Annotated in this window: 44 protein-coding genes (1 of these 44 only partly in view); 26 read left to right on the top strand and 18 right to left on the bottom strand. The window is 71.8% G+C overall.

Features of this window, described 5'->3' with window-relative positions:
• Positions 1 to 42 precede the first annotated feature (42 nt).
• Entirely contained in the window at positions 43 to 1,299 is a 1,257-nt protein-coding gene (locus ACWEQG_RS17860) for a serine/threonine-protein kinase (RefSeq protein ID WP_452285921.1), read from the top strand.
• A 65-nt stretch (positions 1,300 to 1,364) separates the two neighbouring features.
• The gene (locus ACWEQG_RS17865; RefSeq protein WP_452285923.1) at positions 1,365 to 2,312 is read left to right on the top strand and encodes a hypothetical protein; all 948 of its coding nucleotides are present in this window, start codon (positions 1,365 to 1,367) and stop codon (positions 2,310 to 2,312) included.
• Between the two features lie 63 nt (positions 2,313 to 2,375).
• Here the strand turns inward: ACWEQG_RS17865 and ACWEQG_RS17870 are convergent, their stop codons facing one another.
• From ACWEQG_RS17870 to ACWEQG_RS17880, 3 genes are all read right to left on the bottom strand, one after another.
• Positions 2,376 to 5,783 (bottom strand): ATP-binding protein, encoded by a 3,408-nt coding sequence (locus ACWEQG_RS17870; protein ID WP_452285925.1) that lies wholly within the window; start codon positions 5,781 to 5,783, stop codon positions 2,376 to 2,378.
• Positions 5,784 to 5,938: 155 nt separating this feature from the next.
• Complete coding sequence (locus ACWEQG_RS17875; RefSeq protein ID WP_452285927.1) at positions 5,939 to 6,133, bottom strand: hypothetical protein; 195 nt, start codon at positions 6,131 to 6,133, stop codon at positions 5,939 to 5,941.
• 32 nt (positions 6,134 to 6,165) lie between these two features.
• A complete protein-coding gene (locus ACWEQG_RS17880; protein WP_452285929.1) occupies positions 6,166 to 7,194 on the bottom strand; it encodes a saccharopine dehydrogenase family protein in 1,029 nt (342 codons plus the stop codon).
• 112 nt (positions 7,195 to 7,306) lie between these two features.
• Between ACWEQG_RS17880 and ACWEQG_RS17885 the strand changes: the two genes are divergently transcribed.
• The 3 genes from ACWEQG_RS17885 (at position 7,307) to ACWEQG_RS17895 (ending at position 10,302) form a co-directional block, all read left to right on the top strand.
• On the top strand, positions 7,307 to 8,251 hold the full coding sequence (locus tag ACWEQG_RS17885) for a helix-turn-helix domain-containing protein (RefSeq protein ID WP_452285931.1): 945 nt from the start codon (positions 7,307 to 7,309) through the stop codon (positions 8,249 to 8,251).
• Between the two features lie 306 nt (positions 8,252 to 8,557).
• Positions 8,558 to 9,337: an electron transfer flavoprotein subunit beta/FixA family protein gene (locus tag ACWEQG_RS17890; RefSeq protein ID WP_363463759.1), complete on the top strand. Its 780-nt coding sequence runs from the start codon at positions 8,558 to 8,560 to the stop codon at positions 9,335 to 9,337.
• Positions 9,338 to 9,348: 11 nt separating this feature from the next.
• Entirely contained in the window at positions 9,349 to 10,302 is a 954-nt protein-coding gene (locus ACWEQG_RS17895) for an electron transfer flavoprotein subunit alpha/FixB family protein (protein WP_452285933.1), read from the top strand.
• Between the two features lie 117 nt (positions 10,303 to 10,419).
• On the opposite strand, the gene ACWEQG_RS17900 is transcribed toward ACWEQG_RS17895, so the two are convergent.
• A complete protein-coding gene (locus ACWEQG_RS17900; RefSeq protein WP_452285935.1) occupies positions 10,420 to 11,631 on the bottom strand; it encodes an MFS transporter in 1,212 nt (403 codons plus the stop codon).
• A gap of 137 nt (positions 11,632 to 11,768) precedes the next feature.
• On the bottom strand, positions 11,769 to 12,260 hold the full coding sequence (locus ACWEQG_RS17905) for a TetR/AcrR family transcriptional regulator (protein WP_169984248.1): 492 nt from the start codon (positions 12,258 to 12,260) through the stop codon (positions 11,769 to 11,771).
• Between the two features lie 103 nt (positions 12,261 to 12,363).
• On the opposite strand from ACWEQG_RS17905, the gene ACWEQG_RS17910 reads away from it, so the two are divergent.
• On the top strand, positions 12,364 to 13,518 hold the full coding sequence (locus ACWEQG_RS17910) for a cysteine desulfurase family protein (protein WP_363463764.1): 1,155 nt from the start codon (positions 12,364 to 12,366) through the stop codon (positions 13,516 to 13,518).
• A 36-nt stretch (positions 13,519 to 13,554) separates the two neighbouring features.
• On the opposite strand, the gene ACWEQG_RS17915 is transcribed toward ACWEQG_RS17910, so the two are convergent.
• Together ACWEQG_RS17915 and ACWEQG_RS17920 are read right to left on the bottom strand one after the other, a co-directional pair.
• Positions 13,555 to 15,024, bottom strand: coding sequence for a hemerythrin domain-containing protein (locus ACWEQG_RS17915; RefSeq protein ID WP_452285937.1), 1,470 nt, complete (start codon positions 15,022 to 15,024; stop codon positions 13,555 to 13,557).
• Between the two features lie 118 nt (positions 15,025 to 15,142).
• A complete protein-coding gene (locus tag ACWEQG_RS17920) occupies positions 15,143 to 16,183 on the bottom strand; it encodes a DUF695 domain-containing protein (protein ID WP_452285939.1) in 1,041 nt (346 codons plus the stop codon).
• Between the two features lie 76 nt (positions 16,184 to 16,259).
• Between ACWEQG_RS17920 and mnmA the strand changes: the two genes are divergently transcribed.
• A complete protein-coding gene (gene mnmA / locus ACWEQG_RS17925) occupies positions 16,260 to 17,345 on the top strand; it encodes a tRNA 2-thiouridine(34) synthase MnmA (protein WP_363463771.1) in 1,086 nt (361 codons plus the stop codon).
• Position 17,346: 1 nt separating this feature from the next.
• On the opposite strand, the gene ACWEQG_RS17930 is transcribed toward mnmA, so the two are convergent.
• Positions 17,347 to 17,979: an MBL fold metallo-hydrolase gene (locus ACWEQG_RS17930; protein ID WP_452285941.1), complete on the bottom strand. Its 633-nt coding sequence runs from the start codon at positions 17,977 to 17,979 to the stop codon at positions 17,347 to 17,349.
• A 19-nt stretch (positions 17,980 to 17,998) separates the two neighbouring features.
• On the opposite strand from ACWEQG_RS17930, the gene ACWEQG_RS17935 reads away from it, so the two are divergent.
• The 3 genes from ACWEQG_RS17935 (at position 17,999) to ligA (ending at position 22,207) form a co-directional block, all read left to right on the top strand.
• Positions 17,999 to 19,003 carry a methionine synthase gene (locus tag ACWEQG_RS17935; RefSeq protein ID WP_452285943.1) on the top strand — a complete coding sequence of 335 codons (1,005 nt, stop codon included), beginning with the start codon at positions 17,999 to 18,001 and terminating at the stop codon, positions 19,001 to 19,003.
• A 208-nt stretch (positions 19,004 to 19,211) separates the two neighbouring features.
• Positions 19,212 to 19,643 carry a hypothetical protein gene (locus tag ACWEQG_RS17940; RefSeq protein WP_452285944.1) on the top strand — a complete coding sequence of 144 codons (432 nt, stop codon included), beginning with the start codon at positions 19,212 to 19,214 and terminating at the stop codon, positions 19,641 to 19,643.
• 362 nt (positions 19,644 to 20,005) lie between these two features.
• The gene (gene ligA / locus ACWEQG_RS17945) at positions 20,006 to 22,207 is read left to right on the top strand and encodes an NAD-dependent DNA ligase LigA (protein WP_452286318.1); all 2,202 of its coding nucleotides are present in this window, start codon (positions 20,006 to 20,008) and stop codon (positions 22,205 to 22,207) included.
• Positions 22,208 to 22,266: 59 nt separating this feature from the next.
• On the opposite strand, the gene ACWEQG_RS17950 is transcribed toward ligA, so the two are convergent.
• The 3 genes from ACWEQG_RS17950 to ACWEQG_RS17960 all read right to left on the bottom strand — a co-directional run bounded on the left by ACWEQG_RS17950 (position 22,267) and on the right by ACWEQG_RS17960 (position 26,138).
• On the bottom strand, positions 22,267 to 23,220 hold the full coding sequence (locus tag ACWEQG_RS17950; RefSeq protein WP_452285946.1) for an ATP-binding protein: 954 nt from the start codon (positions 23,218 to 23,220) through the stop codon (positions 22,267 to 22,269).
• A 229-nt stretch (positions 23,221 to 23,449) separates the two neighbouring features.
• The gene (locus ACWEQG_RS17955) at positions 23,450 to 24,559 is read right to left on the bottom strand and encodes a hypothetical protein (protein WP_452285948.1); all 1,110 of its coding nucleotides are present in this window, start codon (positions 24,557 to 24,559) and stop codon (positions 23,450 to 23,452) included.
• A gap of 187 nt (positions 24,560 to 24,746) precedes the next feature.
• Positions 24,747 to 26,138 carry a glycoside hydrolase family 6 protein gene (locus ACWEQG_RS17960; protein ID WP_452285950.1) on the bottom strand — a complete coding sequence of 464 codons (1,392 nt, stop codon included), beginning with the start codon at positions 26,136 to 26,138 and terminating at the stop codon, positions 24,747 to 24,749.
• 362 nt (positions 26,139 to 26,500) lie between these two features.
• Between ACWEQG_RS17960 and ACWEQG_RS17965 the strand changes: the two genes are divergently transcribed.
• The 7 genes from ACWEQG_RS17965 to ACWEQG_RS17995 all read left to right on the top strand — a co-directional run bounded on the left by ACWEQG_RS17965 (position 26,501) and on the right by ACWEQG_RS17995 (position 36,597).
• Complete coding sequence (locus ACWEQG_RS17965; protein ID WP_452286320.1) at positions 26,501 to 28,582, top strand: putative bifunctional diguanylate cyclase/phosphodiesterase; 2,082 nt, start codon at positions 26,501 to 26,503, stop codon at positions 28,580 to 28,582.
• A gap of 113 nt (positions 28,583 to 28,695) precedes the next feature.
• Complete coding sequence (gene gatC, locus ACWEQG_RS17970; RefSeq protein WP_030506108.1) at positions 28,696 to 28,995, top strand: Asp-tRNA(Asn)/Glu-tRNA(Gln) amidotransferase subunit GatC; 300 nt, start codon at positions 28,696 to 28,698, stop codon at positions 28,993 to 28,995.
• Positions 28,992 to 30,482 (top strand): Asp-tRNA(Asn)/Glu-tRNA(Gln) amidotransferase subunit GatA, encoded by a 1,491-nt coding sequence (gene gatA / locus ACWEQG_RS17975; RefSeq protein WP_452285952.1) that lies wholly within the window; start codon positions 28,992 to 28,994, stop codon positions 30,480 to 30,482. Before gatC ends, gatA begins: the two co-directional genes overlap by 4 nt.
• A 25-nt stretch (positions 30,483 to 30,507) precedes the next feature.
• A complete protein-coding gene (locus ACWEQG_RS17980; RefSeq protein WP_452285954.1) occupies positions 30,508 to 31,857 on the top strand; it encodes an AAA family ATPase in 1,350 nt (449 codons plus the stop codon).
• Positions 31,854 to 32,507 (top strand): DUF4276 family protein, encoded by a 654-nt coding sequence (locus ACWEQG_RS17985; protein ID WP_452285956.1) that lies wholly within the window; start codon positions 31,854 to 31,856, stop codon positions 32,505 to 32,507. The genes ACWEQG_RS17980 and ACWEQG_RS17985 overlap by 4 nt, the downstream gene beginning before the upstream one ends.
• Before the next feature lie 236 nt (positions 32,508 to 32,743).
• Positions 32,744 to 34,252 carry an Asp-tRNA(Asn)/Glu-tRNA(Gln) amidotransferase subunit GatB gene (gatB, locus tag ACWEQG_RS17990; protein ID WP_452285957.1) on the top strand — a complete coding sequence of 503 codons (1,509 nt, stop codon included), beginning with the start codon at positions 32,744 to 32,746 and terminating at the stop codon, positions 34,250 to 34,252.
• A 368-nt stretch (positions 34,253 to 34,620) separates the two neighbouring features.
• A complete protein-coding gene (locus tag ACWEQG_RS17995; RefSeq protein WP_452285959.1) occupies positions 34,621 to 36,597 on the top strand; it encodes a VanW family protein in 1,977 nt (658 codons plus the stop codon).
• Here ACWEQG_RS17995 and ACWEQG_RS18000 read toward each other — a convergent pair whose 3' ends face one another.
• Entirely contained in the window at positions 36,598 to 37,740 is a 1,143-nt protein-coding gene (locus tag ACWEQG_RS18000) for a PQQ-dependent sugar dehydrogenase (protein ID WP_452285961.1), read from the bottom strand.
• Positions 37,741 to 37,806: 66 nt separating this feature from the next.
• Here ACWEQG_RS18000 and ACWEQG_RS18005 point away from each other — a divergent pair, with 66 nt between their 5' ends.
• The 5 genes from ACWEQG_RS18005 to ilvC all read left to right on the top strand — a co-directional run bounded on the left by ACWEQG_RS18005 (position 37,807) and on the right by ilvC (position 45,439).
• On the top strand, positions 37,807 to 38,727 hold the full coding sequence (locus tag ACWEQG_RS18005) for a 2-hydroxyacid dehydrogenase (RefSeq protein WP_452285963.1): 921 nt from the start codon (positions 37,807 to 37,809) through the stop codon (positions 38,725 to 38,727).
• A 300-nt stretch (positions 38,728 to 39,027) separates the two neighbouring features.
• Positions 39,028 to 41,664 (top strand): putative bifunctional diguanylate cyclase/phosphodiesterase, encoded by a 2,637-nt coding sequence (locus ACWEQG_RS18010; RefSeq protein ID WP_452285965.1) that lies wholly within the window; start codon positions 39,028 to 39,030, stop codon positions 41,662 to 41,664.
• Between the two features lie 233 nt (positions 41,665 to 41,897).
• Entirely contained in the window at positions 41,898 to 43,703 is a 1,806-nt protein-coding gene (locus tag ACWEQG_RS18015) for an acetolactate synthase large subunit (RefSeq protein WP_452285967.1), read from the top strand.
• Between the two features lie 100 nt (positions 43,704 to 43,803).
• Positions 43,804 to 44,328 (top strand): acetolactate synthase small subunit, encoded by a 525-nt coding sequence (ilvN, locus tag ACWEQG_RS18020; RefSeq protein ID WP_030506098.1) that lies wholly within the window; start codon positions 43,804 to 43,806, stop codon positions 44,326 to 44,328.
• A 118-nt stretch (positions 44,329 to 44,446) separates the two neighbouring features.
• A complete protein-coding gene (gene ilvC / locus ACWEQG_RS18025; RefSeq protein WP_169984330.1) occupies positions 44,447 to 45,439 on the top strand; it encodes a ketol-acid reductoisomerase in 993 nt (330 codons plus the stop codon).
• A 98-nt stretch (positions 45,440 to 45,537) separates the two neighbouring features.
• Here ilvC and dacB read toward each other — a convergent pair whose 3' ends face one another.
• The 6 genes from dacB to ACWEQG_RS18055 all read right to left on the bottom strand — a co-directional run bounded on the left by dacB (position 45,538) and on the right by ACWEQG_RS18055 (position 51,815).
• On the bottom strand, positions 45,538 to 47,148 hold the full coding sequence (dacB, locus tag ACWEQG_RS18030) for a D-alanyl-D-alanine carboxypeptidase/D-alanyl-D-alanine endopeptidase (protein ID WP_452285969.1): 1,611 nt from the start codon (positions 47,146 to 47,148) through the stop codon (positions 45,538 to 45,540).
• A gap of 100 nt (positions 47,149 to 47,248) precedes the next feature.
• On the bottom strand, positions 47,249 to 47,785 hold the full coding sequence (locus ACWEQG_RS18035; protein WP_452285971.1) for an FHA domain-containing protein: 537 nt from the start codon (positions 47,783 to 47,785) through the stop codon (positions 47,249 to 47,251).
• Positions 47,786 to 47,913: 128 nt separating this feature from the next.
• Positions 47,914 to 48,822 carry a CAP domain-containing protein gene (locus ACWEQG_RS18040; RefSeq protein WP_452285973.1) on the bottom strand — a complete coding sequence of 303 codons (909 nt, stop codon included), beginning with the start codon at positions 48,820 to 48,822 and terminating at the stop codon, positions 47,914 to 47,916.
• Between the two features lie 171 nt (positions 48,823 to 48,993).
• The gene (locus ACWEQG_RS18045; RefSeq protein ID WP_452285975.1) at positions 48,994 to 49,293 is read right to left on the bottom strand and encodes a mycothiol transferase; all 300 of its coding nucleotides are present in this window, start codon (positions 49,291 to 49,293) and stop codon (positions 48,994 to 48,996) included.
• Between the two features lie 59 nt (positions 49,294 to 49,352).
• Positions 49,353 to 50,789: an MFS transporter gene (locus ACWEQG_RS18050; RefSeq protein ID WP_452285977.1), complete on the bottom strand. Its 1,437-nt coding sequence runs from the start codon at positions 50,787 to 50,789 to the stop codon at positions 49,353 to 49,355.
• 135 nt (positions 50,790 to 50,924) lie between these two features.
• Entirely contained in the window at positions 50,925 to 51,815 is an 891-nt protein-coding gene (locus ACWEQG_RS18055; protein ID WP_363462815.1) for a hypothetical protein, read from the bottom strand.
• 412 nt (positions 51,816 to 52,227) lie between these two features.
• Here ACWEQG_RS18055 and serA point away from each other — a divergent pair, with 412 nt between their 5' ends.
• From serA to ACWEQG_RS18075, 4 genes are all read left to right on the top strand, one after another.
• The gene (gene serA, locus ACWEQG_RS18060) at positions 52,228 to 53,817 is read left to right on the top strand and encodes a phosphoglycerate dehydrogenase (protein WP_363462814.1); all 1,590 of its coding nucleotides are present in this window, start codon (positions 52,228 to 52,230) and stop codon (positions 53,815 to 53,817) included.
• 489 nt (positions 53,818 to 54,306) lie between these two features.
• Positions 54,307 to 55,503, top strand: coding sequence for an ROK family protein (locus ACWEQG_RS18065; RefSeq protein ID WP_452285979.1), 1,197 nt, complete (start codon positions 54,307 to 54,309; stop codon positions 55,501 to 55,503).
• Positions 55,504 to 55,579: 76 nt separating this feature from the next.
• On the top strand, positions 55,580 to 56,626 hold the full coding sequence (locus tag ACWEQG_RS18070) for a 3-isopropylmalate dehydrogenase (protein ID WP_452285981.1): 1,047 nt from the start codon (positions 55,580 to 55,582) through the stop codon (positions 56,624 to 56,626).
• Between the two features lie 144 nt (positions 56,627 to 56,770).
• Positions 56,771 to 57,671: the 5' portion of a branched-chain amino acid aminotransferase gene (locus tag ACWEQG_RS18075; protein ID WP_452285983.1), read on the top strand. It continues 191 nt past the right edge of the window; only the first 901 of its 1,092 coding nucleotides appear in the window; it begins with the start codon at positions 56,771 to 56,773; its stop codon lies beyond the right edge, outside the window.

Consider the following 57,671-nt stretch of genomic DNA (forward strand, 5'->3'; position numbering starts at 1 on the left):
CCCGGATAAGAGCGTCCCGACGAGCGAAGCGGGAGACACAGCTTGGGCACGTCAGAACGGCTTGGTCCCTATCGTCTGGTCTCCGCGCTCGGCGCCGGGGGGTTCGGCGAGGTCCACCTCGCGCTCGACCCCGACGGGCGTACGGTCGCCGTGAAGGTCCTGCATCCCCACGTCGCCTCGGACGGTTTCGCGATCGCCCGTCTCGCCCGCGAGGTGGAGACGATGCGGCGGGTTCGCGGGGCGCACGTCGCCGAGGTGCTGGACGCCTCGCTGTCGGGGGAGCGGCCCTACATCGTCACGCGGTACGTGCAGGGCAGGCCGCTCAGCACGGTCGTGGCCAAGGACGGTCCCGTCGCCGGGGCCGGCCTGCTGCGGCTCGCCCTGGGGCTGGCGGAGGCGCTGGAGTCCATCCACGCGGCCGGCGTCGTCCACCGCGACCTCAAGCCGGCCAACGTGATCGTCTCCGAGGGCGAGCCGTACGTGATCGACTTCGGCATCGCCTGCGCGCTGGAGTCGGCCTCGGTCACCGCGTCGGGCGCGGTCGCCGGAACGCCCGGCTACCTGGCTCCGGAGGTGCTGGAGGGCCGGGACGCCGGGCCGGAGGCCGACGTGTTCGCCTGGGGGGCGACGCTGGCCTTCGCCGCGTCGGGGCGGCAGCCGTACGGGACGGGGCCGGCCGCGGCGATCGCCTACCGGGTCGTCCACCGCGAGCCCGACCTGTCGGGCGTGCCGTCCTGGCTCGTCCCGATCGTCGAGCGGTGCCTGAGCACCGGCCCGGCGGACCGGCCGGCGACGGAGGAGCTGACCGGGCTGCTCAAGGAGGCGGCGCCGGCGCTGGACGGGATAGAGCCGGCGCGGCCCGCGCTGTCCGAGGCGCCGACCCAGGAGTGGCGGCCCGGTGGCCGGCGCCCCAGTGGTGAGCGGCAGAGCGATCGCGGGCCCTCCCGGCGTCCCCGGCGAGGAGAGGTGGACGACACGCGTGCCGCGCGCCGGGAGAGGCTGCACCGCCGGTGGGTGATCGGCTCTTCGGTGGTCGTGGGCCTTTTCGCCGCCGCCGCGCGCGCCAACCTGCCCGAGGTGTCGCTTCTCCTGCTGGTGCTCTACGGGATCGGCCTGCTGGTGGACGCGGGATTCGGGCTGCTGGGGAAGTCCAGGCGGCGGCTCGTGGTGGACCTCGCGGGCGGCGCCGGGGCCGTAGCGGTGTGGGCGCTGCTCTCCACGTTGTTCAGCACGGCGACGCTCCTCATGGCCGTCGGGACCGTCCTGTTCCTGCTCGTCATGCTCGTGGTCGCGAGCTGAACCCCGCCTTTTCCGTCCCTGTCACGACCCGAGATTCTTCGTCCGCATCATGCGAAGATGACGGAATGCTGTCCCGAGTAGCGCTGGCCGCGGCGACGGCCGCCGCGGCGTTCATGACCATCCCCCAGGCCGAGGCCGCCGCGGCCAAGCCGGTGATCCGTTACGCGGGTCTCGGGTCCTGCCTTCAGACCGACGGCGGCCGGCAGCCGTGCGGCCCGTTGAAGCTCTGGCTGAGCGACGGCCGCGTCGTCGCGCTCCCCGGCGCACGCAGGACCGTGGCGCCCGGCGAGTACACCGTCGCCGCCGTCGTCGCGGTCTCCCAGGACGGCGCCCAGGCCGCGTACTTCGCGGGCAAGGACGGCGTGCTCACGATCTGGGAGGCGGCCACCGGCAGGGCTCATGAGATTCCCGCGGTGACGTGGCCGGACGACCTCCAGATGAACGCGCTGACCCTCGCCCCGGGCGGCCGGTTCGTCGGCATACGCGGCGTGAACGCCGCCGAGTGGGAGATCGAGCGGGTCGTCGACACGACCAGCGGAAAGGTCTTCACCCTGCCGAGGGGATACCAGTCCTGGGACTTCAGCCCGGACGGGAAGCGCATGATGGCCGGTGACAACCGGACGGCGGTGCTGTACGCGACCGGCACGTGGTCGGTGAAGTTGCGGCGGTCCGTCTACATGCGGGGCGACCTCGCCCCCGACGGCGTCACGGTGGCCTCGCCGAAGTGGACGAAGACCGGCGGCACCGTCAAGAATGTGATCCTCACCCGCAACCTGGCCACGGCGAAGAAGAGCAGCATCCCCATCCGGCTCCACGCGGGCGAGGAGGCCCTGAAGGCGCGCTGGGACAGGGCGGGCCACCTCGACGTCCTGACCCGGTCCGACCGTCACGTGCACGGCGACCTGCGCCGGACGCACACCTGGTATCGGGTGAACCGCGCCACGCACCAGTTGCGCCGGCTCGACTCCTTCGTCATCCCGTCCTCGGTGGGCGGCTACGTCCTGGCCGGCTGACGGCTCGGACTGGCCGCCGGCGGACGACGGGCCGACCTCGGCGCCCGGCGCGAGCCGCGGCCATCAGCGGGGCCGGGTGAGCGGCGTGGTGCCCAGGCGGGCGTGGATCCGGGCGGCCTCCTCGGTCTCGCCCAGGACTTCGAGTGACCTGGCCTCGTCGAAGGCGATGCCCAGACGGCGAGCGGCGGCCAGGGCATGTCCGGCGGCCCGCCGGGCCCTCGGCCGCCGACCGGCCGCCTCGTGCGTCAGCGCCGCGGCCCAGCCCATGCGGGCCGCCGCCGACGGGGTACGGCGAGCCAGCCGGGACATGTGGCGCAGCACTGTCCGGACGGCCGGGTCGTCCGCCTCCAGCGCCCAGAGCACCTCGGCCAGCCCCGCCCACGCCTCGAGGGTGCCCCGGAGCGGCATGTCCGGCCGGTCCGCCGTACGCAGTGCGTCGTCCAGGGCCGGGCGGGCGGCGGGCGCGTCGTCGCCGAGCAGGTGGAACCGGGCCTGTGCGACGCCGAGCCGCAGCCGCTGGATCGCCGGGATCTTGGCGCCGGCCCGGGCGAAGTGGTCCTCGCCGAGCGCGGGCAACGCCCGTGTCGCCTCCTCGGCGGCCTTGATGACCGTGCTCACGTCGGCCAGGTCATGATCGGCGAGCCGCAGCAGCGCCTCCGCCTGCCCGGTCAGGCCCCAGTAGCCGGACAGGGTCGCGCCCATGCGCGTGACCGACGTCTCGGCCACCGCCGCCATCAGCGGCGCGGCGGCCGCGTAGCACCCCCGCTGGATCTCCAGATCGGCCAGCAGCCCGAGGCAGTGCTCCGCGAGCCGGGGGTCGGCGGGATGACGCCGGGCCAGCGTGAGGACCCGCCGCGCGGCGGTGAACCGTCCCTCCGCCGTGAGCCGCAGTCCGCGTGCGAGACGGGCGCGGGAGACCGCCACCGGGTCCGGCACCGCGGCGATCTGCTCGTCGGCCAGGCGGCCGTAGTGCCGGGCCGCCGCCTCCGACCCGGCGAGGGCGGCCACGACGGCGAAGTTGGCGTACGCCTCGGCGCGTTCGACCGGACCGCCCGCCCGCTCCGCCGCGTCGAGGTGACGCACCACGCTGAGCAGCATCGTGTCCTGCTCCTGCCGGTGATAGCCGAGCTCGGCGAGGACGGACAGGGTGTGCGCGGCCTCGGCGGCGAGTTCGCGCGCCGGTTCCCGCCGGGCGCGTCCGTTGAGCGGAGTGGTGCGACGGACCACCTGCCGTGCCAGCCCTCCGGCCACCGCGCCCGCCTTTCCGGTCCAGGACGACGGCAGGGGCCGGTCGGCGACCGACAGCGCTCTGCTGAAGGCCGTCAGGCTCTGCGCGCCGCGCTCGAACTGGAAGTGCGCCGTCCCCGCGAGCCGGTGCCACCGCGCAAACGCCGCCCGGTCGTCCGACCGTACGGCCGCGATCATGTCGGAGGCCACGGACAGCGCCTCGGCGTAGCAGTGCCTGCGCAGGCACAGCGTCCAGTAGCTCTCCGCGAAGGCCGCCCGATCCTGGTCGGTCAGCCGGTGGACGGCATGCCGCCAGGCCTGTCGGACGTCGTCGATCTCCGGCTCGATCTCGTGGAGCACGGACGGGTCGGCGTGATCGCGGAGCCTGGCCGTTCGGTCCCGGAGAAATCGGGCGTACCAGGCGGTGTGGCGGGCCCGGGCCGACTCGTCGGCGAGGCGTGCGACCGCGTACTGCCGTACGAGCTCGTGGACGCGGTGCCGGCCGTCGTGGTCGCGGCGCACCAGGGAGTGATCGACGAGCCTCGCGATGACCAGGGCCGTGGTGTCCGCGACCTCGATCCCGGCGGCGAGCGTGAACCCGCCGGCGAACACGGAGACGGCGGCCAGCGCCCGCTGCTCCACGGCGGTGAGAAGCCGCCAGGAGGTGTCGAAGACCTCCTTCATGCTGGCGTGCCTGGTGGCCGCCGCCGGTTGCGGATGCACCAGGAGGTCCGCCGGGGCACGCGTGGTGCGGGGCACGGAACCGGCCGGGTCGAGGTGCTCCGCGATCTCCTCGCAGGTCATCGCCCGGGTCAGCGTCGCGGCCAGCTCGACGGCGAGGGGCAGCCCGCCGACCGCCCGGCAGACGCGGTCGAGCGCGTGCGTGCCCGGGGCGATGTCCGGCACCAGGGCTCTGGCGCGTTCCAACAGCAGCGCTCGCGCCGGGGCGCCGCACAGCGCGGGCACCTCGTGGACGTGCTCGGCGCAGATGCCCATCCTGCGCCGCGAGGTCGCCAGGATCCGCACGGCGGGCGCGGCCGACAGGATCGCCCCCGCCAGCGGCGCCACGCTGGGCAGGTGCTCCAGGTTGTCCAGCACCAGGATCAGGTTGCGGCGGCGTACGGCGGCGAGCAGCAGGTCGCGGGCGGGTCGCGGTGGCGTCAGGTCGACGCCGGCGGCCTCCGCCAGGGTCGTCGCGACCACGTCCACATCGTTCACCTCGCCGTTCACCTCGCCGTCCGCTCCGCCGGCGGTCGTCCGCGCCGTGGAGTGGTGCGACCGCACTGAGGCGAACGAGACGAACAGCACCTCGTCGTCGAGTCGTTCGGCGACGGCGATGGCCAGTCTCGTCTTGCCCACGCCGCCCGGACCGGTCAGCGTGAGCAACCGCACCTCCCGGTCCCGCAGCTTCGCGCAGACGTTCTCGATCTCGGCCTCGCGGCCGATCAACCGGGTCAGCGGCCGGGGCAGCCGCCGCGTGGCCGCACCACCCCGCGGACCCTCGCGGGGCGGCGCGGCGACCCGCGCACCGCGAGCCGGGTGAGCCGGCGGCCCACCGAGCGTGATCCGCTGCCGGAGCGCCTGGGTGCGGGGATCGGGTGCGACGCCGAGCTCGCGGTCCAGACTCCGGCGGCATGCCTCGTACTGCGCCAGGGCGCCCGCGCGGTTGCCCGTGGCCGACATGATCTCGATGATCAGCTGGTGGGCGCTCTCGTCCAGCCCGTCGACGGCGAGGACCCGGCGCGCCAGCCGTACGGCGCCGTCGCGGTCGCCCCGGTTCCAGGCCGCCCGCGCCCGCTCGCCGAGCGCCTGCGTCGCGGCGTGCCCGGCCTGCCGCCGGCGTTCGGCGACCCAGTCGTCGAAGGCGGGGGCGTCCGCTATCACGAGGCCGTCCAGGAAGCCGCCCCGGTAGTCCGTGGGCACCGAACCGTTCTCGACCAGGTCCTCCCAGTCCAGCGAGTACGGACGGTCGCGGTCGAAGGCGACGTGGGTCCGGTCGACGACCAGGTGACTCCCCGCGGCCCGGCGCAGTTCCACCAGGGCGAGCCGGAGGCTCGCGCGTGCGTTCGCCTCCGCGCGATCACCCCACAGCAGCCCGGCGAGGGCCGATCTCGTCTGCGGTGTGCCCTCGACCGCCAGGTAGAACAGCGCGGCCTTCGCCTTCGCCGATCGCACGGGCACGGCGGAGCCGTCCCCGGCCGTCAGAGACGAGGTTTTGAGCACGCGCACATGCAACTCGTCCATCCGCGACCCCCGTCGGCGTGACCCCGTGCGAGTGGCCCGATGGTATATGCGTTTCAAGGTCACTTATAGCCATTGATGGCGAAAAGGCAGTGCCCTCGGAAAGGCGCCGTATAAAGAGCGACCGTGTATTTCGGCCACGGGTCACCGGATAACCGCTAGGAGAACCAGTTGGCGCCGAGTTCCTCGATCGTCCTGCCGTCCTTGGGCACCAGAAGCGCCTCGCTCAGCACCTGGTCGACGTGCTCGGTGTCGTTGACCAGCCGCGGCCCGGGCACCCGCCGGCCCCAGTGGATCGGGGTCGCGACGGCCGGTTTGAAGGACCGCCCGGGGTAGCGGAGGAATCCGAGCACGGCTTTACGGTCTCCGGCGTCGCCGCACCGCCCTAGGGGTGCAGCTCCAGCGAGATGTGCGGGGACAGCGCGCGGAGGAAGTCGGGGGCGTCGAAGATCTCGCCGGCGGAGGCGACGCCGTCGGTCCTGGTCCGTCCGGTGAGGATGCGATCGACCGCCTCCACCGCGAGCGGCGCGGTGACGGCGTAGATGTCCTGGCCGGTCGCCACGGCGCGCCGTTCGGCCCCACCGGAGCGCACGACGACGTCGACGAGGAAGGTTTGCGCGGATCGCCCGTGCCGGTCCACCGGGGCGGGCGCCGGGGTGTCCGGGGCCGACAGGTCCCTGGCCGCCTCGACCGTCATGTAGGTGCGCACGTCGGGGATGGACAGGTGGCTGGGAATGGTGACGACGTCGGCCATCGTGAACTCCCCGATGACGGCCCGAGGCCCCATCGGGCCGGGGAAGGGCCACTCCAGGGTCGGCAGGTCGTCGTGGTGATACTCCAGCTGGCCGTTCCTGTAACGGACGCGCCGGCCGGCGCGCCGCTGCCCGGAGACCGTGCCCGACGCGCGTGTCCCGGCGGTGGGGTGCCAACTGCTCAGCCCGTACGCGACGTGCGCCTCGTCGGCCGCGCTCCAGTCGCCCATCGCGGCGGTCGCCAGCAGGTCGCCGAGGCCGCCGTAGAAGGCCATCGCGGGCACGACCACCGCTCCCGCGGCGCGGGCGCGGTCCGTGAAGTGCCGGAAGGTGTCGGCGTTGGCCTCGATCTCGGCCGCCACGTCCACGTACGGGATCCCCGCGCGCAGTGCGGCCTCGATGACGGGCGCGGCCGTCGTGGCGAAGGGGCCGGCACAGTTGATCACCGCCGCCGCGCCTGCCAGCGCGCGGTCGAGCGAGGCGGGGTCGTCGACCGACGCCGGGCGGGCCTCCAGCCCGAATTCGGACGCCAGCTTCATGAGCTTGTCGGCGTCGCGCCCGGACGGAACCGGTACGAACCCGCGCTCGAGCAGCTCCGCCACCACGAACCGCCCGGTGTGCCCGTACGCGCCGAACACCGCCACCGTGAGCCCCGATCCCATGGGGTTCTCCTTCTATCCGAATCGTCTGCCGCGATCTGTTGTGACCAATCCTGGCGATCGCGGGCATCTCACCGTGAGTGTCTGGAACGCCATCACTCGTACAATTTCGGACGTGATCGATGTCGCGCTGGCCGCCACCGACGGAATGCTGCACTTCGAGCTGTCCCTGGCGTACGAGGTCTTCGGGACCGACCCCGGCCTGGCCGATCCCTGGTACGGCCTCGTCGTCTGCGGGCCGGGCGCCGTACGGGCCGGGCGGTTCCTGCTGGAGCCCGATTACGGCCTCGACCGGCTCCGGCAGGCCCACACCGTGATCGTCCCGGGGTGGGCGGACGTCGACGTCGACCCGCCCGCCGGCCTGGTCGACGCGGTGCGCGCGGCCCACGAGGCGGGCGCGCGCGTGGCCTCCCTCTGCACGGGGGCGTTCGTGCTGGCCGCCGCCGGCCTGCTGGACGGGAAGCGGGCGACGACCCACTGGGCGCACACCCGCGACCTGGCCACCCGCTACCCCCAGGTGCAGGTGGACCCGGACGTCCTGTACGTGGACAGCGGCAGCGTGCTCACGTCCGCGGGCAAGGCCGCGGCCATGGACCTGTGCCTGCACCTCGTCCGCCTCGACCACGGTTCGTCGGTCGCCAACGCGGTCGCCCGCCGCCTGGTCGTGCCCCCGCACCGGGACGGCGGCCAGTCGCAGTTCCTCACCACGCCGGTGCCGGCCCCGGGCAACCACCCGCTCGCCGATCTGTTCCCCTGGGTGATCGAACGCCTGGACCGGCCGCTGACCGTGGAGGACCTGGCCCGCCGGGCGCGGATGAGCTCGCGCAACCTCAACCGCCACTTCAGGTCGGTGACCGGCACCACCCCGCTGCAATGGCTGCTGACCCAGCGGATCCGCCATGCCCAGGAACTGCTGGAGACCACGGACGACGGCATCGACACCATCGCGGAGGCCACCGGCATGGGTACCGCCACGACGCTGCGCCGGCACTTCAACCGCACGGTGGGCGTGCCTCCGGACACCTACCGCCGTACCTTCCGCTCGCGAACCCGCCCCTGAGGTCCCGGCGACAGGGACCTCCCACGACGACTCCGGAACATAGTTCGGTAGGGTGGGGTGTGGGCGTGACCGGGTTCTGGGAATTCCTCAACCGAAGGGTGCGGCCGTAAAAACCTGGAGGTTTGCACCTAAGCTACCGATGGGTAACATACCGCCTGGGGGGACCAGGGTCATCTCGACACCCGGGCCACCTGCACAGGCGCGCCCGCGAGCACCTGGCAGTCTTGCATCACGTGCGCGTACCCCGCGCCACGTACCGAGAACCGCGGCGTCAGCCGTACGGAAAGGGGAGGTCGGCCACCGGCCATGAACATCGTCGTCTGCGTGAAGCAGGTCCCCGACACGGCGACCGAGCGCAAGCTGAGGTCCGATGACAAGACGCTCGACCGCGACGCCGCCGACGGCGTCGTGAACGAGCTCGACGAGTACGCGGTCGAGGAGGCGCTGCGGCTCAAGGAGGCCCATGGAGGCGAGGTAACCGTCCTCAGCATGGGCCCCGCCAAGGCGACCGAGACCATCCGCAAGGCCCTGGCGATGGGCGCCGACAAGGCGGTGCACCTGCACGACGACGCGCTGCACGGCTCGGACGCCCTCGGCACCTCCTACGCCATCTCCCAGGCCCTGAAGAAGATCGGCTACGACCTGGTCATCCTGGGTTCCGAGTCGACCGACGCCCGCACCGGCATGCTCGCCGCGATGCTGGCCGAGCGGCTCGGCGCCCCGCAGCTCACGCTCGCCAGCAAGGTCGAGGTCGAGGGCACCTCGATCCGGGTCGAGCGGATCACCGACTACGGCTACGACAAGGTCGAGGCGTCGCTGCCCGCCGTCGTGTCCGTGGTCGAGAAGATCAACGAGCCGCGCTACCCGTCGTTCAAGGGCATCATGGCCGCCAAGAAGAAGCCCGTCGAGACGCTCGGCGTCGCCGACGCGGAGATCGCGGCCGACCAGGTGGGCCTGGCGAGCTCGTGGAGCGAGGTCGTCGAGTTCGCCGCCGCCCCGCCGCGTGCCGCGGGCACCGTGATCAAGGACGAGGGCGACGGCGGGGCCAAGGCCGCCGAGTTCCTCGCGTCGAAGAAGTTCATCTGAGGGGCCCCGTGATGAGTGAGATTCTGGTTCTCGTCGAGCACGTCGACGGTGACGTCAAGAAGGTCACCCTCGAACTGCTGACCCTGGCCCGGTCGCTGGGCACGCCGGCCGCCGTATGGGCCGGCCCCGGCTACTCCGACGCCGCGAAGGCCAGGCTGGCCGAGTACGGCGCCGAGAAGATCTACGTGGCGGCGGCCGACGAGATCGGCGACTACGTGGCGGCGCCCAAGGCCGAGGTGCTGGCGCACCTGGTGACCGAGCGCTCCCCGGCCGCGGTCTTCGTCGCCGCGACCGGTGAGGGCAAGGAGATCGCCGGCCGCCTCGCGATCAAGACGGACTCCGGTGTGATCTCGGACGCGGTGGGCGTCGGCGAGGGCTTCGTCGCCGAGCAGTCCATCTTCGGCGGCGGCGTCAACGTCCACAGCCGTGTGACCAAGGGCACGCCGATCATCACGGTCCGCCCGAACAGCACCGCCCCCGTCGCCGCCGCCGCGGCCGGCGCCGAGGAGAAGGTGGAGGTCGCGCTGTCGGACGCCGCCCGCGCGGCCAGGATCGTCGAGCGGGTCGTCCAGGAGAAGGGCGCCCGTCCCGAGCTCACCGAGGCCGCGATCGTGGTCTCCGGCGGCCGGGGTGTGGGCTCGGGCGAGAACTTCGCGATCATCGAGAAGCTCGCCGACGCGCTCGGCGCGGCCGTGGGCGCCTCGCGGGCCGCGACCGACGCCGGCTGGTACCCGCACCAGTTCCAGGTCGGGCAGACGGGCAAGACCGTGTCCCCGCAGCTCTACATCGCGGCCGGCATCTCCGGCGCCATCCAGCACCGGGCCGGCATGCAGACCTCCAAGACCATCGTCGTGATCAACAAGGACGCCGAGGCGCCCCTGTTCGAGATCGCCGACTTCGGTGTCGTGGGCGACCTGTTCCAGGTCGTGCCGCAGCTCACCGAGGAGATCGACAAGCGCAAGTGACGCGTCCGGCCCGTGCCGTGGGTCCACACGGCACGGGCCGGAGGCTCGTCGACGGCGCCCGCCGGGTCAGGTCACCCGGCGGGCGCCGTCGGATCAGGCCTGAGCATCGCCCACGCGTCAGGCGGCCGCGCGGAGGGGGGTCTCCTCGTCTCCCGCCCGGACCGGCAGCGGGACGATCTCCGTACGGGACGCGGGCAGCAGCCGTGCGGCCACGGCGATGACGACGCCGAGGACGACCGCCACGCCCATCGCCGCCCGCAGCGACGCCGCGCTGGACAGGAAGCCGATCATCACGGGACCGAGCAGCAGGCCCGCGTAGCCCATGGCGCTCGCCTGCGCGATCGCCGGGCCGGGCTCGGGCGTAGCGGTTCCCGCCAGCGACAGCGCCATCGGCGAGATGGTCGCCACCGACAGTCCGATGAAGAACAGCCCGGCCACGGCCGCCACGGTCACCGGCGCGGCGATGACCGCGAGGAACGCGAGCGCGGTGGCGGCGCCGGAGAACATGACCAGCCCGCGGGCGCCGTAGCGGCCGCGCAGCCGATCGCCGGCCAGCCGGGCGAGCAGCATGCCCGCCTCGAACACCGGATAGCCGAGCGCGGCGACCGCCTCGGAGGCGTGCAGCGTGCCGATCAGGTACAGGCCGTTCCAGTCGGCGACGACGCCTTCCACCATGAAGGCGGCGAAGGTGATCGCACCGAGCAGGTAGACGACCCCGGGGAGCCTGCGCCGGGAGCGGGCGGACGACGCGGCGCCGGCCGTCCGCTGCGCGGCATCGGGCAGGTGCATGCGGCTGAGGGCCAGCGCGGCGGGCACCGACACCAGGGCGACGACCAGGATGTGGGCGGTGAGGGACAGCCCCAGGGCGATGGCCGCCGTGCCGAGCAGTCCCGCCGAGATCGCGCCCACGCACCATCCCGCGTGCATGCCGCTCATGATCGGCCGGCCGTACGCGCGCTCGACGGCCGAGCCCTGGGCGTTCATGCCGACGTCGACCGCGCCGAAGGCCATGCCGAACAACGCGGCGGCCACGGCCAGCACGGGGAGGGACGGCGCGAACGCGACGAGGACCAGTGACGCCGCGCACAGAGGGGCGGCCGCGCGCAGGACGCCGCGGCTGCCGAACCTGGCCAGGACGACGCGCATGAGCTGCATGGTGAGCAGCGCGCCGAGCCCCCAGCTGAGCAGGGTGAGCCCGACCGACGACTCCGGCAGGCGGAGCCGGTCGGCCAGCGCCGGGAGGCGCACGGTGAAAGTTCCACACATCAGGCCGGCCAGGACGAAGGTGAGGACTGCCCCGTGACGGGCCTTCCTCAAAGCGCGGGTCATCACAGCTTCCTTTCCAGGTGTGTCAAGTGGGTTTCCGAGCCCGGATTTACGGGCAGACACCAGCAGGTCGCCCTTTCACGGCAAGGCCGGAAGGAAGGGCGACCACCAAATGGGTGTTCAGGGGCTCACAAGCCGCGCTACAACAGGGCGAGCAGCCTGGCGCGGATCGCGGCGTAGTCGATGATCGCCGCACAGTGGGTGGCGACCTCCCAGACGCCCTCACAGGCCAGCCGTACGACCTGGGACGCCAGGGGATCGGGCTCGTCGTCCAGGCCGTCCCGCATCCAGCGGGCCATCGCCCCGCGCAGCGGCGCGAGCAGTTCGGGATCGCCGGCCGCGCCCGTGACCACGGCCCATCGTCGCAGCCGGCCGGTCTCCACGGCCTCGAACGTCGCGGCGAGGTACGCCCGGGTGTAGGTGCTCTCCGACTGCGCCTCGATCAGCGCGTCGAAGTCGGCGATCAGGCGCTCGATCATGCCTTTGACGAGCGCTTCCTTGCTGGCGAAGTGGTAGAGGAGGCCGCCCTTGCTGACGCCGGCGCGCTCGGCCACCGCCGCCAGGGTCAGGGCCTGGGCGCCCTGGTCCTGGAGCAGGCCCTCGGCCGCGTCCAGCAGTTCGTCCCTCCTCATGCCGCCTACTGTACCGTCTGGACGGTTCAGCCGCGACACGTTATCGGTGTCCTCCCTCTACCCGGATACGCTTGGTGGGCTGAATACGTGTCAGGGAGGGGTCGTGGGAACTGCGTATCTGGACCATGCCTCGACCACGCCGATGCTGCCCGAGGCGATCCAGGCGATGACGGCCCAGCTCGGGGAGGTCGGCAATCCCTCGTCCCTGCACGCGGCCGGCCGCCGTGCCCGGCGGGTCGTCGAGGAGTCGCGCGAGACCATCGCCTGCGCGCTCGGCGCCCGCCCGAGCGAGGTCGTGTTCACGGCCGGTGGCACCGAGGCCGACAACCTCGCCATCAAGGGCCTCTACTGGGCGAGGAAGCGGCCCAGGATCCTGATCAGCTCGGTCGAGCACCACGCCGCCCTCGACCCCGCCCACTGGCTCGGCGACAACCACGGCGCCCGCGTCGAGCTGCTGGAGGTGGACGAGCAGGGCCGGGTGCATCCGGAGACGCTGCGCGAGGCCATCGCCCGCGACCCGGACGACGTGGCGCTCGTGAGCGTCATGTGGGCCAACAACGAGGTGGGCACCGTGCAGCCGGTGCGCGTGCTGGCCGCCATCGCGCACGAGTACGGCATCCCCTTCCACACCGACGCCGTGCAGGCGGTGGGCCAGCTCCCGGTCTCGTTCGCCGAGTCCGGCGTGGACGCCATGACCGTCTCCGGCCACAAGGTCGGCGGTCCCGTGGGCGTGGGTGCGCTGCTGCTGGCCCGCGGCGTCGACCCGGTTCCGGTCCTGCACGGCGGCGGGCAGGAACGCGACATCCGCTCCGGCACCCTCGACGCGCCGGCCATCGCCGGGTTCGCGGCGGCGGTCGAGACGGCCGTCGCGCGGCAGCCCGCCACGGCCGAGCGGCTGTCGGCGCTCCGCGACGACCTGATCGAGCGCGTACGGCGGGCCGTGCCCGACGTGGTGCTGAACGGCGACCCGGTGAACCGGCTGCCGGGCAACGCCCACTTCTCGTTCCCCGGCTGTGAGGGGGACGCCCTGCTCATGCTCCTCGACGCCAAGGGCGTGGAGTGCTCCACCGGTTCGGCCTGCTCCGCGGGGGTGGCCCAGCCGTCCCACGTGCTGCTGGCGATGGGCCAGGACGGCGTGCGGGCCCGTGGCTCGCTGCGCTTCTCCCTCGGTCACACGTCCGTGGAGGAGGACGTCGACCGGGTCGCGGACGTCATCGGGCACGTCGTCGAGCGCGCCCGGCGTGCCGGTCTGTCATAACCCGCCCGCCGCGCCGCGGGCCTACTGCGCGTACGCCTACCAGGCCGTACGGCGCAGCAGCGCCCGCTGCAGGCGGAGGACCGCCCGGGTGCGCCGCGACGCGCGCAGCCGCCCCAGGCGGGCTTGGAGCCGGTCGCCCAGCTCGACGAGCAGTTCCTCGTCCGCGAAGCGCTCGATCTCCGGGAACATCTGCCGCTCCTCGTCCAGATGGGCGTGCGACTCCAGCACGTCGCGCAGCGCGTCCAGCTCCCGGTCGAACCGCTCGGTCCGCGGGTCGGCGCGCACCAGCGCCGCGAGCTGGTCGGTGAGCTGGCGGTGCTCGGACCAGGCCGCGGCGAGGGCCGGGGTGACGTCGCGCAGGGCGGGATAGAAGATCGCCTCCTCGATCCGCTCGTGCATCCACAGCTCGTCGAACAGTTCGCCGGTGAGCGCGCGCCGCCGTCCGAGCTGGGAACGCGGCGTCTCCCGCAGGCGCCGTATGAGCCCCCGCACCACCTCGTGGTGCTCCACGAGCACCCGTGTCGCCGTCTTCCGCCCCTGTCCGGCCGGCACTCCCGGGGCCTCCGTGAGCACCTGCGACCTCCTCCTCACGGCTGCACCTCCTGCTGGTGGGCCAGCGCGCTCCCGGGCGGCGCGGTGGCCACGGCCGGCGCCCTGCGCACCTCGATCCACCCGTCGCGTACGCGGGTCTGGAAGCACGGCGCGGGTGCGGTGGCGGGGCCGTTCAGGCTCTCCCCGCTGGACAGCTCGAACCGGGAGCCGTGCCAGGGGCAGGTGAGGGAGCCGTCCCTGAGCCAGCCCTGGGACAGCGGGCCGCCCAGATGCGGGCAGGCGTTCTCCAGGGCGTGGATGCGGCCCTCCGCGCGGACCAGGACGATCCACGGCCCCGGCCCGCGCCCGGTGCGGGCTTCTGTCGGGCAGGTCGCGCTCGGCCATCACGCGGGTGAAGTGGCGGGGTTCGAGCCTCTCGTCCGTATGGTCGACCCCGATCCGATGACGGTAGACGAGCGTGCCGCCCAGGAAGGCGCTCGTCATGATCACGGGATAGCCGAGCAGGGCGGCGAGCAGCCCGCGCAGGTGGTGTCCCCGGCCCCGCTGCCACCACGACACCCCGTACAGGCCGAGGGCGAGCGTGTTGAGCGTGCCGTGGACCATCCCGACGCGCCGCGCGTCGTCATGCGTGTGCTGCCAGTCGTGCAGGCCGGTCACCGCCGCGGCCAGCGCTCCGGCGATGCCGACTCCCACGGCCGCGCGCGCCGCCCGCCTCTGCCCGGTGAGGTCGAGGACCAGCGCCGTCGTCCAGCAGCCGATGGGGAGATCGGTGAACACCGGATGGAGGGGGTGCCCCAGCCAGACGCCGTGCAGGACGCCGCGGGCGCGCCCCCCGGTGATCCCGAGGAGGTTCTCCGTGAACGTGAGGCCCTGTTCGAGCCGGTGACCCGGCCGGTCGAGGCGGCCGTCACCCTCGATCGCGTTCGGCAGCCGGTCCAGTGCGCGCTGAGCCATGTCCGAACCCCAATCCGGCCCGCGGCCTGCGGGAACGGGCGGAACGCGGGCGCACGCCCGCGCGGTGCTCCTGCGACGTGCCCGCTCCGTATGCGGTGAAACGCGTCGAATATCCGGTTCAGGTCAGGAAGGGGGCCACCGCGCTCCAGGAAGGGTCCTCGGCCACGTCGACGCGGGCGTGCCCCTCCTTCCACTCGGCGGCGATCTCCTCGACCACGGGCGGCACGGCCGCCGAGGGATCGGCGTACACGTGCAGCACCCGGCTGCGGTCGGCGCTCATGTGGGCCGTCAGCACGGCCGAGCCGGCCTCGGCCAGCCGGCCGGTCAGCCGCTCCTCGAAGTCGCGCAGCGCGTCCAGGGAGGCCCCCGCCGGCAGCCCGTCGCCGTCGGCCTCGCGGTACGGCAGCGTGACGGCGATGTGCTGGTCGAACAGCGGGAAGTCCACGGGCCTGAGGGGATAGCGGGCGGCGGCGGTCAGCCGGCCGCCGGTCGCGGTGCGGCCTTCGAGCAGCGCCCACTGCTCCTCCTTGAAGCCCTCCGCCACGTCGGCGACGACGGAGGGCAGGTGGACCGCGGGGAGGGCGTCGATCGGCTCGAACTCCGCGGCCACGATCTCGCCCAGCCACCGGGCCACCTCGTCCTCGCCCAGCAGCCAGTCGAGCGCGAGGAAGGTCGCCTCCGTCCGCGTGTCGTCGTCGACGTCGGGGAAGATCGGGTGGAAGGCGGTCACGTCCACGCGCGGCGTGCCGGGCGGCACGCGCAGCGCCACCACCAGCCGGTCGAGCCCGAACTCCCGCCCGCCGACGTCGACCGTCAGGTCCGCGGCCTGCGGATTCGCCTGCCGCGACGGATAGAACTCCCACATGGCGTCCGCCGGCGGCGCGGCCAGGGCCCACCGGTGGGCGAGCGGCCGCAGCTCCGGGTCGTTCGACGCGCTGACCACCAGGGCGTGCACGGCCATGCGGCCGGGGGCGATCTCCCAGACGAGGGAGGGATGGAGTGCGGTGACGGCGGGGCCGATCATCTCGGCCAGGGCCTCCGGGTCCTCCGCCTCGACGTACGCGTCGATCTGGGGACGGGCCTGGTCCCACCAGGTCCAGAACTCCGCGATGGCCTCGGCGGGGTCGGCGGACTCGCTCTTGCGCCCGAACAGTCGCATGACCCCGCATCCTCCCAGCCCGCCCGCCCCGATGCCAACGCGGGCGCGCTCCCGCGGGGGGTAACCTCGATGTGTTATGGGTCCCACAGGAAAGCTTCGTGTCCTCGCCGCCATGTCGGGCGGGGTCGACTCCGCGGTGGCCGCCGCCCGGATCGCCGAGGCGGGGCACGACGTGACCGGCGTCCATCTGGCGCTGTCGTCCAACCCGCAGTCCTACCGCACCGGCGCGCGCGGGTGCTGCACGCTGGAGGACGCCCGCGACGCCCGCCGGGCCGCCGACGTCATCGGCATCCCCTTCTACGTGTGGGACATGGCCGAACGGTTCCACCGCGACGTGGTCGAGGACTTCGTCAGCGAGTACGCCGCCGGCCGCACCCCGAACCCCTGCCTGCGGTGCAACGAGAAGATCAAGTTCGAGGCGGTGCTCGACAAGGCGCTCGCGCTCGGCTTCGACGCCGTCGCCACCGGCCATCACGCGCGGCTGGAGGACGGTGTGCTCCGGCGCAGCGTCGACGAGGCCAAGGACCAGTCGTACGTGCTGGGGGTGCTCACCCGCGAGCAGCTCGCGCACGCGATCTTCCCGCTCGGCGGCTCGACCAAGGCGCAGGTGCGCGAGGAGGCCGCGCGGCGCGGGCTGACCGTCGCCGACAAGCCCGACAGCCACGACATCTGCTTCATCGCCGACGGCGACACCCGGGCGTTCCTCGCCGAGCGCCTCGGCGCGTCGGAGGGGCCGATCGTCGACGCGCTCACCGGCCGGGTGGTCGGCAGCCACCAGGGGGCGTACGGCTTCACGGTCGGGCAGCGCAAGGGACTGCACATCGACCGGCCGGCCGCCGACGGCAGGCCGCGTTACGTGCTGTCGATCGAGCCGGTGTCCAACACGGTCACGGTCGGTCCGCGCGCCTCCCTGGAGGTGACCTCCATCGCGGCGGAGCGGCCGGTGTGGAACGGGCCGCTGCCGGAGCCGTACGAGCCGATCACCTGCACCGTGCAGCTGCGGGCGCACGGCGAGGTGTACGGCTGCCGCGCCCAGGTGTCCGGCGGCGAGCTGCACATCCAGCTCGACCGCCCGGCGACCGGCGTCGCGGCGGGCCAGGGCGCCGTCCTGTACGACGGCGACGTCGTCATCGGCTCCGCCACGATCGCCTCGGCCGGCTGAACTACGAGAGCTCGACGGACTCCCCGACCGGGATCCGGCGGAAGTCGGCCTTCTGCTTTCCGGCCTCCATGCCGAGCCAGTTGTCGATCAGGGTCGCGCCGATGTCGTTCACGAGCCCGTCGTGGGTCGAGTAGGCCCGCGCGGGACGGACGTAGCGCAAATACATGATCATCTCCGCCCCCTTGAGCCACGGCGCGTTGGTCGGCACGAGCAGTGTGGGGACCTCGGCGCCCGGCGGCGTGAGGGCGTCACCGGGGTAGAACACCTCGTCGTCCACGAAGAAGCCGACGTTCTGCACGGGCGGCACGTCGGGAAGGTTGAGCGCGTGCCACTCGCCGACCGCCCGCACGTGGAACCCCGCCGTGTCGAAGGCGTCTCCCTGGGTGACGACCTGGACCTTCGCCGGGACCTGACCGAGCTGGTCGGCGACGGCCTGGCAGGTGTACACCTCCAGGTCCGGGCTCGCGTCCTTGAACAGATTCACGTCCACGTGGTCGAAGTGCTCGTGCGTGATCAGCACGGCGTCCGCGCCGTCGAGGAGCCCTGTGCCGCTGAACGCGCCGGGATCGATGACCAGGGTCCGGCCGTCCTTCTCCAGCCGCCAGCACGCGTGACCGAGTTTGGTGAGTTTCATAGTCCTTAAGCTAGTCACCGTGAGTGAGTATCCGTGGAGCGAGGCCACGGCAACCGGGGTGGGGTCCTATCCGGGCGAGGACCATCTGGAGGCGGTCAGGACGGCCTTCGGCGAACTTCCCATGCCCTACCTGCCCGAGCTGCCCGCCCGGGGCGTCGGCGCCGACATGATCGGGCGTACGGCGTCCCTGCTGGTCGAGCTGCCCGTGGAGGTGCAGCCGTCCGGCTGGCGGCTCAGCGACAGGCCGGGACGGGATTTCAAACGGGCCAGGGACCACCTCACCCGCGACCTGGACGGGCTGGAGGAGGTCTCGCAGGGCTACGAGGGGCCGTTCAAGATCCAGGCGTGCGGGCCGTGGACGCTCGCCGGGGCGATCGAGCTCAGGCACGGCGACAAGGTGCTCGCCGACGCGGGAGCCGTACGCGACCTGACCGAGTCGCTGGCCGAGGGCCTTGCGCAGCACGTGGCGGAGGTCCGGCGCCGGATCCCGGGAGCCGAGCTCGTCGTCCAGATCGACGAGCCGGGGCTGCCGGGGGTGCTCGCGGGCACGGTGCCGACCGCGTCCGGCTTCGGGCGGCTGCGCGCCGTGGAGTCCCCGATCGCGGCCGAACGGCTGAAGACCGTGCTCTCCGCGCTCGGGCCCGCCTTCCCGGTCGTCCATTGCTGCGCGCCGGGCGTGCCGTACGACGTCATCCGTACGGCGGGGGCGCGGGGCGTGTCCGTGGACGCCGCGCTGCTGCGCCGCCGCGACGAGGACGCCATCGGGGAGACGATCGAGAAGGGGCTCGCGTTGTTCCTCGGCGTCGTGCCGGGGACCGACTCCCGGCTCGCCGACGTCGGCGTGGTGGCCAAGCCGGCGGTGGAGCTGTGGCGGCGGCTCGGCTTCGCACCGGCGAGGCTCGCCGCGCAGGTCGTGCTCACTCCCGCGTGCGGCCTGGCCGGAGCCTCTCCGGCGTACGCCAGGGCGGCGCTGGCCCGATGCCGGGAGGCGGCCCTGGTGCTGCGTGAGGACCCCGGCGAGTGAGGCCGGTGCGTGCGCGCGGCGTGTGCGTGCGCCGGGCTTGCGGGCGCCGGGCTTGCGTGCGCCGGGCTTGCGGGCGCGGGGAGTGAGGGCGGAAGCGGGGCCGCCACGAGCGATCCAAGCGGCCTCCCAGCTCATCCCCAAGTGATTCACAAGCCTTGTCACGTATCTCTTGACGTGCTGGAAGTTCGGACGTTCAGGAGAAGACCCCATGCGAAGCGCCGCGCGCCTTCTGCTCCCTCTCGCCACCGCCGCTCTGGCCGCCGGTCTCGCCGCGGCTCCCGCGCAGGCCTCGGCCTCGTCCGCGGCGGAGACCTGGAAGTGGGGACCGACGGCGTCCTCGGACACCAAGGGCTGGGCGAACGGGCACGTCCGGTCGGGCTCGTCGGGCCTGCGCATCGTCGGCGACCTCTACGACGCGGGCGGGGCGAAGACCTGCTCCTGGGTGAAGATCAAGTGGCTGACCGACCGCGGGAAGTACCGCACGGCGACCTACCGGAACTGCTCTCAGTCCACTCCGCGCAGGTTCACGGTGAACGCCGGGTACATGCTGCTCGCCAAGGCCATGGTCTGCCGGGGCAGCGCGACCCGCGTCACCGGCAAGTGCTCTCGCTGGGAGCGGGTCTGGACCCAGGGAGGATGACCCTCGGGCCGGTCCCCTCCCCATCCACGGAGACCGGCCCGAGTACACCCGGACAAAAAGGAATGAAAGTGGGCTGCAAGCGGTCTACCGTAATTCTCGATCGCTCAATGAGACGAGGGGCCGCGCGGTCTGGAGCGGCCCTCTCGCCGAGCGGTCCGGCGGGAGCCGCCCACGTCCTCGGCGCGGCTCCCGCCCCCGTCCTGCGCGAACTGTCGGTCGCCGGAGATACGGTTGCCCTGGGTGTCTGACGAGGGGAGACGGGCGACGTGACCGACAGGGCTGACCGGACTGACGGGCTCGACGGCGCCACGCCCGGGGACGCGGCGGACGGGCACGCGGAGGCCGCGAGCGAGGTCGAAAGTGTGACGGGCGCCGCCGGGATCACGGGGAGTGCCGAAAGCGCGCCGGCCGAGGCACGGGAGCGGCACGCCGAGCTCACGGAGCTGCTCGAGGACGCCAACTGGCGCTACTACGTGCTCGACTCGCCCACGGTGAGCGACGCCGAGTACGACGGCTGGATGCGGGAGATCCTGGCGCTGGAGGAGGCGCATCCCGATCTGCGCACGCCTGACTCGCCCACCCAGAAGGTCGGAGCGCCGATCTCCACCGAGTTCGCTCCCGTCGCCCACCTCCAGCGCATGGAGAGCCTCGACAACGCCTTCAACGACGCCGACCTCGCCGGCTGGCAGGCCAGGGCGGAGCGGCTGATCGAGGCCGACCCCGGCCCCTACCTCTGCGAGCTGAAGATCGACGGCCTGGCCGTCGCGCTCGTGTACGAGAAGGGCCGCCTGGTGCGCGGCGCGACCCGGGGCGACGGGCGCACCGGCGACGACATCACGCCCAACATCCGCACGCTCGGCGACGTGCCGCACCGGCTCACCGGGGACGGCGTCCCCGACCTGCTGGAGGTGCGCGGCGAGGTCTTCCTGCCGGTCGAGGGCTTCAAGAAGCTCAACGAGCAGCTCATGGACGCGGGCAAGCCGCCGTTCGCGAATCCGCGCAACTCGGCCGCCGGCTCGCTGCGGCAGAAGGATCCGCGGATCACCGCGCAGCGCCCGCTGCGGATGATCGTGCACGGCGTCGGGAAGTGGGAGGGCGGCGGTCCGCTGCCCGCCACCCAGTCGGCCGTCTACGAGCGGCTGCGCGACTTCGGCCTGCCGGTCAGCGACCGCTACCGGGTGGTCGAGGGCCTCGACGAGATCCGCGAGTTCATCGCCTTCTACAACGAGCACCGCCACGACCCGGAGTACGAGATCGACGGCGTGGTGGTGAAGATCGACCGCATCCCGGTGCAGCGGCAGCTCGGCTCGACCAGCCGGGCTCCGCGATGGGCGATCGCGTTCAAGTACCCGCCGGAGGAGGTCACCACCAAGCTCCTCGACATCCAGGTCGGCGTGGGCAGGACGGGACGGGTCACGCCGTTCGGCGTGATGAAGCCGGTGGTGGTGGCCGGGTCCACCGTCGAGCGTGCGACCTTGCACAACGGCTCGGAGGTGGCGCGCAAGGGGGTGCTGATCGGCGACACCGTGGTGCTGCGCAAGGCGGGCGACGTCATCCCCGAGATCGTCGGCCCGGTCGTGGACCTGCGACAGGGCGGCGAGCGGGAGTTCGTGATGCCCACGCACTGTCCCGAGTGCGGCACCGAGCTGGCCTACGAGCGCGAGGGCGACGCCGACCTGCGCTGCCCGAACGCCCGATCCTGCCCCGCGCAACTACGTGAGCGGATTTACTTCGCGGCCGGGCGCAACGCGTTCGACATCGACGGTCTGGGCTATGTCGCGGCGACCGCGCTGACCCAGCCGCTGCCGCCGCAGGAGCCGCCGGTTCGCACGGAGGCCGACCTGTTCGACCTGACCATCGAGAAGCTGTTGCCGATCAGGTCGGTGGTCCGCGACCCCGACACGGGGCTGCCGAAGACCGATCCGGAGACCGGCGAGCCGAAGGTGGTCTCCTTCTTCGCAAACATCTCCGGAGAGCCGAGCAAGAACGCCGAGCTGATCCTCGAGCAGCTGGAGCAGAAGAAGGACCAGCCGCTGTGGCGGGTGCTCGTGGCGCTGACGATCCGGCACATCGGGCCGCCCACAGCCCGCGCGCTCGCCGCGGAGTTCCGCTCGATCGACGCCATCGCCAAGGCGTCGGAAGAGGAGCTCGCGGCCGTGGAGGGCATCGGCCCGCGGGTCGCCGCGACCATCAAGGAGTGGTTCGCGGTCGACTGGCACCAGGAGATCGTCGACAGGTGGCGGGCCGCCGGTGTCCGGATGGCCGACGAGTCGCCCGAGGACGAGGGGCCGCGTCCGCTGGAGGGGCTGACGTTCGTCGTCACCGGGACGTTGTCGGACTTCAGCCGTGACGAGGCGAGCGAGGCCATCACCGTCAGGGGCGGCAAGGTCACCGGCTCGGTTTCCAAGAAGACAAGCTTCCTGGTGGTGGGGGACAACCCAGGTTCGAAGTACGACAAGGCGGTCAAGGCCGGCGTCCCGATCCTGAACGAGGAGGGCTTCCACACCCTGCTGAGCGAGGGCCCCGACGCCGCCCGCGCCGCCGCCGTCACCCCCGAGGAGTGACCCCGCACCCCTGAGAAACGCCGGGGGAGCACGGGGAGCCGAGGTCGAGTGTTCCCCGGTCACCGCCAGGCGGCCAGCAGGTCGTCGGGGCCCCAGTGCGCGGAGAGCGGCAGGCCGTCGTCGACACCGGAGCGGGACACGGCCACCAGCGGAGTCCCGGTGTCGGCGCCCGGGACGGCGAGCATGTCGCGCACCAGGCTCTCGTACTCGTGCCGCCCGAACGACGCGTTCTCCAGCCACTTGATCGAGCCGAGGAAGTGGACGCGCCGCGCGACCGGCTCACGGTCCGCCCCGACGAGGTCGATCTCGGGGTTGTTCCGCCGGTTCCACCACCCGCCGATGGCCTCGGTCTCGGGCCACTGGTCGTCGGGCAACAATCGCAGTAGTGCCTCACGGACGACGGGTTCGACGGCCCGGCCCCGCCAAGAGGTCCAGGAGCGTTCGATGGAGGCCAGGACGCGTTCCCCCCGGCCGCGCTCGACCAGCGGAATGCCACGGTCGAGGAAGGCGAGCCAGAACCGCAGGTAGGGATCCGCGATGCCGTAGCGCTTGTTCTTCGTGACCGGCTTCGTCGACAGCGGACTGTCGACGGCCAGCACGCGTTTGCCGATGAGGGTGGACAGCAGCGGGGAAAGCGTGCCGGAGGCCAGGGGAGCGGCGCCGCCCGCCTCGGTGGCGATAGCGGAGAACGTGCGCTCACCGCTCCCCACCGCCGACAGGACCGCGCGAGAGTGGGAGGCCTCGGGAAACTCCCCCAGCACCGACAGTTCGCCGGCCATCAGCAGCGCTGACAGCGGATTGGCCAACGACTCCCGCAGGTAGTCGATGCGGTTCATGCCCGGCCGCCAAGCCTGGACCACCTCCGGAAACCCGCCGGTGATCAGGAAGGCGTCGATGGCGTCGGCGGCGCCCAGTCCGGTCATGACGGCCACATCCGTGGGATGCAGCGGCTGGACGGTCATCTTCGCGGCGCGACCGAAGAAGGGGCGGCCATAGGCCCGCAGCGCCTCCATCACCGACAGATCACTGCCGACCAGGATGAGCAGCCATCTAACGTAGATGCGATCTTACCTTGTCGGGTGGTCGGTCCCGCTGCCGTGCTGCACCTGCACCAGGGCGTCGACATGGGGCGGCCGGTCTGCTGCGGGTGGAACTGAGGACGGGGATGCCAAGGTCCGGGTCTCCGGCGCCGCGGTACCTGTTCCGGCCCGAGGCCGGTCAGGTGTCATGACGGTGGAGGCGTCAGCCGCCCAGCCAGGAATCGAGACGGTCCAGTAGCGCGGGTTCGGCCCTCAGCCCGGCGGCGGTGCCGCTGAACACGGCCTGGCAGGGGGCACGCCAGATCCGCATCTCGGCGACGGCCCCGGTCATGTCGGCCGCCCACACGACGTCGAGACGGCTGACCGGCGTCGCGGCCCGCGCCGGGTGCGGCATGCCGCAGTCGACGCCGTTGACGAAGTCGGTGGTGCCCCCGCTGTCGGTCACGCTCTGTATGGCGGCCGCGGTGTTGAGGAGCTCCCGGACGGATTCGAGATCCTCTCGCAGGACGCGGTGAGCGCCCAGCTGGAGAACGTCTCCGGCCGCGTGATAGCGGCAGGCGGTGACCGCGGCGAGCGGGCTGGGCAGGAACCCGTCCCCGTGGCCCCGGTTGCGAGCCATGCCGTCCTGGGGGAACTCCAGGTCCGGCCGGTTGTCTATGTCCGTCACCGCGACCTTGGCCGGGCACGTCGGCGCCGGGATCGCGTCCGGGTCCCTCGCGGTCTGATCTCGATAGAAGGAGAGGAAGCGGTCGACCGGCTGCCCGTCCAGGAAGCGGGTCCGGCCCGCGTGGTGGACAACGCCGCAGTTGCGGTCGAGCAGGAGCAGCGCGGGCGGCCGGTCGCGGTAGCGCACCGCGAACGACAACTGCTCGCCGTACCCGATGGCGGTGCAGGCCTGGCCCATGTGCAGGTCCTCGGGCGGCGTATCACCCCGAGCGATCATGAGAGCCCGTGCCGCCGCTTCCGCCTCGTCTCGCGTGGGCAGCGCGTTGAGTACGGCGATCATCTCGGCGACGTGGGTGCTGAGGGTGCGGTCTCGTCCGGGCCGTGGCGACGGCATCGGCCCGGGACCGCCCCTCGCCGGTGTGATCAGCTCGCACAGTGTCACCGAGACGGCGCCCTCGGCGGGCACCAGCGGCCCCGGCCTGTCGGCGTTTCCCCGTACGTCCATCACCGCGGTGGGGCAGCCGCCCGAGTCCAGAAACCGCGCGTCCAGCATCTCGACGGGATACGAGGCGGACGCGGCGAGAAGCAGCGCGACGACGGCCCCGCCGGCCAGGCAGCGTCCGATCCGATCCCGCCACGAGATCATGGGACGAATCTACGCCGGTTCTCTCCCGGCGGACACCGAATCCGAACGCCATATGCCGATATCCCCGGGGCCTTCGAGGCATCAGATGCCGAACTCGCCGGCACGTCGTCTCCGGGGCGGCCCGTGCAGCGCGAAAGGCGTGCCGTACGGCTGGGGAGCCGTACGGCACGCCTGGACTACGCGGGGGTCAGGAGGTGGTGCAGACCAGGGGGGACGGAGTGGAGGGGGTCCCGCTGGAGCTGCCGAGGAAGCCGAACGTGGTGCTCGCGCCGGGGGCCAGGTTGCCGTTCCAGTTCAGGTTCGTGGCCGTGACGCTGCTGCTGCCGGTGAGGTTGGCGTTCCACGCCTGGGTGATGGACTGCCCGCCGGGCATCGTCCACTTCACGGTCCAGTTGTTGATCGCCGAGGAGCCCGCGCTGGTCACGGTCACCTCACCCTGGAAGCCGCCGCCCCACGAGTTGACGACCTTGTAGACCGCCGTACAGCCGCGGTTCCCGGTGAACGTCGGCGAGACCGACGGGGACGGGGAAGGGGACTGGGGCGCCGACGGCGAAGCCGAGGGGGACGGCGAGGGCGACGGCGAGGGCGACGGCGAGGGCGACGGGGACACCGGCGGCGGGGTGTACGGGGCCGCGATCGCCAGGTCGTAGGCCCGCTGCGGCACGAACTGGCCCGCGGGCGCGATGCAGCCGTCGGACTCGCCCGGAGGCTTGACCCACAGGTACGCGGCGATCGCCGAGTCACCGGTGTTCGTCGTGCTCCAGGCGCCGGTGGCGCGGCCGGCCGGGTCGCACCACTCGGTGCCGACCGGGCCGTTGCCGTTGCGGCTGGTGTCGATCACGGCCTTCAGCCAGGACAGGCCGGTGGCCGCGATCACGTTCTTGGCGTAGGAGACCGCGCCCGTGGTGAACCGGTAGTTGGAAACGTTGAGCGCGATGCCGTCCGCGCTGTTGGCGATGTCGGCACCCCGCAGCCGGTTGGCCATGTCGGAGGCGCCCACCCACGCGTCGTTGCCCGCGTCGAAGAAGACCTTGACGTTCGGGGAGGTGGCCTTGAACTTCTTCCCGGCGTACGCCATGGAGGCCTGGACCTCGGCCTGCTGGGAGGAGTTCATGCAGTTCGGCATGATCGCCAGGGCGTCGGGCTCCAGGACGATGTAGGCCGGCCGCCCGCCGAGACCCGCGGCGACCTGGTCGATCCAGGCGCGGTACGACGCGTGGTCGGGCGCCCCGCCCGCGCTCGCGCCGCCGCAGTCGCGGTTCGGCATCTCGTACACGACCATGATCGGGATCTTGCCGGCCGCCGCTGCGGCGCCCACGTAGGCGTCGACCTGGCTGCGCACTGCGGAGGGGTTGTAGCTGGCGAACCACCGGCCCTGCGGGACGGCGGCGATGCGGTCCCTGATCACGGCGGCTTTGCTGTCGTTGGGGTTGGCGGCCACCCACTTGGCCGCGTTGGTCGTCGGGTCGACGTAGAAGGCGGAGTCGGCGGCCTGCGCGGCGGAGGAGGCGAGCACGGACGCTCCCACCGCGGCCGTGGCGACCGCTGCGAGCACAGCCGCCGTCAATCTGCGAGACATGGAAATACTCCGTCCGGTAATGTGGGAGCGCTCCCACAGTTCTCTCGGATGGTAGGGAGCCAATGGTGGGTCCAAGAAGGGCCGCTCGATATTCGTACGGACGGCCAACCAAATAGGCGCAGGCGGGCGGGGGAGCGGACTTGTGGAGCACTTGAAACTTTCACCACAAGTCCGGTCAGGCCGTGATATCTCCAGAAATCATGGTGACGCAGTGTGCCCAAGCGGTTTCGCGAAGTGGCCCAGAGGCCGTACCCTCCCATAGTGACCTCTTGGGGGGTTTCTTACCGATGACGCTTTCACGCGGTCTCATGCCGCTCGCCGGGGTGCCACGCGTCCTCCTGCCCGCCGTCGACCTGGGCGAAATATCCACGCCTGTCGACACCCGGGACACCGGGCCGCGCCCCGGCTCGCCCTTGTGGGCCTACCTCACGGCGGTCACCGCCGTCGGCGTCACCGCGCTGGTGATCGCGCAGGTACGGCTCGGCTTCGGCGAGCTGGGCGAGGTGGCCCGCGCTCCGCTGTTCTGGATGCTGACCGTCCTGGTGGTGCTGGGCGAGCTGCGCCCGGTCATGTTCAGCTCCTCGACGCTCGTCGGGGGCACGCCGGCCTCCACGATGTTCACCTTCGCCGTGCTGATGCACCAGGGCCTGCCGACGGCGGCGCTGATGCAGGCGATCGCCGTGGTGGTCAGCGGCCTCGTGCACCGCAGGGCCTGGCACCGGGTGTCGTTCAACCTCGCCCAGGTGACCCTGGCCTGCGTGGCCGCGGCCGCGGCCTTCGCCGCGTTCGGCGCGCACCCCGCTCCCGGCAGGCCCTGGACGCCCGACGGCGGCGACATCCCCGCCATCGCGGTGGCCGCCGCGGCGTACTTCGCGGTCCGCGCGATCCTGGTCTGCCAGGCGGTGGCGCTGCACGAGCGCCGGCCGCTGGCCCGGGTCATGAAGGCGTCCATCGGCCCGCAGGCCCTCGTCTACGGCGCGTTGCTCGGCCTCGCGCCGCTCGTGGTCGTCGTGATGGCGCACTCCACGGCCCTGGTCCCCCTGTTCGTCGCGCCGCTGGCCGCCGTCTACTTCACCGCGACGCTCTCGCTGCGCCGCGACCACCAGGCGACCCACGACGGGCTCACCGGCCTGCCGAACCGCAAGATGCTCATCCTGCGTACCGAGGAGGCCCTGGCCGAGGCGCGCGAACACGAGCGGGTGGGACTGCTGCTGCTCGACCTCGACCGTTTCAAGGAGGTCAACGACACGCTCGGCCATCCGGTCGGCGACCGGCTGCTGCAGATCGTGGCCCACCGGCTCACCCACAGCGTGCGGCCCGGCGACGTGGTGGCCCGCCTCGGCGGGGACGAGTTCGCCGTGCTGCTCCCGTCGATCAGGGACGCGCAGGCGGCCAAGGAGGTCGCCTCGCGGCTGCGGGTCGCGCTGACCGAGCCGGTACGCCTCGAGGGCATGACCTTCGACCTCGACGCGTCGATCGGCATCGCGCTCTACCCCGACCACGCGCCGGACTTCGAGCTGCTGATGCAGCGTTCCGACGTGGCGATGTATCTGGCCAAGGAGGGCCGCACGGGCGTCGAGTTCTACCTGCCGGGCAAGGACCGCAACTCGCCGGAACGGCTGAGCCTGCTCGGCGACCTGCGGCGCGCGATCGACGCCGACGAGCTGGAGCTCCACTATCAGCCCAAGGTGAGCCTCGAGGACGGCAGGGTCGAGAGCGTCGAGGCGCTGCTGCGCTGGTGGCATCCGGTGCGCGGGCCGATCTCGCCCGCCGAGTTCATCCCGCTGGCCGAGCAGTCGTACCTGATGCGCGAGCTCACCCAGCACGTCATCGGCCAGGCGCTGCGGCAGGCGGCCCGGTGGTGGCACGCGGGCGTCGACGTGCCGGTCTCGGTCAACGTGTCGGCCCGTGACCTGCTGGACTCGAGCCTGCCCGAGCAACTGGAGTCCGGGCTGGAGAAGCTGGAGCTGCCTCCCGAGGCCATCCGGCTGGAGGTCACCGAGCGCATCCTCATGACCGACCAGGCCTACAGCGCCGAGACGATCCGCACCCTGGCCGGCCTCGGCATCCAGCTCGCCCTGGACGACTTCGGCACCGGCTACTCCTCGCTCGTCCGTCTCCAACGGCTCCCGGTCTCCGAAGTGAAGATCGACGCGTCGTTCGTGCGGCGGCTCGGGGAGTCCCCGGACGACGAGCGCATCGTCCGCTCTATCATCGATCTCGTACGGTCCCTCGGGCTGAGGTCGGTCGCCGAGGGGATCGAGTCGCCGGAGATCGCGACGCTGTTGCGGGAAATGGGCTGCCACGCGGGCCAGGGGTGGTGGCTGGCCAAGCCCATGCCGGCCAGTGAGGCGACCACGTGGCTGCGCGGCCGGCTCAGCGCGGCCTTCCGTGACCGAGACGGCGACAGCGCACCGTCCCGCGCCGCACTGACCCCTCCGTGATCCGGACGTCGCATTAAGACCATGTGACGCGGCGTCGTCGGGTCGGCCGTGCTCGGCGACGAGCCCTAGGATGGGTAGGTCCAATCTCCATCATGAAACGGGTTCGACGACTCATGTCCGCCATAACCCGCGATGAGGTCGCTCACCTCGCCCGGCTGTCCCGACTGGCACTGGCCGACGACGAGCTCGACCACTTCGCCGCCCAGCTCGACCAGATCGTCGGCGCCGTCGCCCGCGTCGCGGAGGTGGCGGCCGACGACATCCCGCCGTCCTCGCACGCGCTTCCGCTGACCAACGTGTTCCGGCCCGACGACGTACGGCCCGGCCTCACGCCCGAGGGCGCCCTGTCCGGCGCGCCCGCGGTGGAGGACGACCGCTTCCGCGTGCCGCGGATCCTCGGGGAGGAAGAATGAGTCTGATTCGCAAGACCGCCGCCGAGCTCGGCGAGCTGGTCGCCTCCCGAGAGGTCACCGCCGTCGAGGTCGCCCAGGCCCACCTCGATCGGATCGCCGAGGTCGACGGCAGGGTCAACGCGTTCCTGCACGTCGACGCCGAGTCCGCGCTGGCACAGGCCCGCGCGGTCGACGAGCGCCTCGCCGCGGGCGAGACGCTCGGCCCGCTCGCCGGGGTGCCGGTCGCGCACAAGGACGTGTTCACCACGACCGGCATGCCGACGACCGCCGGCTCGAAGATCCTCGAAGGCTGGCGCCCGCCGTACGACGCGACCGTGACCCGCCGCCTGCGCGAGGCCGGCCTGGTGATCCTCGGCAAGACCAACCTGGACGAGTTCGCCATGGGGTCGTCCACGGAGAACTCGGCGTACGGCCCGACCCGCAACCCCTGGGACCTGGACAGGATCCCGGGCGGCTCGTCGGGCGGCTCGTCGGCCGCGGTGTCCGCCTACGAGGCGCCGCTGTCCACCGGCACCGACACCGGCGGCTCGATCCGCCAGCCCGCCGCGGTCACCGGCATCGTCGGCATGAAGCCGACGTACGGCGGCTCGTCCCGCTACGGGCTGATCGCGTTCGCGTCCTCGCTGGACACGCCCGGTCCTTTCGCCCGCAACGTGCTCGACGCGGCGCTGCTGCACGAGGCGTTCTCCGGCCACGACCCGCTCGACTCGACCTCGATCGACGCGCCGGTCCCGCCGGTCGTGGAGGCCGCGCGCCAGGCCGACGTGGCGGGGATGCGGGTCGGCGTGGTCAAGGAGTTCGGCGGAGAGGGCTACCAGCCCGGCGTCCTCGCCCGGTTCCAGGAGGCCGTCGACCTGCTGGAGTCGCTCGGCGCCAAGGTCGTCGAGGTCTCCTGCCCGACCTTCTCCTACGCGCTGCCCGCGTACTACCTGATCGCGCCGTCGGAGTGCTCGTCCAACCTGGCCCGCTTCGACGCCATGCGGTACGGCCTGCGCGTCGGCGACGACGGCACCCGCAGCGCCGAGGAGGTCATGGCGCTCACCCGGGCGGCCGGCTTCGGGCCCGAGGTCAAGCGGCGCATCATGCTCGGCACGTACGCCCTCTCGTCGGGCTACTACGACGCCTACTACGGGCAGGCCCAGAAGGTCCGCACGCTGATCATGCGGGACTTCGAGGCGGCCTTCCAGCAGGTGGACGTGCTGGTCTCGCCGACCACTCCGACCACGGCGTTCCCGATCGGGGAGCGGGCCGACGACCCGATGGCGATGTACCTCGCCGACCTGTGCACGATCCCGACCAACCTGGCCGGCAACGCGGCGATCTCGGTGCCCTGCGGCCTCGCCGACGAGGACGGCCTGCCGGTCGGACTGCAGATCATGGCCCCGACCCTGGCCGACGACCGCTGCTACCGGGTCGGCGCGGCCGTGGAGAAGGCCTACGAGAGCCGGTGGGGCGGCCCGCTGCTGTCCCGCGCGCCCGCGCTCTAGTCGCCGAGGGGAGGGGAACGGCGGCATGATCACCCGCATCGAGATCGACGGCTTCAAGTCCTTCGCGGACTTCCGGCTCGACCTGCCGCCGTTCCTCGTCGTCATCGGCAGCAACGCCAGCGGCAAATCGAATCTGTTCGACGCTCTTCGCTTCATGTCCGCGCAGGCGCGTGGTGACCTCTATGACGGGATCGACGCCGTCCGTGGGGACGCCCTGGGGCTGTTTCGGCAGCGGGGAGACGGTTCGCGGGCGGAAGAGATCAAGTTCGCTGTAGAACTGATCGTGGATCCGGATCGGGGATGGAACAGGTCGGTCCCCGAGGAGTGGCGCAAAACCCTGGGCTCCCGCTGGCGCTACGAGCTGTCGATGACTCTCGGAAGGAGGGGCCCGGAGTCCACGGAGCTCTTCATCCCGCTGCTCCAGGACGACGACATCTGGCCTGACGAGGTGAACGCGGATCCGGAATGGCGCGCGAAATACGTCACCTATCTTGACGACGACGATGACGACGTCAGTGAGCTCCTGGGAGACGACGGCTTCCTTCATCTCTTCCGGATTCCTGAGGGGCATCCGGAGGCCGCCATCGCGGAGGAGGCGGACGTCGACACCAGCGTGGAAGGGCAGATGCGCGAGGCCGTCTTCACGGCCGTATGGAGAACGCTCGGCCGGATTTCCGCTTTTCAGCTCGAGGACTCCGCGCTCCGGAGACCGAGCGCGATGCCCGCGCGTCCCGGGCTCCGGCCCAACGGCGAGGGGCTGCCCGGATACCTCGGCCATCTTCGCAAGGTGAGCGCGGGGCAGGGCGACGAGGCCGGAGTGCTCGCGGAGATCCGCGCGGACCTCGCGCGCATCGTGCGAGAGGTGACGTCGTTCGACCTGGTCGAAGACCTTGAGCGACGGGATGTTCGAGTGGTCTTCGACGGGCGCTATGTTCCCCGCTTCGGCGCGGAGGTGGCCTCCGACGGCACACTGCGGGTCCTGGCGTTGCTGGCGGTGCTCAACGACCCGGACCGCGGAGGCCTGGTGGCCATCGAGGAACCGGAGAACGGCGTGTTTCCCGAACGCCTCCGAGATCTCCTCACGACCATGCGCCGTCTGGTCACCGATCCGTCGGAGGACGATCCGAGCTGGCCTCTCAAACAGGTCCTCGTCACCAGCCACTCACCCGTCGTTCTCGACGCGGTTCCACGCCGGAACGTCGTCTTCCTGGAGAATCTGACGAGGATCCAGGAGGGGGTCCCTTCGCGGATCACGGTCGCCCGTCGCCTCGTCGAGCCCGGCCAGCCGAATCGCCTGCCGGACGAGGCCGTCCCCCGGGTCACGGAAAGCGAGATCGAGCGGTTCCGGGCCGGCAGGGAGCCCGCGCTCTCATGAGGTGCCTGCAAGCGGTCCTGGTGTGTGAAGGACCCTCGGACGAGTGGTTCCTTCCGGTGCTGCTCCAACGCGCCACGCACCTGCTCTGCCTGGAGAGCTTTCCGGGAGACGTGGACGTGAGAGACGTCCGGGTACTCGGCGCCGACCATCAGCGGCCGGAGGAGATAGCGAAGGCGGTGATCCGTGAACGTGACGCGTTCGATGTGCTTGTCTACCACCACGACGGGTCTCCTCATCGGAAGGCCGTGGAGAAGATCGATGAGGTGCGCCGGGCGCTGGAGGACGCCGGCAGCAGGGAACCCTTCGTGCCCGTCGTACCCGTGGTGGAGACCGAGGCCTGGATACTCGCCGACCCCGAGGCGCTCGCCACGGTTCTCTCGGTGCCGGTCGCGAGGGTCCGCGAACTGCTCCCTCAGCAGCCGAAGCAGGCCGAACAGCAGGCTGATCCGAAGGAACTGCTTCGCCTGGTGATGCGCACGCTGGTGAGACGTCACCGGAGGGCCAAGCCGGACGGCGACAGCATGGAACGCTATTTCAGCGAACTGGCTGAGATCATCGACGTGTCCCTACTGCGAGAGGTGCCCGCGTTCGCGGACTGGTGGACGTCGATGGCGGGGGCCCTGGAACGGCTGGGCTTCCGCTATGGGTGACGACGTGACGTGTCCGCGTACCCGGCTACGGATGGTGGGGCATCACCATGAGGACTCACCGGGCAAGTCGGCTCGCGTGCCGGAACGCATGCGGCAAACTTGGAGGCCGAGCGACTTCACTGAGCCTCTGGCGTCGGTGGCGGAGACCGCCGGCATCGCTGGACTGCGGAAGGTGCCCGCCTTCCAGCAATGGTGGAATGACATGACCGAAGCATTGGAAGGACTGGGTTACCAGCATGGCTGATACCGCGACGCTCATGCCGTACGACGAGGCGCTGGAGCGCTTCGAGCCGGTGCTGGGGCTGGAGACGCACGTCGAACTGGGCACCGACTCGAAGATGTTCTGCGGCTGCCCGACGACCTTCGGCGCGCCGCCGAACACGCATGTCTGCCCGGTGTGCCTGGCGCTGCCCGGCTCGCTGCCGACGGCCAACGAGAAGGCGATCGAGTCGACGATCCGGATCGGCCTCGCGCTGAACTGCACCATCGCGAAGTGGTGCCGGTTCGCCCGGAAGAACTACTTCTATCCGGACATGCCGAAGAACTACCAGATCAGCCAGTACGACGAGCCGCTGTGCACGGACGGCTACCTGGACGTCGAGGTGAACGGCCAGATCGTCCGCGTGGAGATCGAGCGGGTGCACCTGGAGGAGGACACCGGCAAGTCCACCCACGTCGGCGGCGCGACCGGGCGGATCCACGGCGCCGACTACTCGATCGTCGACTACAACCGGGCCGGCATCCCGCTCGTCGAGATCGTGACCAAGCCGATCGCGGGCACCGACCGGCTCGCGCCCGAGGTCGCCCGTGCGTACGTCACCGAGCTGCGCGAGGTGATGCGCTCGCTCGGGGTGTCCGACGTGCGGATGGAGCAGGGTTCGCTGCGCTGCGACGTGAACGTCTCGTTGATGCCGCGCGGCTCGGCCGAGTGGGGCACCCGTACGGAGACCAAGAACGTCAACTCGCTGCGCAGCGTCGAGCGGGCGGTGCGGGGCGAGATCGAGCGCCAGGCGGCCATCCTCGCCGGGGGCGGGCGGATCGTGCAGGAGACCCGTCACTTCCACGAGGACACCGGGCAGACGACCTCCGGGCGGTCGAAGGAGGAGGCGCAGGACTACCGCTACTTCCCCGAGCCCGACCTGCTGCCGATCGCGCCCGACCCGGCCTGGGTCGAGTCGCTGAAGGCCGCACTGCCCGAGCTGCCGTCGGCGCGGCGCAAGCGGCTCCAGCAGGAGTGGGGCGTGTCCGACCTCGACATGGCCGCCATGCACAACGCCGACGCGATCGACCTGGTCGAGGCGACGGTGGCCGCGGGCGCTCCCGCCGCCGACGCGCGCAAGTGGTGGATGGGCGAGCTGGCCCGGCGGGCCAACGAGGCGGCCACGGCGCTCGCCGACCTGCCGATCACCCCGGCGCAGGTCGCCCGGGTGACCGAGCTGGTCGCCTCCGGCGCCCTGAACGACAAGCTGGCCCGCCAGGTGCTGGAGGGCGTGCTCGCCGGCGAGGGCGGCCCGGACGAGGTCGTGGACAAGCGCGGGCTCCAGGTCGTCAGCGACGAGGGCGAGCTGTCGGCGATCATCGACCAGGTGCTGGCGGACAACGCCGACGCCGCCGAGAAGGTGCGCGGCGGGAAGATCGCGGCCGTGGGCGCGCTGGTCGGCGGCGTGATGAAGGCCAGCCGGGGCAAGGCGGACGCGGGCCGGGCCCGTGAGCTGATCCTGGAGAAGCTCGGCGTCCAGGGCTAGGGACACGACCCAGGAGATCGCCTGGCGAGCGTCGGCCCTTCCGCGACGCGCCGCCGGGGTCACCCCGCATGCGACGGCCGGCCACGGGTTCCGCGTGGCCGGCCGTCGGGCTGCCCCGGCCCGTCCGCGGACCGGAACGGCCGGGTGGTGCCCCCGGGCGCCGGGCTGAACCAGCCCCGCCTGCGACGGCCCGCCTGCGACGGCCCGCCTGCGCCCCAACCGGTCTGTCCTGGGCCGGTCTGTCCTGGGCCGGTCTGGCCGGGTGCTGCCTGGCAACGCGCGGAAGGTGTTGCTTTGCGACATATCCAGCAGAGGGTGTTTTAGGGTTAACTGATCGGAGTTGACCTTGAGCTGGAGGAGACCGAGGCGTGCGCAACGCCGGAGCGTCCGTCGACCCGCCCACGGATCCGTCCGGGGCGGCGTCCGCTCCTCCGCGCAAACATCCGGTGCGCCGCGTCGCCTCGCTGCCCCGCGGAGTCTCCGCCCTTCCCCGGGGTGTGTCGGCCGACATCTTCGCGGAACCCTCCGCTCCCGCCGTCCCGGCCGCGGCCAAGCCGTCCGGTGGCGGGAACATCCCGCCGCCGGCTCCGCCGGTCGAGCCGTGGCGGGTGCCGGAGCGCCCGGTGCGCGAGGAACCCGTCGTCGTCCCGCTGCCGGACCTCGGCGACCTGCTCGACCCCGGACCACGGAGTCGTACGCTCCGCCGTGCGCTGATCGGCTTGGCGGCGCTGCTCCTGGTGCTCTACCTCGTGCCGGCCGTTTCCATGGCGGGGAAGGTCCTGCCCGGCACCACGGTGCTCGGCGTCGACATCGGCGGGCAGAGCACGACCGAGGCCGTCGCCACACTGCGCGAACGCCTGTACGCCCAGACGAGGACCCCGTTGATCGTGCGGCAGGGCAACCGCCGCCTGACCGTCGACCCGGTGCAGGCCGGTCTAACGCTCGACGCCGAGGCCACGGTCCGCGCCGCGCCGGCGGGCTTCCCCAGCCCGCCGGAGGTGTGGAGCGCGCTGACCGGCAGCCGTGAGGTACGGCCCGTCGTGTCCGTGGACCAGCGCAAACTCGACGAGACGGTGGCCAGGACGATCGTCGCGCCGCTGGAGAACCCGAGGCGTGAGGGCGACGTCTCGTTCGACGGGGTCACCCCGGTCCCGACCTATCCGCGACCCGGCAGGGTCGTCGACAGGAGGGCGACGGCCGACCAGATCGTCAGGGGCTACCTCGACCCGGAGGTCGTGGTCGTGGTGCCGACGATGCGGGATCTGCCGCGCATCACCCGTGCCGAGGTGCGGCGCGCCCTGCGCTGGGCGACCCGGGCGGTGGCCGCGCCCCTGACCCTGACCAACGGGACCGCCTCCGTCAGCCTGTCGCCGGTCGCACTGGCGCGGCACCTGACGTTCGAGCCCGAAGGCGTGGTCCTGCGGCCTCGATTCGACGCCGAGGCGGCGATCGCCGGTGTCGAGCCCGCGCTGGTCGGCCCCGCGCGGGTCGCCCGCGACGCCACCTTCACGATCAAGGGTGACCGGCCGGCCCTGGTGCCCGGAAGGCCGGGCGACCGGGTGGACATCGGCCGCCTCGCGGCCGACGTGCTCACCGCCCTCGACGGCGGCAGCCGTACGGTGGCCGTGCAGGTCGTGCACGGGCCGCCGCGGGTCACCGACGACGCCGCGCAGCGGCTGGGGATCCGGGAGAAGGCCGGCGGCTTCACCACCTCCTACGCCTGCTGCGCCCGGAGCGCGGGCAACATCCGCGCCGCCGCGGCGCTCCTCGACGGCCGCGTGGTGGAACCGGGGGAGACGTTCTCGTTCAACGAGGTCGTCGGCCCGCGCACCGCGGCCGCGGGATTCGACGGCATCGGCCCCACGATGATCCGCGGCAGGGCGGGCACCGACGCGACGGGGATGACACAGGTCGCGACCACCATGATGAACGCGGTGGTCCGCGCCGGGCTGCGGGTCGTCGAGCACACCACGCCCGAGGTCCACGCCTCTCACCTGCCGGTCGGCACCGAGGCCGCGGTGTCCTTCCCCGGCCCCGACCTGCGGTGGAAGAACGACTCGCCGTACGGCGTGCTCGTCCGGGCGTCCGCCGGAGGCACGTCGCTGACCGTGACGCTGTGGAGCACCAGGCGGTACGACGTGGACCTGCAGGAGCCGGTCGTCACCCAGCGGGTCGCGCTGCCTCCGATGATCCGTCAGGGACCCGGCTGCGTGGCGGCGCGGGGACAGCCCGGCTTCACCGCCACGGTGACGCGGGTGCTGCGGGAGAACGGCGAGGTGGTCTCCCGGCAGACCTTCCGCACCTCCTACCGCGCCCAGGCCGGGGTCGTCTGCCGCCCCGGCTGATCAGGACGAGGGCCGTACCACCAGGATCCGGTCGTCGCCGTCCTTCGGGGAGCCCCGCCCGTCCCGGTTGCTGGTGCTCACCCAGAGAATGCCGTCGGGGGCGGCGGCCACCGCGCGCAGCCTGCCGTACTCGCCGGAGTACAGGGCGGCGGGACGGCCGGCGCGGCCCGAGGCGTCCACTGGGACCCGCCACAGCCGCTCGCCGCGCAGCGCGGCGGCCCACAGCGCCCCCCGGGCGTACGCGAGGCCGGACGGCGACGCCTCGGAGGTCGGCCAGGTGATCAGCGGATCGGTGTACCCGGACCGGCCGCCCACCCCCTCGACCTCCGGCCACCCGTAGTTGTGGCCCTTCTCGATGAGGTTGATCTCGTCGTAGGTGTTCTGGCCGAACTCGGTGGCGTACATGTGCCCCCGGTCGTCCCAGGCGAGGCCCTGCACGTTGCGGTGGCCGTAGGACCACACCAGCGTGCCGAAGGGGTTGCCCGGGGCGGGCCGGCCGTCCGTCGTCATCCGCAGGATCTTGCCGCCCAGTGAGTTCCTGTCCTGGGCCATGCCGCGCTCGCCGGTCTCCCCGGTCGAGGCGTACAGGTAGCCGTCGGGGCCGAAGGCGAGGCGGCCCCCGTTGTGGATGCCCCCCTTGGGGATCCCGCTGACGATCACTTCGCGGTCGGAGAGCCGCCCGTCGTAGCGGTAGCGGACGATCCGGTTGTCGTCCCCCGCCGTGAAGTAGACGAAGACGAAGCGGTCGGTGGCGAAACGGGGTGAGACGGCCACGCCCAGCAGGCCGCCCTCGCCGCTCGCCGACACCCCCTCGATCACGCCGGCCTGGCGGACCTCGCCGCGCGGCGTGACCCGCAGCAGCCGCGCCGACTCGCGCTCGGTCACCAGCGCGTCGCCGCCGGGCAGGAACGCGATCGCCCAGGGCACCGTCAGGCCGGTGACGAGCGTGCGCGGCCGGGCCGGGGTGACATCCGTCTCACCACCCCCCGCGGTGGCGCTCGTGGCGGGGAGCGGCGGGGGAGTCCTGCCCCCGCCCGCACCGACCGCACCGTCCGGCGCGCACGCCGTGACCGCCGTCAGAAGCACCGCCGACGAAAGGGCCGCCGCCAGGAGCGTGCCGCCCATGCCATGCCTGTCCGCCATCCCCGATGACCTCCTCATGTACCCCATACTCGCGGGTGGGGGCGCAGGTTCCCTAGGTTGTTCCTCGTGAAGATCTGGGTCGCCTCACAGGAAATCGCCGACGCACTCTCCGAGCTCCCCGAAGGGCTTCCTGCCCTCGACCGCGCCGTGTACGACGGAAGGACGCCGCCGCCCGGCCCGCCGGAGGAGGTGGAGATCTGGGTGCCTCCGCTGGTCCCGGTGCCGGACACCCCCGGCCTGCTGGGCCGGATGACCAACCTCCGCCTGCTGCAGACCGTGACTGCGGGGGTCGAGCCCTACCTGCCGCACGTGCCGCCGAAGGCGGTCCTGTGCAACGCCCGCGGCGTCCACGACGCGGGCACCGCCGAGTGGGCCGTGGGCGCGATGATCGCGGTGCTGCGGGAGTTCCCCGGCTTCGCGGCCGCGCAGGCCAGACGCGAGTGGGCCTACCACCACACCGGAGTCCTCGCCGACTCCACCGTGCTGATCGTCGGCTACGGCTCGATCGGAGAGGCGCTCGAACGGCGTCTGGCGGGGTTCGAGGTGGAGATCGTGCGGGTGGCGCGCACGGCCCGGGACGGCGTCCACGGCCAGGACGAGCTGCCGGCGCTGCTGCCCGCCGCCGACGTGGTCGTGCTGCTGGTGCCCGCCACGGCCGGGACGGCCGGCCTGGTCGACGCCCGGTTCCTCGCCCGGATGAAGGACGGCGCGCTGCTGGTGAACGCCGCCCGCGGATCGGTCGTGGACACCGACGCGCTGCTGGCCGAGCTGCGCTCGGGCAGGCTGCTGGCGGCGCTCGACGTCGCCCCTGTCGAACCGCTGCCGCCCGATCATCCGCTCTGGACCGCTCCGGGGGTCTTCATCACCCCGCACATCGCCGGCAGCACGCCCGCGTCCGTACGGCGTACGCGGAGGCTGGTGCGGGATCAGGTCATCCGTCATCTGACGGGCCGTCCACTCGCTAACATGATCACCGGGCATTACTGACCGCTCCGTTAAGGATTCCGGAACGTGGCTGCCTCGTGACCTGGGGTGCGTACGCTGAAGCTCAGCGTGCGCGGCTGGTTATCAGATCGGTGACGACTCGCCCGTTGTCCCCCTCTCGATCAGCGGCTGTGCGCACACTGGCAATGTGACAGGGAGAGTAAAGCCGAGTCGAGAACGGGAGGGGCAATGACGGCAGACCCCACCGGATTCGGCGACGCTGAGACGACTCCGGCCTCCGCCGAAACCCCGGAGGACACGACGGCCGATGGTGAAGCGGCGACAGGTGTAGAGGCGACGCACGTGAACGTCAGGCGTGACCCCCGGATCCCAGTCACCACCGCTGCCGGGCTCGGCGCGGTGGCGGTCGTCGTGGCCCTGCTCACCGGAGGCTCGGCGCCGGTCGTGACCGCGGTCGCCGGGGTCGTCACCGGCCTGCTCGCGGCCACCTCGCTGATCATGGCCGCCACCCGCGTCGTCCCCGCCCACCGGCGTCAGCCCGGCGCGTGGCGGTGGATGGCCGCCGGGTCGCTGACCTGGCTCCTCGGCGTCGGTCTGCGGCCCGTGGCGGACGGCACGCCGTTCGTGCTCACGTTCGCCGACCTGCTCATGCTCGTCGGCTCCGTGCTGCTCGCGATCGGCTGTGGGCTGTCGGTGAAACCACCCGCGTTCACCCGCGGGGTGATACGCCAGGCGGCCGACGCCTACCTGGGCGCGGCGTCGGTCTTCGCCGTGGCCTGGGTCGCCGTGCTCGGCCCGGCGTTCAGGAAGGCGGAGGACACCGGCGCGTTCTTCGTCGCGCTCGCGCTGCCCGTGGTCTGCCTGCTCGCGACCTGTGCGGTGACACCGGCCGTGGTGGCGTCACGGTCGGGCAACCGGGTGGTCGGGCTCACCGGCGTCGGGGTGCTCACCGCGATAACGGTCGCGGAGATGGCGACGGCCCTGTCCCGTCTCGGCGGCGACATCCCGCCGCTCGCGGCCGGGCTCGTCGTCCCGGCGATGCTGCTCGTTCTCGCGGTCACCCCGTGGGTGCAGGAGGTCCGGCCGGTCAGGCCGCTGCCCGCCGCGCTGACGGCCGCCACCCCGCTGGTGCTCGTCGCCGCCGCCACGGTGATCGCCACCCTGTACGTGATCGGCGGCAGCCGCGACGCCGCTCTGGCGGTCGTGGCCGCCTCGGTCGTCCTCGTCCTGCTCGGCCGGCTGTTCGTGCTCCTGGTCGAGACCGCGGGCATGCGCCGCCTCGTCGACGTCGGCGAGCAGCAGCTGCGCAGACTCGCCGAGAACACCGGCGACGTCGTGCTCGTGTGCGACCCGGCCGGGGTCGTCCAGGAGGTCGGCCCCGGCCTCGAGACGACGTACGGCTACTGCCCCGAGGACCTCGTCTACCGGCCGATCTTCGACTACATCCACCCCGAGGACCTGCCGGCCGTGCAGGCCCTGCTCGACCGCATGACGGACGAGGACGACGGGCCCGAGCAGGAGGGCGGCACGCGGATCTCCTGCCGGTTCCGGGCCTCCGACGGCACCTGGCGGCCCACGGAGTCCGTCGCCGCCCGCCACGTGCGCGACGACGACCTCGTCCTGGTCACGATCCGCGACCTCAGCGACCAGGTGGCCCTGCGCAACCAGGTCACCCATCTGACCTTCCACGACGGGGTCACCGGGCTGCCCAACCGGGCCTACTTCGAGGAACGCGCCCGCGACGTGCTCACCCGCCGCGGCGCCGGCGGGACCGCGGTCATCTTCCTGGACCTCGACGGCTTCACCTCCGTCAACGACTCCGTGGGCCACGCCAGCGGCGATCATTTGCTCGGCCAGGCCGCCCGCCGCCTGCGCTCGGCCGTACGGGCCGACGACACCCTCGCCCGGTGGGGCGGGGACGAGTTCGCGGTGCTGCTGGAGGGCGGCGCGTCCGGCGGCACCGACGCGCAGACCGCCATCGACCTGGCGGAGCGGCTGGTCCGCGCGGTCTCCAACGAGCCGTTCCGGGTGGCGGACCGGGACGTCGCGCTGACGGCCAGCGTCGGCGTGGCCTTCGCCGAGGAGGACCTGCCTCCCGGAGACCTGCTGCGCAACGCCGACGTGGCGATGTCGCGGGCCAAGGAGCTCGGCGGGCGCCGGGTGGAGGTGTTCGCCACCCACATGCACGCCGACGTCCTGCGCCGCCTGGAGATCGCCTCCGACCTGCAGCGGGCGCTGCTGGAGAACCAGTTCGCGATCGAGTACCAGCCCGTGGTCGACCTGGCCACGTCACAGGTGACCGCCGTCGAGGCACTGGTGCGCTGGTGGCGGGGCGGCACGTTCGTGCCGCCGGAGCAGTTCCTCGGTGCCGCCGAGGACACCGGGATCATCGTGCCGCTCGGCGAGTGGATCCTGCGCGAGGCGTGCCGCGAGGTCGCCGCCTGGCGTGCGTCGTCCTGGGACATCGGGCTGGCGCTGAACCTGTCGGCGCGGCAGATCATGGCCCCGCGCTTCGTGGAGACCGTGGCCGAGGCGCTGAGCGAGAGCGGGCTGCCGGCCAGCGTGCTGACCCTCGAGGTCATCGAGGAGATGCTGGTCGACGACGCCGGAGACATGATCAGCAGGTTGTCGGAGCTGAGGGCCCTCGGCGTACGGCTGGCCATCGACGATTTCGGCACCGGCTACGCGTCGCTCGCGTTCCTGCGCCAGCTGCCGGTCGACATGATCAAAATCGACCCGTCGTTCGTCTCCGGGCTCGGCCGCGACGACACGCTGACCCTGCTGACGAAGACGATCGTGCAACTCGGCAACGACCTCGGCCTGATCGTCGTCGCCGAGGGTATCGAGCGTGCCGAGCAACTCGACCTGCTGCGCAAGATGGGCTGCACGCGCGGCCAGGGCTACCTGGTGGCCCGTCCCATGGCCGCACGCGGCGTCGACTCCCTGATGCCCACCACCACCCTCCAGAACACCGCCTGAGTGGCCCCTTGGGCCGGTGGAGGGGCGCCGGTGGCATAGCCTGGGGAGTCCGTTGTGGGTGTCTTGGATGGCGAGACGGGCGTCCCAGATGATTTGACGCGGAGGCGGTCCATCGGACATCGTGTAGCCATGCATAGCGGTGGGATTCTCGTAGTACTTCGCAGGCGCGCAGCCTGACGAAGCACTCGGTCCTGCGCGCGCCCCAGCTCCGCACAGCGGATGGGGCATTTTTTATGCCAGAAGCCACGCCAAGCAGCCCAGCCACAGCAAGCTCAGCCACAAGGAACGAGCCGATGACCGAGAAAATGACAGGTGCCCAGGCCCTCGTGCGGGCGCTGGAGCAGGTCGGGGTCGACACGGTGTTCGGGATCCCGGGCGGCGCCATCCTCCCCGCCTACGATCCCCTCTACGACTCGACCAAGGTTCGGCACGTGCTTGTACGGCACGAGCAGGGCGCCGGCCACGCGGCCGAGGGCTACGCGCAGGCGACCGGCCGGGTCGGCGTGTGCATGGCCACCAGCGGCCCGGGGGCGACCAACCTGGTCACCCCGATCGCGGACGCCTACATGGACTCGGTGCCGATCGTCGCGATCACCGGCCAGGTCGCCACGCCACTGATCGGGACCGACGCCTTCCAGGAAGCCGACATCTCCGGCATCACGATGCCGATCACCAAGCACAACTTCCTGGTCACCAAGGCCGAGGACATCCCGCGGACCATCGCCGAGGCGTTCCACGTCGCCTCCACCGGCCGTCCTGGGCCGGTCCTCGTGGACATCGCCAAGGACGCCCTGCAGGCCACGACCACCTTCTCCTGGCCGCCGGTCATGCAGCTGCCCGGCTACCGCCCGGTGACCCGGCCGCACTCCAAGCAGATCCGCGAGGCCGCCCGGCTGATGAGCGAGGCGAAGCGGCCGGTCTTCTACGTCGGCGGCGGCGTGCACAAGGCCCGGGCCGCGGCCGAGCTGCTGGAGCTGGCCGAGCTGACCGGCATCCCGGTCGTCACCACGCTGATGGCGCGGGGCACCTTCCCCGACAGCCACCCCCAGCACATGGGCATGCCCGGCATGCACGGCAGCGTGTCCGCGGTCGGCGCCCTGCAGCGCTCGGACCTGCTGATCGCGCTCGGCACCCGGTTCGACGACCGGGTGACCGGGGAGCTGTCCAGCTTCGCGCCGCACGCCAAGGTGATCCACGCCGACATCGACCCGGCGGAGATCTCCAAGAACCGGCACGCGGACGTGCCGATCGTGGGCGACTGCCGTGAGGTGATCGGCGACCTGATCACGGCGGTGCGGGCCGAGCAGGCCGAGGGCCGCAAGGGCGACTACGCCGACTGGTGGCGGATCCTGAACGGCTACAAGGAGACCTACCCGCTGGGCTACGAGGAGTTCGCCGACGGGTCGCTGGCCCCGCAGCACGTGATCGAGCGTCTCAGCGCGCTGGTGGGCCCCGACGCGATCTACACCGCGGGCGTGGGCCAGCACCAGATGTGGGCCGCGCAGTTCATCAGGTACGAGAACCCCGGGACGTTCATCAACTCCGGCGGCGCCGGCACGATGGGCTTCTCGGTCCCGGCCGCGATGGGTGCCAAGATGGGCTGCCCGGACAAGGTCGTGTGGGCGATCGACGGCGACGGCTGTTTCCAGATGACCAACCAGGAGCTGGCCACCTGCGCCATCGAGGGTGTGCCGATCAAGGTCGCCGTCATCAACAACGGTAACCTCGGCATGGTCCGCCAGTGGCAGACGCTGTTCTACGACGAGCGTTACTCCAACACCGATCTGCAGCGCGTCAAGCGGATTCCGGACTTCGTGAAGCTCGCCGAGGCGTACGGTTGTGTCGGCCTGCGGTGCGAGCGTCCGGAGGACGTGGACGAGACCATCCGCAAGGCCATGGAGATCAACGACGTGCCGGTCGTGGTGGACTTCGTCGTGCACCAGGACGCCATGGTCTGGCCGATGGTCGCCGCCGGCACCAGCAACGACGACATCAAGTACGCCCGCGACATGGCGCCGAACTGGGAGGGCGGAGAATGAGCCCCGCCCGAAGCGACAACGACCAGCAGTGCGAGGAGAAGGGCATGAGCGAGCGCAGCGCCCGTCGCATGCTGCTCCAAGCCGAAGGCGAGGAGAAGGCATGAGCCGTCACACGCTGTCCGTCTTGGTGGAGAACAAGCCGGGCGTGCTGGCCCGGGTCGCCGCCCTCTTCAGCCGGCGCGGCTTCAATATCGACTCGCTGGCCGTCGGCCCCACCGAGCACGACGACATCTCGCGGATGACCATCGTCGTGAACGTGGAGGACCTCCCGCTGGAGCAGGTCACCAAGCAGCTCAACAAGCTGGTCAACGTCATCAAGATCGTCGAGCTCGACAACAGCCAGTCGGTGCAGCGCGAGCTGATGTTGATCAAGGTGCGTACCGACTCCGAGAGCCGGTCCCACGTCCTCGAACTCGTGAACCTCTTCCGGGCGCGCTGCGTGGACGTGGCCCCGGACGCGGTCACGATCGAGGTCACCGGGACGACCGACAAGCTGGAGGCGTTCGTCCGGGTCCTTGAGCCGTACGGCATCAAGGAGCTCGTGCAGTCGGGCATGGTGGCCATCGGCCGCGGTGCCCGTTCCATCACCGACCGCTCGCTTCGCGCCCTCGACCGCAGCGCATAGGAGTGCCGGACGAATGCCGCCCGGCGCGCAGCGGGGCGGCATTCGACCCGACACGACCTAGCTCCCAAGGCAGGCACGTCGCGACGGACAACCCGTGAAAGGCAAGCAAGTGACTGAGATCTTCTACGACGACGACGCCGACCTGTCGATCATCCAGGGCCGCCACGTCGCGGTGCTGGGGTACGGCAGCCAGGGCCACGCGCACGCGCTGAGCCTGCGCGACTCGGGTGTGGACGTCCGGGTCGGCCTGCCCGAGGGCTCCAAGAGCCGGGAGAAGGCCGAGGCGGACGGGCTGCGCGTGCTGTCGCCGGGCGAGGCCGTCGAGGAGGCCGACCTCACGATGATCCTCGCGCCGGACCACATCCAGCGGCACCTGTACGCCGAGCACGTCGCGCCGAACCTCGTCGAGGGCGACGCGCTGTTCTTCGGTCACGGTCTCAACATCCGCTACGGCCTCATCGAGGCCCCGGCGGGCGTCGACGTCGCGATGGTGGCGCCGAAGGGCCCGGGTCACCTGGTCCGCCGCCAGTACGCCGCCGGCCGTGGCGTGCCCTGTCTGGTCGCCGTCGAGCGTGACGCCACCGGCAGCGCCTGGCCGCTCGTGCTGTCGTACGCCAAGGGCATCGGCGGCACCCGCGCCGGCGCGCTGAAGACCACCTTCACCGAGGAGACCGAGACCGACCTGTTCGGCGAGCAGGCCGTGCTGTGCGGCGGCGTCTCCGAGCTGATCAAGGCCGGGTTCGAGACGCTCATCGAGGCCGGCTACCAGCCGGAGGTCGCCTACTTCGAGTGCCTCCACGAGATGAAGCTGATCGTGGACCTGATGTACGAGGGCGGCGTCTCCAAGATGTACTGGTCGGTGTCCGACACCGCGGAGTACGGCGGCTACACCCGCGGCCCGCGCGTGGTCAACGAGGAGACCAAGAAGGAGATGCGCCGCATCCTGGACGAGATCCAGGACGGTCGCTTCGCCCGCGAGCTGGTCGAGGAGTTCGACTCCGGCCAGACCAACTTCAAGCGTCACCGCGAGGAGCTGGCGGTCCACCCGATCGAGCAGACCGGTGCCAAGCTCCGCCCGATGATGAGCTGGCTCAAGGGCGAGCAGGCCTGACGCTCGCGAACGCCTGCGTGACCGCGGCGCCGCCCCCCGCCCGCGAGGTGGGGAGCGGCGCCGCGTCGCGTTCGCCGGCCATCACGGGGCCGGACGCTTCAGCACCGCGCGGGCTTGAGCCAGGAGCATTCGAGGTCACCGGGCGCACGTGGGGCCGGCGGAGCGGCCTCCCGCGGCGAGGACCCTGAGGTCGTGTCGCGCGAGGCCGCCGTCTCGTCCACCGTTTCGTTCGCCGTTTCGTTCACAGGGGCCTTCCTGCTGAACTGGGCCAGCCTCACGGCGATCCGGTCCTCCAGGTCCCTCGGCGGGCCGGACAGGTAGCCGTTGCTGATGACCGAGAAGACCAGCTGCTCCCCGTCCGCGCTGGTCACGTAGCCCGACAGCGCGGTCACACCGGTCAGCGAGCCGGTCTTGGCGTGGACGTTCCCGGCCGCCGCCGTGCCGCGCATCCGGCTGCGCAGCGTCCCGCCGACCATGCGGTCGGCCTCACCGGCGATCGGCAGGGCGGCGTACCAGGTGGGGAACCAGGGCTTGCCGCGCACCGCCGCCAGCAGGGCCGTGATTCCGGCGGGTGTCAGGGCGTCGACCCGGGACAGGCCGGAGCCGTCCCGCAGCCGCAGCGTCCGCACGCCGTTCGCCTGCGCGAACGCGGTCGTCACGGCGAGGCCCGCCGCCCACGTCCCGGCGCCGGACACCTTGCGTCCCATCGCCTTGGTGAGGATCTCCGCGTGCATGTTGTTGCTCAGCTTCATGAACGGCACGGACAGCTCGCCGAGGGTCATCGACCGGCGTGAGGCGATCGTGGCCGCCTTCGCCGGGGCCGTCCCGCGCACGGTCGGCCCGAGCACCTTCACGCCGTGCCGGGCCAGCCCCTCTCGGAACAGCGTCGCCGCGTAGAGCGTGGGATCCCACACCGCGACCCACTCGTCGTACGGCTCGGAGACCGTGCCGCTGACCACGACGGTGTTGGTGCCGTGCTGCCGCTCGACGAGCACGTCCGTCTCGTCGCCGGTGACGGCCCTGTTCACGATCTTCACGTAGCCGGTCGCCGGCGTGGTCGACACCTTGGCGGCCTTGCCGGGGCCGTCCCCGGGCGCGACCGAGACGATCACCGAGCCCGCGTCGTAGTCGGTGTCGGGCGCCGCGGTCAGCGCGGAGATCTGCCCCGCGTAGTAGTACGGCTCGTCGTCCCACGCCCAGTCGGTGCCGAGCCGCACGTCGTCGAACCAGGTGTCGTCGGCGACCAGCCGTCCCGTGACGAGTTTCACTCCCGCCGCCGCGACCTCGGCGGCGAGGGCGTCGTAGTCGGCGGCGAGCAGGGTGGGGTCGCCCGTGCCCCGCAGCGTGAGATCCCCGGCGACCGTACGGCCCACGCGGGAGGCGGCGAGCACGTCCGTCGTGAAGCGGAAGTCCGTGCCGAGCGTGTCGAGGGCTGCGGCCGAGGTGAGCAGCTTGGTGTTGGAGGCGGGGGCGAACAGCTTGTCCGCGTCGAGCGAGTAGAGGTCCTCGCCGGTGGCGGCGGCGCGTACGGCGACGCCCGCCCGCGCGGGGGCCAGCCGGGAGTCGGCGAGGATCTGGTCGAGGTCGCGGGTCAGGTCCGCGACGCCGGGGGCCGGGTCCCGGGCGCCGGCGGAGGCGCCGGAGCCGGCGATCCCGATGGCCAGGACCGCTCCGGCCAGCATGGTCGTGATTCGTCGTGACAACCGCACAGTCCGCTCCCGGGTGAGTGGCTTTCCGCGATCGTCGATGAGCCACGCCAGGGCATCAATACGGAAATGTACGTATTAGGTCGTGTCCCGGGTCGCGTGGTCAGGCCGGGAGCGAGACCAGGAACACGCAGTCGCCGAAGGCCACCTCGTCACCGGCCCGTACGTGTGCGGGGCCGACCAGACGCCAGCCGTTCAACCGGGTGCCGTTCATCGAGCCGAGATCGACCAGCAGCCACGAGTCGTCGTGCTCGCGCCGCAGCTCGGCGTGGACCCGCGAGACGGTCAGGTCGGCGAGGACGAGGTCGCAGGAGGAGCCGCGGCCGACCAGGTAGCGGGCCCGGCCGTCGGCGGGCAGGGCGAGCCGGGGCATCCGGGGACGCCGCCAGGCGGACTCGATCCGGTTGCTCAGCTCCGACACTGAGGCGACGGCGTCGGTGATCCTTCGACGCCAGCGCCCGCGGTGCGGGAGGTCGGCGACCAGCTCGTCCAGCTCGTTGCGGTTGCGGGCACGAAGCGCCAGGTCCACCCGGCCGACGAAGGTCTCCATGGACAGGCGTCCTTCGGCGGCCCGGTCGCGGAGCTCGCTGAGCGCGCGCTCGCGGTCCCCGTCCGAGGCGCGAACCGGGGGAGAGCTCATGATTGGAAGTATCCGCCGCAGTGGTCCGAGGTGTCCAGAAGACCGCCGTAATCGCCTTCGATCCCGGCCCGGGAACGGGGCCGCCGGGCGTGGCGTCCCCGCTCCCGGTCGAGAGACCGATGGCGTCTCTACTGCCGGCCGAAGTCCTGGGTCCAGTACGCGCCGGAGGCCACGTACCCGACCCCGATGTCGGTGTAGGTGCAGTTGAGGATGTTCTGCCGGTGCCCGGGGCTGTTCATCCAGCCCTGCACCACCGCCTGGGCCGTGCCGTAGCCCTTGGCGATGTTCTCCGCCGCGGCCCGCCAGGTGTAGCCGGCGGCCGTGATGCGGTCGGCGAAGGAGCGGCCGTCCTTCGAGGTGTGGTCGAAGTAGTTCTTCGCGGACATGTCAGCCGAGTGGGCGTACGCGGCGGCGCGCAGGCGCGCGTCGTGCTTCAGCGGGCCGCAGCCCGCCTTGGCCCGCTCGACGTTGGTGAGGCGCACGACCTCGTTCTCGACGGCGGTGCCCACGCCCGAGCCGCTCGTGGGAGAGGCGCTGGGAGTGGCGGAGGCGGGGGCGCTCGCGGTGGGGACTGTGGAGGGACTCGCGGTGGGGACCGCGGAAGGGCTCGCCGTGGGGACGGCGGTGGGTGCCGGGGAGGCGGTGGCCGAGGGAACGGGGGCGGGGACGTCACAGTCGAGGCGCACCGGCCTCGACCGCGACACGTGGCCGCGATAGTCCGTGACCACGCTGTAGTACGCACCGTCCACGCAGGTCAGGGCGACGACGACACGCGCGTTCCTGACCACCTTGGAGCCGCTCTTGACGACGCGGTCGGGGCCGGGCCTGCTGCTCACGATCCGGACCCGGAAACGGGCGTCGTCGAAGCAACCGGCCCGAGAGCCGGCCGCGCGAATCTTGCCGTCCAGGGCGACGTAAGGCTTCGCGGCGGCGACCCGGCAGCCCCTGTGCTGGGCCTCGGCCTGAGCGGGCGCGGCCGCCATGCCGACGGCCGCGACGCTTCCGAGGCACAGGACCGCTCCGAGCGCTCTGTTCACGATCATTCCTCCAGTGGGGGTTAGACGCTGGGGAAGTCGTCATTATGGTGCGATACAGACCGACATGTGGGGATAAATCGGTCCAATCCCGAAAGAATCTACCTTCTCTTAAACATGGCTTATCCTCCGTACGTCACTAGATGTCCCATACTCTGCAGGTCAGCACCGTGATCAGCGAGGGGAACGCCTTGAGGCGCGCTTAAGGTCGTGGTCGGCCTCCCGCGCCACGCGTTCCAGCTCCTCGCGGTAGCTCTCCCACCAGGACAGGTCGCCGGCCGTCACGACGTCGTCGCCGGCCCGGTACCCGGCGCTGCCGTCGATCGACTCGCGAACGATGCCGGCGTGGCCGGCGTGCCGGTGGGTTTCGGCGATCACGTGGAGCGGACGCCGCGCACGCTGGGCGACCCCCGGGTGCGGGAGATCGCCGTCGGATTCGCGTCCGCCCTCGCTGCGGGGACGCCGCCCGTCCACACACCGCCTGGTCGATCACCGTGCTGACCCTGCGGGACTAGCGGATCTGCGAGATCAACTCATTCCTCGGCGCGGAGCACTTCGCCGGGTTCGCGCTGCCCGTCGTGCTGCCCGCCGCTCCCGGAGGCGGCGGCTGAGGCCGTGGTCCCGCCCGCGCCGACCGCGGTGGCGAGGCGGTCGGCGGTCAGGTTGTATTTGAGGGTCATCAGCACGCCCGCCAACGTGATCAGCGCGGGCACCACGGTGACGCCGATCACCACCGCGACGAGGGCGGTGTCCGGCTGGGTCACCGGATGCTCGGGGTCGGAGGAGATGAAGCCTCCTACGGTCAGCACCCAGCCGTAGGTCGTCGCCCCGAGCGCCGACACCGCGTTCTCCACCGCCGTCCACAGGCCGGTGAAGACCCCGCCCCTGCGCTCGCCGCTCACCACGCCGTCGTAGGCGATGACGTCGGCGAGCATGGAGAACTGCAGCAGTTGCAGGCCCGCGTAGCCGATGCCCACGACCATCACGCACAGATGGGCGTACAGCGAGCCGAGCGCGGGCGTCGCGAGGATCAGCAGCGCGCCCGCGGTGAACAGCGATCCGGACAGGAGCATCGCGCCGCGCTTGTCGAGTTTGCGGGCCAGCCACACCCACAGCGGCATCGTGACCAGCATCGGCCCCACGAGGGCCGCGAAGAGCGTGGTGGTGGCGGAAGTGTCGTCCAGCGCGTAGGCCGCGAAATAGGGCGCCCCCGCCAGCATCACGCCCGCCCCCAGCGTCTGCGCGGAGCTGAGCCCGAGCAGCCACATGAACGGCTTGCTCGTGCGGGCGGCGGCGAGCTGCTCCCGCAGCGTGCCCTCGGACCTCTGCTGGCCGGTGAAGGGGGCGCGGGCGGTGCCGAAGAACGATCCCAGCATCGAGACGAGCAGGATCACGCCGAAGACGATCCCCATGGTGCGGTACCCGTCGGCCGTCTCCCCGGCGATGGTCGGCGCGAGGATGCCGCTCATCGCGATCGCGATCGCGATCAGCACCATGCGCCACTGCAGCAGCGACGTCCGCTCGTGGTAGTCCGTGGTCATCTCCGCGGGCATCGCCTTGTACGGCACCTCGTACAGGGCGTAGCCGGTCGCGGCGGCGAGGAAGGTGACGCCCACGTACAGGCCGGCGGTCGTGCCGGTGAGCGGCGGCCCGGCGAACATCAGGGCGAACGACAGCGGCAGCACCAGGGCGCCCGCGAGCAGCCAGGGCCGGCGCGGTCCCCAGCGCGAGACCGTGCGGTCCGACCACCGGCCGACCAGGGTGTTGGCGACCAGGTCCCAGGCCTTGGGCAGGAAGAGCACGACGCCCGCGAACGCGGCCGGCACCGCGAGCACGTTCGTCATGTAGAAGAGCAGCAGCAGCCCGGGGATCGTGGAGAAGTTGGCCGTGCAGAACGAGCCGACGGCGTACCCGAGGCGAACCCCCAGGGTGACCTTCGACGGGGAGGGCGTCGCCGCGGTGGAGACCATGGCGCCATTCAAGCCGAGCAAGCGCCCGTTCGGAAGGACCGTCCCGCAACGGTTCGGCCGCTGCGTGATCTCCCCTCGATCTCCCCTCGATCTCCGCCGGAACGCGCCGGCGGAGATCGGAGAGGGACCCGGCGATCAGTCGCGCACGTCGGGACAGACGACGTGGGCGCCGATCTCGATCAGCCGGCGTTCCGTGTGGGCGTCGGCGACGCGGGCCATGAGCACCGGCGCCTCGCTGGCCGCCAGTTGCGGCAGCCGGGCGCGCACCCGCCGGTGCAGATCCTTGACGATGTCGTCGGCGCCGAGGATGTGCACCTTGACGTGCAGCATGATCCCCCACAGCCCCGCCGCCGTCCGCGACTCGGAGATCCACACGTGGTGGATGTAGGGGTATTCGGGCAGCAGTTCGGCGACCGCCACCCGAAGCGCCGGCAGGATCGGATGGCGCGTCCTCCGGTAGCCGGGGTCCACCACCTGCATCGCCCCCGACAGGTGCTGGCGGGGGGCGGGGACCCACTGCGCGGGCAGCGCGGCGGGCGCCTCCGGGACCGGGGCGGGCGCGGGCGGCGGGGGAGGAGCCTGCCTGCCGACCTGCGCGCGGGTCACGGTCGCCATCGCCCCGGTGGCGTACGCCGTGGGAGCGGCCGTGCCCATGGCCGACAGCGCGGGGGCGGGACCGGTGCGGGTCTCCTCCAGATAGCGCCGCAGGTCGTCGATCGGCACGGCGGCGGCCGCGGGACCGGCCGCGTCGATCACGATCTCGCGCACGCCGGTGACGCGCTGGATGTCGAGGATGGTGTCGGCGTCGCACGCCGACAACGAGTGGCTGCCACGGTGCCGGGCGTAGGTCGCCGGTCCCGTGTAGCCCAGCAGAACACGCTCGCCGTTCTGCGTCGTGCCGAGCACCACGGAGCGGTCGGGTCGGACCGCCACCAGGATGCCCCACTCCGCGAGGGCCGCCAGGAGTTGCCGGGGGCTGCCATGCCGCGCGAGAACGTCGCCCAGGGAGGGGTTCCCGATGCTCATAGCCTGAACGATAGGGACTGGACCATGGCGAATCAGGCTAATCCCGAAGATTAGGTGCGATCAATACCAAGTTGGCGACAGTCCGTATGAGATCACGGTCGCCGGGGTACACCGACCGACTGTGCCCGGGCGTGAGCGAGTCTCAGGCACCCCCCACGTCCCGGCAGTCTCTGCACGTCATTCTCCGGATGGGCGCCGTTCCGCGCCCGCCTCCTGAGCCCGTGCCACGCCGCGAACACCGGTGCCGGAGCCACCCTCGGCGCCGGGCGCGATCTGAGACCGGGTCGTCGCGTCGCCGCGATGCCGCCGTGACCTTGGGTATCTCGTATGCCGGGCGCTCGTGAGAGCTTTCACAAGGCCCGGATAGACTCACGTCGTCCGCGCCGTCGCACTTCACGAAGGACTCAACCCAGTGAACAAGCCCGTCGTACTTGTCGCAGAAGAGCTCTCAGAAGCGGGTCTCGCCGTGCTCGGCGCGGATTTCGAGGTCCGGCACACCGACGGCGCCGACCGGTCGCAGCTGCTGCCCGCCCTCGCCGACGTGGACGCTCTGATCGTGCGCAGTGCCACCCAGGTCGACGCCGAGGCGATCGCCGCGGCGCCCAAGCTGCGCGTCGTCGCCCGCGCGGGTGTGGGCCTGGACAACGTCGACGTCGAGGCCGCCACCAAGGCCGGCGTCATGGTGGTCAACGCCCCGACGTCCAACATCACCAGCGCCGCCGAGCACACGGTCGCGCTGATCCTCGCCAGCGCACGCAACGTCGCCCAGGCGCACTCCGCGCTCAAGGCCGGAGAGTGGAAGCGCTCGAAGTACACCGGCGTCGAGCTCGACGAGAAGGTCGTCGGCATCCTCGGTCTCGGCAAGATCGGCCAGCTCGTCGCGCAGCGCCTGCAGCCGTTCGGCGTCGAGCTCATCGCATACGACCCCTACCTGCAGCCGGCCCGCGCGGCGGCCATGGGCGTGCGCCTGGCGTCGCTGGAGGAGGTGCTCCAGCAGGCCGACTTCATCACGGTCCACCTGCCGAAGTCGAAGGAGACCATCGGTCTCATCGGCGACCGCGAGCTGCACATGGTCAAGCCGACCGTGCGGCTGGTCAACGTGGCCCGCGGCGGGATCATCGACGAGAACGCCCTTTACTCCGCGCTCAAGGAGGGCCGCGTCGCCGGCGCCGGCATCGACGTCTTCGCCAAGGAGCCCTGCACCGACAGCCCGCTGTTCGAGTTCGACCAGGTCGTGGCGACGCCGCACCTCGGCGCCTCCACTCACGAGGCCCAGGAGAAGGCCGGCACCCAGGTCGCCCGCAGCGTCAAGCTGGCGCTCGCCGGCGAGTTCGTGCCCGACGCGGTGAACGTCCAGGGCGGCGCGGTCGCCGAGGACGTCAAGCCGGGCCTGCCGCTCACCGAGAAGCTGGGCCGCATCTTCACCGCGCTCGCGGGCGAGGTGGCCACCCGCCTGGTCGTCGAGGTCCGTGGCGAGATCTCGGCGCAGGACGTGCGGGTCCTGGAGCTGGCCGCGCTCAAGGGCGTCTTCACCGACGTCGTTGAGGACGCGGTGACCTACGTCAACGCGCCGCTGCTGGCCAAGGACCGCGGCGTCGTGGTCGAGCTGGTCACCAGCGCGGAGAGCCCCGACTGGCGCAACGTCGTCACGGTGCGCGGCGTGCTCGCCGACGGCCGTACGGTCTCGGTCTCCGGCACCCTGTCCGGTCCCCGCCAGATCACCAAGATCGTCGAGGTCAACGGCTTCGCGATGGAGATCGAGCCGACCGAGCACCTGGCGTTCTTCACCTACGCCGACCGCCCCGGCATCGTCGGCATCGTGGGCCGCCTGCTCGGCGAGCACAGCGTGAACATCGCCTCCATGCAGGTCTCCCGGGACGTGAAGGGCGGCAAGGCGCTCATCGCGCTGACCGTCGACACGGCGATTCCGTCCGACGTCGTCGAGCAGATCGCGGGGGAGATCGGCGCCGACAGCGGCCGCACGGTCGACCTGGAGGACTGACACCAGGCATCCGCTCATCCGACGGCCCGGCGCCCCGCGCGCCGGGCCGTTCGTGTTGTCCCGGGCGGCGGACGGCGTCTCACGAAGTGAGATACTAGGTCGTCCTACGAGATTGTGGGGTAGTCTTGCGATGACGAGGCGCCCCGCACTTCCACCTGCCGCGACGGGGCCTGATCAGGGCAGGCCGGCCCGTCGCGGAGCGCCGCGCCGCCGGCCTTCGGCTCGCCCGTGACGCGTGACCCGCGTTCCACCGGCGGCTGACGTTCCCGGATCCGCGCCAGCGGGTCCGCTCTCAGCATTCCTCCGTCAAGAGAGAGAATCGCCATGTACGACATGTATCCCTGGGGTCGTTCCGAAGACGCTGAGAACGAGGCGGCCGAGGCCCTGCAGATCGCGCTCGACCGCCGCGACAACGGGGGCGCTCCGCAGCGCTGACCCCGGCGGGACCGGCGGGACCGGCTGATCGCCGCATGTGCCAATCTTTATGGCGTGGTGAGCATCGGCGGTGGGGCCGCGAACACGACCAGCCTGCTCCGGCTGATCAACCAGCGGGCGGTGTTCACCGAGATCTTCCGCCTCGGCAAGGCCTCGCGCCCGGAGCTCGCCCAGGTGACGGGACTGTCCAAGCCGACGATCTCGATGGCGCTGGCCGACCTGGAGCGTGCCAGGCTCGTCCGCCCGGTCGGGCTGCGCACCGGTGGCGCGGGACGCGCCGCGCTGCTCTACGAGATCAGGCCGGAGGCGGGCTGGGTGCTCGCCGCCGACCTCGGCCGCACCACCGTGCGGCTCGCGCTCGCCGACCTGGTGGGCGACGTCGCGGCGCGGAGGCAGGAGCCGTCGCGGGCGCACTCATACGAGAGCGCGCGGGAGCAACTGGCGCGGATGGCGGCCGAGCTGGTCGCGGAGGCGGGCCTGGAGCCCGGCGACGTCACCGTCACCGTGTTCGGCACCCCCGGCATCCACGACAAGGAGAGCGGGGCGCTGCGGCTCGCGCCGAACCTGCCGGGCTGGGAGCGGCCCGGCGCGGTGGACGCGCTGGCCGGCGTGACGGGCTCGCCGTACACGGTGGAGAACGACGTCGACCTCGCGGCCGTGGGAGAGGGCGCCTACGGCCTGGGCAAGGGGGTCTCCCACTTCGTCCTCGTGTCCATCGGGACGGGCGTCGGCATGGGCGTGGTCATCGACGGCGGCCTCTACCGGGGCGCCCGGGGAGCGGCCGGCGAGATCTCGTACCTGCCGGTGGGTGAGGACGTCCCCGGCCTCGACCGCCGGCGCGGCATGTTCGAGTCGGTGGCCTCCGCCGACGGCGTCGTCGCGGCGGCGGCACGTCTCGGCATGACGGCGGCCACGGCCAAGGAGGTTTTCGACGCCGCGCGCCGCGGCGACGCGGCCGCGTGCGCGGTGGTGGCCGCGGAGGCCGACCACGTCGCCCGCGCCCTCGCCGGGGTGATCGCCGTGCTCGATCCCGAGCTGGTCGTGCTCGGCGGCGGCATCGGCGCGCAGGCCGGCGACCTGCTCGCCGGTCCCGTGGCGGAGCGGCTGGAGACGCTGGTGGCCCTCACGCCGCCGCGGATCGAGGTGTCCACGCTCGGGGCGGACGCCGTGATCCTCGGCGCGCTGGCGGTCGGGCTGTCCACGGCACGCGACCTCGTCTTCGAGCGTGCGGTGGCAGAGGGACCCGCCTGACGGGCGCATATGTCCGAGCATGGACCGAATGGTGAGATCGTGTTTCGATCTCCGAGACAACCGGTAAGGTACACGCATGGAGTCGAGCAACATCCGCCTGGCAGTGATCCCCGGTGACGGTATCGGCACCGAGGTCGTCGCCGAAGGCCTCAAGGTCCTCAACGCCGCGGGCGTCAAGTCCGAGACCACCGAGTACGACCTCGGGGCCAGGCGCTACCACGCGACAGGGCAGACGCTTCCCGACGAGGTCCTCGACGAACTGCGCGGCTACGACGCGATCCTGCTGGGCGCCGTCGGCGACCCGAGCGTGCCGCCCGGCATCCTGGAGCGCGAGCTGCTGCTGCGCCTGCGCTTCGAGCTCGACCACTACGTGAACCTCCGTCCGGTCAAGCTGTTCCCCGGCGTGACGACTCCGCTCGGGGAGTCCCGCCCCGAGGACATCGACATGATCGTCGTCCGCGAGGGCACCGAGGGTCCGTACGCCGGAGCCGGCGGCGTGATGCGCCGCGGCACGCCGCATGAGATCGCCACCCAGGAGTCGCTCAACACGGCGTACGGCGTCGAGCGCGTCGCGCGCTACGCCTTCGAGAAGGCCCTGAGCCGGCCGCGCCGCAAGCTGACGCTGGTCCACAAGACCAACGTGCTGACGTTCGCCGGCGACCTGTGGGCGCGCACCGTCGACCGGCTCAGCCTGGAGTTCCCCGAGGTCGAGACCGACTACTGCCACGTCGACGCCGCCTCCATGTTCTTCATCACCCAGCCGCAGCGGTTCGACGTGATCGTCACCGACAACCTGTTCGGCGACATCCTGACCGACATCGGCGCGGCGATCGCCGGCGGCATCGGCCTGGCGGCCAGCGGCAACGTCAACCCGGCCCGCACGGCGCCGTCCATGTTCGAGCCCGTCCACGGCAGCGCGCCGGACATCGCGGGCCAGGGCAAGGCCGACCCGACCGCCACGATCCTGTCGGTCGCCATGCTCCTCGACCACCTCGGTCACGCCGAGGCGTCGGCCCGCGTCGAGCAGGCCGTGGCCGACGACCTGATCGAGCGTCAGAGCGCGTGGACCGCGCGCTCCACCCGCGAGATCGGCGACGACATCGCCGCCCGAGTAGCCGGCTGATCCCGGCCGCTCATCACGACCTCACGCGCATGGCGGCCCGGTATGGGCCGCCATGCGCTTTTTCATACCTGCCGAATGCCCTAGTTTTCCCTTAGCCGTCTCGTCGCACAATTACTACGACGACGAAGAGAGAAGGACCTCGCCATGACCACCCACCTCAGGTTCGACGTGCAGCTCAATCCGCAGGCCCGCAGCGCGGCCGAGCGTGAGCAGGTGCTGGCGAGCCCCGGCTTCGGTCAGGTCTTCACCGACCACATGATCTCCATCGACTGGACCGAAGGGGAGGGCTGGCACGACGCGAAGCTCCAGCCGTACGGTCCGCTCGTCCTCGACCCCGCCACGTCGGTGTTCCACTACGCGCAGGAGCTGTTCGAGGGGCTCAAGGCGTACCGGCAGTCGAACGGCTCGATCGTCGCCTTCCGGCCGTACGCGAACGCGGCGCGGTTCAACCAGTCGGCGCTGCGGATGGCGATGCCGGAGATCCCCGAGGACACGTTCGTCGAGTCGCTCGAACTCCTCGTGCAGACCGACCGCGACTGGGTGCCGACCACCGAGGGCCACAGCCTTTACCTGCGCCCCTTCATGATCGCCACGCAGCCCGCCCTCGGGGTGAACCACCCCTCGCGGAACTACAAGTACATGGTGATCGCCTCGCCCGCCGCGTCGTACTTCACCGGCGGCCTCAAGCCGGTCTCGGTCTGGCTGTCCACCGAGTACACCCGCGCCGCGCCCGGCGGCACCGGCTTCGCCAAGTGCGGCGGCAACTACGCGGCGGCGTTCGTGGCCCAGCGGCAGGCCGTCGAGGAGGGCTGCGACCAGGTGGTCTGGCTCGACGCGTTCGAGCACCGGTGGGTCGAGGAGATGGGCGGGATGAACCTGTTCTTCGTCTTCGGCGACCGCCTCGTCACCCCGGCGCTCACCGGGACGCTGCTGCCCGGCATCACCCGCGACTCGATCCTCAGCCTGGCCGGCGAGCTGGGATACACGGTCGAGGAGGGCAAGATCTCCATCGAGGACTGGCAGGCAGGCTGTGAGTCGGGCGAGC

This window comes from Microbispora sp. NPDC004025 (assembly GCF_053604425.1).

What these genes read in the sequence shown, in the direction of transcription:
- ACWEQG_RS17920 (WP_452285939.1), bottom strand. Translation starts at nt 16,183, where the DNA reads ATGCGACTGTTCGGGCGCAAGAGCGAGTCCGCCGACCCCGCCGAGGCC.
- ilvN (WP_030506098.1), top strand. Translation starts at nt 43,804, where the DNA reads ATGAGCCGTCACACGCTGTCCGTCTTGGTGGAGAACAAGCCGGGCGTG.
- ACWEQG_RS17900 (WP_452285935.1), bottom strand. Translation starts at nt 11,631, where the DNA reads ATGACCCGCGCTTTGAGGAAGGCCCGTCACGGGGCAGTCCTCACCTTC.
- ACWEQG_RS17890 (WP_363463759.1), top strand. Translation starts at nt 8,558, where the DNA reads ATGAACATCGTCGTCTGCGTGAAGCAGGTCCCCGACACGGCGACCGAG.
- mnmA (WP_363463771.1), top strand. Translation starts at nt 16,260, where the DNA reads ATGGGTCCCACAGGAAAGCTTCGTGTCCTCGCCGCCATGTCGGGCGGG.
- ACWEQG_RS17930 (WP_452285941.1), bottom strand. Translation starts at nt 17,979, where the DNA reads ATGAAACTCACCAAACTCGGTCACGCGTGCTGGCGGCTGGAGAAGGAC.
- gatA (WP_452285952.1), top strand. Translation starts at nt 28,992, where the DNA reads ATGAGTCTGATTCGCAAGACCGCCGCCGAGCTCGGCGAGCTGGTCGCC.
- ACWEQG_RS17985 (WP_452285956.1), top strand. Translation starts at nt 31,854, where the DNA reads ATGAGGTGCCTGCAAGCGGTCCTGGTGTGTGAAGGACCCTCGGACGAG.
- ACWEQG_RS17940 (WP_452285944.1), top strand. Translation starts at nt 19,212, where the DNA reads ATGCGAAGCGCCGCGCGCCTTCTGCTCCCTCTCGCCACCGCCGCTCTG.
- ACWEQG_RS18055 (WP_363462815.1), bottom strand. Translation starts at nt 51,815, where the DNA reads ATGAGCATCGGGAACCCCTCCCTGGGCGACGTTCTCGCGCGGCATGGC.
- ACWEQG_RS17915 (WP_452285937.1), bottom strand. Translation starts at nt 15,024, where the DNA reads ATGGCTCAGCGCGCACTGGACCGGCTGCCGAACGCGATCGAGGGTGAC.
- ACWEQG_RS18050 (WP_452285977.1), bottom strand. Translation starts at nt 50,789, where the DNA reads ATGGTCTCCACCGCGGCGACGCCCTCCCCGTCGAAGGTCACCCTGGGG.
- ACWEQG_RS17905 (WP_169984248.1), bottom strand. Translation starts at nt 12,260, where the DNA reads ATGAGGAGGGACGAACTGCTGGACGCGGCCGAGGGCCTGCTCCAGGAC.
- ACWEQG_RS17960 (WP_452285950.1), bottom strand. Translation starts at nt 26,138, where the DNA reads ATGTCTCGCAGATTGACGGCGGCTGTGCTCGCAGCGGTCGCCACGGCC.
- ACWEQG_RS18015 (WP_452285967.1), top strand. Translation starts at nt 41,898, where the DNA reads ATGCCAGAAGCCACGCCAAGCAGCCCAGCCACAGCAAGCTCAGCCACA.
- ACWEQG_RS17870 (WP_452285925.1), bottom strand. Translation starts at nt 5,783, where the DNA reads ATGGACGAGTTGCATGTGCGCGTGCTCAAAACCTCGTCTCTGACGGCC.
- ACWEQG_RS17895 (WP_452285933.1), top strand. Translation starts at nt 9,349, where the DNA reads ATGAGTGAGATTCTGGTTCTCGTCGAGCACGTCGACGGTGACGTCAAG.
- ACWEQG_RS17955 (WP_452285948.1), bottom strand. Translation starts at nt 24,559, where the DNA reads ATGATCTCGTGGCGGGATCGGATCGGACGCTGCCTGGCCGGCGGGGCC.
- ACWEQG_RS17880 (WP_452285929.1), bottom strand. Translation starts at nt 7,194, where the DNA reads ATGGGATCGGGGCTCACGGTGGCGGTGTTCGGCGCGTACGGGCACACC.
- ACWEQG_RS17980 (WP_452285954.1), top strand. Translation starts at nt 30,508, where the DNA reads ATGATCACCCGCATCGAGATCGACGGCTTCAAGTCCTTCGCGGACTTC.
- ACWEQG_RS18035 (WP_452285971.1), bottom strand. Translation starts at nt 47,785, where the DNA reads ATGAGCTCTCCCCCGGTTCGCGCCTCGGACGGGGACCGCGAGCGCGCG.
- ACWEQG_RS18000 (WP_452285961.1), bottom strand. Translation starts at nt 37,740, where the DNA reads ATGGCGGACAGGCATGGCATGGGCGGCACGCTCCTGGCGGCGGCCCTT.
- ACWEQG_RS17865 (WP_452285923.1), top strand. Translation starts at nt 1,365, where the DNA reads ATGCTGTCCCGAGTAGCGCTGGCCGCGGCGACGGCCGCCGCGGCGTTC.
- ACWEQG_RS17950 (WP_452285946.1), bottom strand. Translation starts at nt 23,220, where the DNA reads ATGGAGGCGCTGCGGGCCTATGGCCGCCCCTTCTTCGGTCGCGCCGCG.
- gatB (WP_452285957.1), top strand. Translation starts at nt 32,744, where the DNA reads ATGGCTGATACCGCGACGCTCATGCCGTACGACGAGGCGCTGGAGCGC.
- gatC (WP_030506108.1), top strand. Translation starts at nt 28,696, where the DNA reads ATGTCCGCCATAACCCGCGATGAGGTCGCTCACCTCGCCCGGCTGTCC.
- ACWEQG_RS18070 (WP_452285981.1), top strand. Translation starts at nt 55,580, where the DNA reads ATGGAGTCGAGCAACATCCGCCTGGCAGTGATCCCCGGTGACGGTATC.